The 45,427-nt window shown below is 64.7% G+C and carries 39 protein-coding genes (1 of these 39 cut by a window edge); 21 read left to right on the plus strand and 18 right to left on the minus strand.

Annotated elements, in window-relative coordinates; genetic code table 11:
• From KLP42_RS22660 to KLP42_RS22670, 3 genes are all read right to left on the minus strand, one after another.
• Positions 1–239: the 5' portion of a crotonase/enoyl-CoA hydratase family protein gene (locus KLP42_RS22660; RefSeq protein ID WP_215569761.1), read on the minus strand. The gene continues 760 nt to the left of window position 1, outside the view; only the first 239 of its 999 coding nucleotides appear in the window; the start codon lies at positions 237–239; its stop codon lies off the left edge, out of view.
• A 179-nt stretch (positions 240–418) separates the two neighbouring features.
• Positions 419–1,711, minus strand: a complete 1,293-nt coding sequence (rhaI, locus tag KLP42_RS22665; RefSeq protein ID WP_215569763.1) for an L-rhamnose catabolism isomerase — start codon at positions 1,709–1,711, stop codon at positions 419–421.
• Between the two features lie 159 nt (positions 1,712–1,870).
• On the minus strand, positions 1,871–3,967 hold the full coding sequence (locus KLP42_RS22670) for a bifunctional rhamnulose-1-phosphate aldolase/short-chain dehydrogenase (protein ID WP_215569765.1): 2,097 nt from the start codon (positions 3,965–3,967) through the stop codon (positions 1,871–1,873).
• Positions 3,968–4,168: 201 nt separating this feature from the next.
• On the opposite strand from KLP42_RS22670, the gene KLP42_RS22675 reads away from it, so the two are divergent.
• From KLP42_RS22675 to KLP42_RS22715, 9 genes are all read left to right on the plus strand, one after another.
• A complete protein-coding gene (locus KLP42_RS22675; RefSeq protein WP_215569767.1) occupies positions 4,169–4,981 on the plus strand; it encodes a DeoR/GlpR family DNA-binding transcription regulator in 813 nt (270 codons plus the stop codon).
• A gap of 57 nt (positions 4,982–5,038) precedes the next feature.
• Positions 5,039–6,043 (plus strand): rhamnose ABC transporter substrate-binding protein, encoded by a 1,005-nt coding sequence (gene rhaS / locus KLP42_RS22680; protein ID WP_215569769.1) that lies wholly within the window; start codon positions 5,039–5,041, stop codon positions 6,041–6,043.
• A 163-nt stretch (positions 6,044–6,206) separates the two neighbouring features.
• Entirely contained in the window at positions 6,207–7,739 is a 1,533-nt protein-coding gene (locus tag KLP42_RS22685) for a sugar ABC transporter ATP-binding protein (protein WP_215569771.1), read from the plus strand.
• Between the two features lie 9 nt (positions 7,740–7,748).
• Positions 7,749–8,738: an ABC transporter permease gene (locus KLP42_RS22690; protein ID WP_215569773.1), complete on the plus strand. Its 990-nt coding sequence runs from the start codon at positions 7,749–7,751 to the stop codon at positions 8,736–8,738.
• Positions 8,735–9,757 carry an ABC transporter permease gene (locus KLP42_RS22695; RefSeq protein ID WP_215569776.1) on the plus strand — a complete coding sequence of 341 codons (1,023 nt, stop codon included), beginning with the start codon at positions 8,735–8,737 and terminating at the stop codon, positions 9,755–9,757. Before KLP42_RS22690 ends, KLP42_RS22695 begins: the two co-directional genes overlap by 4 nt.
• Complete coding sequence (gene rhaM / locus KLP42_RS22700) at positions 9,754–10,074, plus strand: L-rhamnose mutarotase (protein ID WP_215569778.1); 321 nt, start codon at positions 9,754–9,756, stop codon at positions 10,072–10,074. Before KLP42_RS22695 ends, rhaM begins: the two co-directional genes overlap by 4 nt.
• On the plus strand, positions 10,071–11,456 hold the full coding sequence (locus tag KLP42_RS22705; protein ID WP_215569780.1) for an FGGY-family carbohydrate kinase: 1,386 nt from the start codon (positions 10,071–10,073) through the stop codon (positions 11,454–11,456). The genes rhaM and KLP42_RS22705 overlap by 4 nt, the downstream gene beginning before the upstream one ends.
• A gap of 64 nt (positions 11,457–11,520) precedes the next feature.
• Positions 11,521–12,036, plus strand: a complete 516-nt coding sequence (locus KLP42_RS22710) for a ferritin-like domain-containing protein (protein WP_215569782.1) — start codon at positions 11,521–11,523, stop codon at positions 12,034–12,036.
• A gap of 88 nt (positions 12,037–12,124) precedes the next feature.
• Positions 12,125–12,979 carry an MBL fold metallo-hydrolase gene (locus KLP42_RS22715; RefSeq protein WP_215569784.1) on the plus strand — a complete coding sequence of 285 codons (855 nt, stop codon included), beginning with the start codon at positions 12,125–12,127 and terminating at the stop codon, positions 12,977–12,979.
• A gap of 70 nt (positions 12,980–13,049) precedes the next feature.
• Here the strand turns inward: KLP42_RS22715 and KLP42_RS22720 are convergent, their stop codons facing one another.
• Together KLP42_RS22720 and KLP42_RS22725 are read right to left on the minus strand one after the other, a co-directional pair.
• Positions 13,050–13,694 (minus strand): 3-oxoacid CoA-transferase subunit B, encoded by a 645-nt coding sequence (locus KLP42_RS22720; protein WP_215569786.1) that lies wholly within the window; start codon positions 13,692–13,694, stop codon positions 13,050–13,052.
• Complete coding sequence (locus KLP42_RS22725) at positions 13,694–14,416, minus strand: CoA transferase subunit A (RefSeq protein ID WP_215569788.1); 723 nt, start codon at positions 14,414–14,416, stop codon at positions 13,694–13,696. Before KLP42_RS22725 ends, KLP42_RS22720 begins: the two co-directional genes overlap by 1 nt.
• Positions 14,417–14,494: 78 nt before the next feature.
• On the opposite strand from KLP42_RS22725, the gene KLP42_RS22730 reads away from it, so the two are divergent.
• From KLP42_RS22730 to arsK, 7 genes are all read left to right on the plus strand, one after another.
• Complete coding sequence (locus KLP42_RS22730; protein WP_215569790.1) at positions 14,495–15,079, plus strand: PAS and helix-turn-helix domain-containing protein; 585 nt, start codon at positions 14,495–14,497, stop codon at positions 15,077–15,079.
• A gap of 99 nt (positions 15,080–15,178) precedes the next feature.
• Positions 15,179–15,535 carry an ArsR/SmtB family transcription factor gene (locus KLP42_RS22735; RefSeq protein ID WP_215569793.1) on the plus strand — a complete coding sequence of 119 codons (357 nt, stop codon included), beginning with the start codon at positions 15,179–15,181 and terminating at the stop codon, positions 15,533–15,535.
• Complete coding sequence (locus KLP42_RS22740) at positions 15,532–16,059, plus strand: arsenate reductase ArsC (RefSeq protein WP_215569794.1); 528 nt, start codon at positions 15,532–15,534, stop codon at positions 16,057–16,059. The genes KLP42_RS22735 and KLP42_RS22740 overlap by 4 nt, the downstream gene beginning before the upstream one ends.
• A 2-nt stretch (positions 16,060–16,061) precedes the next feature.
• Positions 16,062–17,120 (plus strand): ACR3 family arsenite efflux transporter, encoded by a 1,059-nt coding sequence (gene arsB, locus KLP42_RS22745; protein WP_215569797.1) that lies wholly within the window; start codon positions 16,062–16,064, stop codon positions 17,118–17,120.
• Between the two features lie 3 nt (positions 17,121–17,123).
• Positions 17,124–17,546: an arsenate reductase (glutaredoxin) gene (gene arsC / locus KLP42_RS22750; RefSeq protein ID WP_215569799.1), complete on the plus strand. Its 423-nt coding sequence runs from the start codon at positions 17,124–17,126 to the stop codon at positions 17,544–17,546.
• Positions 17,521–18,270 (plus strand): arsenical resistance protein ArsH, encoded by a 750-nt coding sequence (arsH, locus tag KLP42_RS22755; protein WP_215569801.1) that lies wholly within the window; start codon positions 17,521–17,523, stop codon positions 18,268–18,270. Before arsC ends, arsH begins: the two co-directional genes overlap by 26 nt.
• Positions 18,267–19,481 (plus strand): arsenite efflux MFS transporter ArsK, encoded by a 1,215-nt coding sequence (arsK, locus tag KLP42_RS22760; protein WP_215569803.1) that lies wholly within the window; start codon positions 18,267–18,269, stop codon positions 19,479–19,481. Before arsH ends, arsK begins: the two co-directional genes overlap by 4 nt.
• A gap of 344 nt (positions 19,482–19,825) precedes the next feature.
• Here arsK and KLP42_RS22765 read toward each other — a convergent pair whose 3' ends face one another.
• Entirely contained in the window at positions 19,826–21,541 is a 1,716-nt protein-coding gene (locus tag KLP42_RS22765) for a catalase (RefSeq protein WP_215569806.1), read from the minus strand.
• 214 nt (positions 21,542–21,755) lie between these two features.
• Here KLP42_RS22765 and KLP42_RS22770 point away from each other — a divergent pair, with 214 nt between their 5' ends.
• Positions 21,756–23,120, plus strand: a complete 1,365-nt coding sequence (locus KLP42_RS22770; protein WP_252193194.1) for an APC family permease — start codon at positions 21,756–21,758, stop codon at positions 23,118–23,120.
• 6 nt (positions 23,121–23,126) lie between these two features.
• Here KLP42_RS22770 and KLP42_RS22775 read toward each other — a convergent pair whose 3' ends face one another.
• The 3 genes from KLP42_RS22775 to KLP42_RS22785 form a co-directional block, all read right to left on the minus strand.
• The gene (locus tag KLP42_RS22775; protein WP_215569808.1) at positions 23,127–24,122 is read right to left on the minus strand and encodes a P1 family peptidase; all 996 of its coding nucleotides are present in this window, start codon (positions 24,120–24,122) and stop codon (positions 23,127–23,129) included.
• 111 nt (positions 24,123–24,233) lie between these two features.
• The gene (gene amaB / locus KLP42_RS22780) at positions 24,234–25,775 is read right to left on the minus strand and encodes an L-piperidine-6-carboxylate dehydrogenase (RefSeq protein WP_215569810.1); all 1,542 of its coding nucleotides are present in this window, start codon (positions 25,773–25,775) and stop codon (positions 24,234–24,236) included.
• Between the two features lie 49 nt (positions 25,776–25,824).
• Positions 25,825–27,108, minus strand: a complete 1,284-nt coding sequence (locus tag KLP42_RS22785) for an NAD(P)/FAD-dependent oxidoreductase (protein WP_215569813.1) — start codon at positions 27,106–27,108, stop codon at positions 25,825–25,827.
• A 107-nt stretch (positions 27,109–27,215) separates the two neighbouring features.
• Here KLP42_RS22785 and KLP42_RS22790 point away from each other — a divergent pair, with 107 nt between their 5' ends.
• Complete coding sequence (locus tag KLP42_RS22790) at positions 27,216–28,136, plus strand: LysR family transcriptional regulator (RefSeq protein ID WP_215569849.1); 921 nt, start codon at positions 27,216–27,218, stop codon at positions 28,134–28,136.
• 89 nt (positions 28,137–28,225) lie between these two features.
• A complete protein-coding gene (locus tag KLP42_RS22795; protein ID WP_215569816.1) occupies positions 28,226–28,462 on the plus strand; it encodes an Lrp/AsnC ligand binding domain-containing protein in 237 nt (78 codons plus the stop codon).
• 76 nt (positions 28,463–28,538) lie between these two features.
• Here KLP42_RS22795 and KLP42_RS22800 read toward each other — a convergent pair whose 3' ends face one another.
• The gene (locus KLP42_RS22800; RefSeq protein ID WP_215569851.1) at positions 28,539–28,778 is read right to left on the minus strand and encodes a hypothetical protein; all 240 of its coding nucleotides are present in this window, start codon (positions 28,776–28,778) and stop codon (positions 28,539–28,541) included.
• Positions 28,779–29,183: 405 nt separating this feature from the next.
• Positions 29,184–31,802, minus strand: a complete 2,619-nt coding sequence (locus tag KLP42_RS22805) for a hypothetical protein (RefSeq protein ID WP_215569819.1) — start codon at positions 31,800–31,802, stop codon at positions 29,184–29,186.
• Positions 31,803–32,085: 283 nt separating this feature from the next.
• Here KLP42_RS22805 and KLP42_RS22810 point away from each other — a divergent pair, with 283 nt between their 5' ends.
• Positions 32,086–32,943 (plus strand): D-alanyl-D-alanine carboxypeptidase family protein, encoded by an 858-nt coding sequence (locus KLP42_RS22810; protein ID WP_215569821.1) that lies wholly within the window; start codon positions 32,086–32,088, stop codon positions 32,941–32,943.
• Positions 32,944–34,422: 1,479 nt separating this feature from the next.
• Here KLP42_RS22810 and KLP42_RS22815 read toward each other — a convergent pair.
• Together KLP42_RS22815 and epmA are read right to left on the minus strand one after the other, a co-directional pair.
• Positions 34,423–35,481, minus strand: a complete 1,059-nt coding sequence (locus KLP42_RS22815) for a lysine-2,3-aminomutase-like protein (RefSeq protein ID WP_215569823.1) — start codon at positions 35,479–35,481, stop codon at positions 34,423–34,425.
• Positions 35,478–36,542, minus strand: a complete 1,065-nt coding sequence (gene epmA, locus KLP42_RS22820; protein ID WP_215569825.1) for an EF-P lysine aminoacylase EpmA — start codon at positions 36,540–36,542, stop codon at positions 35,478–35,480. Before epmA ends, KLP42_RS22815 begins: the two co-directional genes overlap by 4 nt.
• 179 nt (positions 36,543–36,721) lie before the next feature.
• On the opposite strand from epmA, the gene efp reads away from it, so the two are divergent.
• A complete protein-coding gene (efp, locus tag KLP42_RS22825) occupies positions 36,722–37,291 on the plus strand; it encodes an elongation factor P (protein ID WP_143127930.1) in 570 nt (189 codons plus the stop codon).
• A 124-nt stretch (positions 37,292–37,415) separates the two neighbouring features.
• Here efp and KLP42_RS22830 read toward each other — a convergent pair whose 3' ends face one another.
• From KLP42_RS22830 to KLP42_RS22850, 5 genes are all read right to left on the minus strand, one after another.
• Complete coding sequence (locus tag KLP42_RS22830; protein ID WP_215569827.1) at positions 37,416–38,858, minus strand: efflux transporter outer membrane subunit; 1,443 nt, start codon at positions 38,856–38,858, stop codon at positions 37,416–37,418.
• A gap of 114 nt (positions 38,859–38,972) precedes the next feature.
• Positions 38,973–42,077, minus strand: a complete 3,105-nt coding sequence (locus KLP42_RS22835) for an efflux RND transporter permease subunit (RefSeq protein WP_215569829.1) — start codon at positions 42,075–42,077, stop codon at positions 38,973–38,975.
• Positions 42,078–42,121: 44 nt separating this feature from the next.
• A complete protein-coding gene (locus tag KLP42_RS22840; protein ID WP_215569831.1) occupies positions 42,122–43,321 on the minus strand; it encodes an efflux RND transporter periplasmic adaptor subunit in 1,200 nt (399 codons plus the stop codon).
• Between the two features lie 143 nt (positions 43,322–43,464).
• Positions 43,465–44,070, minus strand: coding sequence for a TetR family transcriptional regulator (locus tag KLP42_RS22845; RefSeq protein WP_215569833.1), 606 nt, complete (start codon positions 44,068–44,070; stop codon positions 43,465–43,467).
• A 23-nt stretch (positions 44,071–44,093) separates the two neighbouring features.
• The gene (locus KLP42_RS22850) at positions 44,094–45,038 is read right to left on the minus strand and encodes a phosphoribosylaminoimidazolesuccinocarboxamide synthase (protein ID WP_215569835.1); all 945 of its coding nucleotides are present in this window, start codon (positions 45,036–45,038) and stop codon (positions 44,094–44,096) included.
• Positions 45,039–45,427: the final 389 nt, after the last annotated feature.

Here is a 45,427-nt window from a genome sequence, read left to right on the forward strand (position 1 = left end):
GTCGGCTTCATGAAGTACCACAGCGTCTTCAGCGCCGGATCGAGGCGAACCTCCAGCTGCTCGTAAGTCGCTGTGGCAAAACTCAGTTCGATCGGAAGAAGATCCGCCGGTGCCGGGGATCTTGCCGCCGGCCCGCTGCGCGCCGGGGATTGCGGACGCGCCACAACCTTGATGTTAGCGCTGTCTCTGCCTGCCGAATCGCCTTCCGTCTGCCGCCGCCGTTCGGACACATCTGTCATCGGTTCACCCCATTATTCGATAGCCGACAGTCTATCAGACGGTGCTGCGGTGCAAGAGGGCGCCTTAACGGATTTTAAACTTTGATTAAAAAATCTGGTTAATCGAATGAATGGCGGCGCAATTCCGCCAGCAAGTGCGGGAAGCGGCCGGATAGGCCGCTTCATTCTGGCACAACGGTTCAGACGATGCCGCCCGAACCACCCTTCACCGCCGGACGCTCGCTTGCAACGCGGGCGCGGTAGCCGCTGAAACGATAGGTTGCGATGGGATCGATGGCCCCCCCGGCCCGACGTCGGGCCTCGGCCAGGATCGGTTCCACGTCGGTGCGATAGGCGCGCTTCAGCGTCTCGGTTGCCATCAGCGCATCATTCTCTTCCTGGAAGCCTTCCAGCGCCGCACGGTCAACCAGCAGTGCCTGGGCATAGGCGCGACGGATCTCGTTGGCGGAGGCGATCAGGCTTTCGATCGGGTCCGTCACGTTGTGGCTCTGGTCGATCATGTGGGCGGGGTGGAAGCCCTTCACGCCACGATGCTCGGCATCCACCAGTTCGTTGAAGACGAGGAACAGGCGGTAGGGTTCGACGGAGCCGGCATCGAGGTCATCGTCGCCATATTTGGAATCGTTGAAGTGGAAGCCGCCGAGCTTGCCGAACTGGATGAGGCGGGCGACGATCATCTCGATATTCGTATTCGGCGCATGGTGGCCGAGATCCACCAGGCAGAAGGCCTTGTCGCCCAGAGTCTGCGCGATCAGATAGTTCGTGCCCCAGTCCTGCACCACCGTCGAATAGAAGGCCGGCTCGTACATCTTGTGTTCGGAAAACAGCCGCCAGTCGTCCGGCAGCGCCTGATAGATGGTGCGCATCGAATCGAGATAGCGTTCGAACTGGCGGGTGAAATTTGACTGGCCGGGGAAGTTGGAGCCATCGCCGATCCACACCGTCAGCGCCTTCGAGCCGAGGGCGTTGCCGATCTCGATGCATTCCAGATTGTGCTCCACCGCCTGGGCGCGGGTTGCCGCATCCACGTGGCTGAGCGAGCCATATTTGTAGGAATGCGCCTGATCGGCCGAATCGGAAAAGGTGTTGGAGTTCATCGCGTCGAAGCCGAGCCCGAGCGAATCCCCCTTGGCCTTCAGTTCCTTCGGGTCCGCCTTGTCCCAGGGGATGTGCAGGGAAACCGTGGGCGTTGCCCGCGTCAGCTGCTGGATGACGCTGCAATCCTCCAGCTTGTCGAAGATGTGGCGCGGCTCGCCGAGGCCCGGAAAGCGGGCAAAGCGGGTGCCGCCGGTGCCGACGCCCCAGGAGGGTACGGCGACGAAGAACTCGGACACCTTCCTTGTAACGGCTTCGATATCGATATTGCTGCGGGCGAGCTTTTCGCCGAGCGCCGTATAATCGGTGGTGAGCGCGGCGGTGCGCTTGTCGTTCTCGGCGGCGATCACATCGCCTGCAATCTTCAGATCTGTCATTGGTTCCTCCCGTACAGACCGTTCACGTTTATGACGTTCCACTTCTGGGCTTCGTCGTGGGGCATATCCCCCTCCGTCCTGCCGGACATCTTCCCTGTGAGGGGGAGGTGTCTGGCAAGTCAGAGAGGGTAACCCGGGCCACCCGGCGGAGACGTTCTTTTACCGCGTAAAGCTCTGGGCGTTGCCGGCGTCCACATTGATGATGTTGCCCGTCGACTTGGCCGAAAGATCCGAAGCCAGGAAGTAGATGGCTTCGGCGATATCCTCCGGGAACACGTTCAGCTTCAGCATGGAGCGCTTGCGGTAATGCTCCTCCAGATCGCTCACCTCGATCTTGGAAGAGGCGGCGCGCTGTTCGCGCCATTCGCCGTTCCAGATTTTTGAGCCGCGCAGCACCGCATCCGGGTTGACCGTGTTGACGCGGATGCCGGCATCTGCGCCCTCGAGCGCCAGGCAGCGGGCGAGATGGATCTCGGCGGCCTTCGCGGTGCAATAGGCCGAGGCATTCGGCGAGGAGGCAAGGCCGTTCTTGGAGGCGACGAAGACCACGTTGCCGCCGAGGCCCTGACGCCGGAAAAGCCGGAAAGCTTCACGTGAAACAAGGAAGTAGCCGGTGGCGAGAATGCCGATGTTCTTGTCCCACATGGCAAGCGTCGTCTCTTCCACCGGCGCGGAGGAGGCAATGCCTGCATTGGAGACGAGAATATCGACGCCGCCGAATTCGACGCAGGCTGCGGCGAAGGCGGCGGTCACGGCCTCTTCCTTCGTGACATCAAGCTGCACGGCGCGCACGCTATCTGCGCTGTAGCGCTTGGCGAAATCGGCCTTTGCGGCGTCCAGCGCTTCGGCATCGATATCGGCCAGCACCACGCAGGCGCCTTCCGCCATCAGCCGTTCGGCCGTTGCCCGGCCGATGCCGCCGGCACCGCCGGTGACGAGGGCGACGCGGCCCGCCAGGCTCTTCGGCTTCGGCATGCGCTGCAGCTTTGCCTCTTCCAGCAGCCAGTATTCGATGTCGAAGGCTTCCTGCTCGGGAAGGCCCTGATACTCGGAGACGGTGGAGGCGCCGCGCATCACGTTGATGGCGTTGACGTAGAACTCGCCGGCAATACGCGCCGTTGCCTTGTCCTTGGCAAAGGACAGCATGCCGACGCCCGGAACCAGGAAGATGACCGGGTTCGGGTCGCGCATCTTCGGCGAATTGTCGTGCTTGCAGCTCTCGTAATAGCGGGTGTAATCGGCGCGGTACTCCTCCAGCGCCTGATCGAGACCGGCAATCGCGGCATCCACATCCGGATTGGCCGGGTCGAAGTCGAGGATCAGCGGGCGGATCTTGGTGCGCAGGAAGTGGTCCGGGCAGGAGGTGCCGAGCGCGCCAAGCGGCTTCAGGTTGTTCGAATTGACGAATTCGAGCACGGCCTCCTGATCGTCGAAATCGCCGAGCTTGCGCTCGGCCTTGCCGATGCGGCCACGGATTTCCGGCATAAGCTTTGCCGCAATGGCGCGGCGCTCGGCGGCCGGCAGGCTCTCGGCAACGGCGCCGCCGAAGATCACCTTGCCTTCGGTCTGAGCCGCAAACCACTCGATCGCCTTGTTGATGATCGCAAGCGTCAGTTCGTAGCAATCCTTTGCATCATTGGCCCAGGTGAACAGGCCATGGCTTTCCAGCACGACACCCTTTGCATTCGGGTTCGCCTTTACGAAGGCTTCGAGATCGAGGCCCAGCTGGAAGCCGGGGCGGCGCCAGGGCAGCCAGCCAATGTCCGATCCGAAGATCTGCTGCGTCAGTTCCTTCGAATTCTTCGAGGCCGCGATTGCGATGATCGCATCCGGATGCATGTGATCGACATGGGTGAAGGGAACGAAACCGTGCAGCGGCGTATCGATGGAGGCGGCGCGCGGGTTCAGGTTGAAGGTGCAGTGCGGCAGGAAGCCGACCATGCGGTCTTCGTCGTGAACGCCCTGATAGATGCCCTTCAGGGCTTCCAGCTTTTCCTGGTAGAGGGTCGCGAAGCCGTCGAGCTTGATCGTGCCGACATCGCCGCCGGAGCCCTTCACCCACAGAACCTGAACCTTCTCACCCGTCAGCGGGTCGGTTTCCATCACCTTGGCGGAGGTATTGCCGCCGCCGTAATTGGTGATGCGCTTGTCGGCGCCGAGCAGGTTGGAGCGATAGAGCAGCTTGCCCGGCTCATCGAGCGTGGCCGCGTAAGCATCATCCCAACGGTTTTCGAGAAGGCGGGTTTGGCCCGACATGGAAAGTCCTCCCAGGTGTTCATGTCGCTTGCCCGGCGGGCGAAGCATCTCCTTTGGCTGCAGGATATCGCGCAGGCCGGGGGCGCTTGTCAATCACAAACGATCATGAATGCGCATTGTGCGCCGCAATATAATCTTTTTTGATCGTTCATGATTGACAGGGTGAAGGCATTGCGAATAAATCGAAGCAAGGAGGACCCCATGCACGAACGTGAGCGCCATCGCATCATTCTGAGCGCCATCCAGGAAAAGCCTGTGGTGACGGTGCAGGATATTGCCGAGCTGACCGAGGCTTCCGAGGCCACGATCCGGCGCGACATCGCGGCGCTGCATGTGCAGGGCAGGCTCCGGCGTGTGCGTGGCGGGGCGGAAGCGGTGCATCCGCCGCAGCAGGGCAATCTGGCGGCGCGTCCGTTCCGGGTGTCCGAATCGGTCAATATCGACAAGAAACGCGCAATCGCGCGCGCGGCGATCGAACTGTGCGACGAAGGCGATTCGGTCATCATCAATGGCGGCACGACCACCTTCCAGATGGTGCATTTCATGTCGGCCAGGCGCCTGCAGGTGATGACGAATTCCTTCGCGATTGCCGAGCATCTGCTCAAGCATTCCAAGTGCACGGTCTCGGTGCCGGGCGGCGCGATCTATCGCGACCAGAGCCTGATCCTGTCGCCCTTCGAGAATGACGCGATCCGCAATTTCTATGCGCGGCGCATGTTCATCGGTGCGCAGGGCATTTCCGCCCATGGCGTGATGGAGCCGGACGCGCTGGTGATCCAGAGCGAACAGCGGCTGATGCGCCAGGCGGACGAGCTGATCGTCATGGTCGATTCCAGCAAGTTTGCCCGCCGCTCCAGCATGATTCTCTGCCCGCTCGAGAATGTCTCGACCATCATCACCGATGATGGCGTGCCGGACGAGGCGGTGACGATGCTGGAGGCGGCCGGCGTGAAGGTTCTGACGGTCAAGCCCATGGCGGCGACCGGCAAGGAGGATGCTTCCTCGGTCGCTTGAGAAACGACCGGCCGGGGAGGGGGAGATCAACCGGACTATCTTTGGGAGGAGTGAAACATGAAACTGACAAGACGGCATTTCGGCGCGGCAACGCTGGCGCTCGCGGCATCGGTCTCGCTGGCCGGCATGGCTTCGGCAGCCGACATGAAAATCGCGCTGGTGGTGAAGTCGCTCGGTAACGGCTTCTTCGAAGCCGCCAACAAGGGCGCGGAAGAGGCTGCCAAGGAACTCGGCGGCGTCAAGATCATCTATACCGGTCCGACGACCACGACGGCCGAAGGCCAGATCGAAGTGATCAATTCGCTGATCGCGCAGGGCGTGGATGCGATTGCCATCTCCGCCAACGATCCGGATGCGGTCGTCCCGGCTCTGAAGAAGGCGGCGCAGCGCGGCATCAAGGTCATCTCCTGGGATTCGGGTGTCGCACCGGCCGGTCGCATCATGCATCTCAACCCGTCCTCCAACGAGCTGATCGGCAAGATGTGCCTGACGCTCGCCAAGGACCATCTGCCGGGCGGCAAGGGCGATTTCGCCATTCTCTCGGCCACCACCACCTCCACGAACCAGAACATCTGGATCGCGGAAATGAAGAAGCAGCTCAAGGATTTCCCGGGCCTCAACCTCGTCACCACCGTCTATGGCGATGACCTTGCCGACAAGAGCTATCGCGAAGCGCAAGGCCTGCTCACCTCGCAGCCGAACGTGAAGGTCATCGTCGCGCCCACCACGGTCGGCGTTCTGGCCGCCTCGCAGGCGGTGAAGGATGCGGGCAAGATCGGTCAGGTCTACGTGACAGGCCTTGGTCTTCCCTCCGAAATGGCCGGCGCCATCAAGTCCGGTGCCACCAAGGAATTCGCGATCTGGAACCCGATCGATCTCGGCTATTCGGCGACCCAGATCGCCTATCACCTGGTCAAGGGTGACGCGACCGGCAAGCCGGGCAGCGAGATCAAGGCCGGTCGCATGGGCACGATCAAGGTCGGCGACAATGGCGAGGCCGCCATGGCCGATCCGTTCGTCTACGACGCCAAGAACATCGACCAGTTCTCGAAGATCTTCTGATCCGCATGTTGTGAAAATTCCCCCTCTGGCCTGCCGGCCATCTCCCCCACAAGGGGGGAGACCTCTTGTTGCATCGCTCAGTGTGATGCCGCGAGGGTGCGGCAGGTGAGCCCCTCCCCCTTGTGGGGAGGGGTTGGGGAGGGGGCTTTGGGTGAAATCAACAATGAATGCTGTGGCACCGATGACCATCACCAAGCCGCTGGCCGATCAGGCGCCCGTTCTGGAAATGCGCGGCATCAGTCAGATCTTTCCGGGCGTGAAGGCGCTCGACCGGGTGTCGATCAGCCTCCATCCCGGTGAGGTCACCGCGCTCATCGGCGAAAACGGTGCCGGCAAGTCCACGCTCGTCAAGATCCTCACCGGCATCTACCGGCCGAGCGAGGGCGAGATCCTGCTCGACGGGCAGCCGGTGCAGTTTTCCAGCGCCCAGGCCGCCATCGATGCGGGTGTCACGGCGATCCATCAGGAAACCGTTCTGTTCGACGAACTGAGCGTCGGGGAAAACGTCTTCCTCGGCCATGCGCCGCGCACCCGGTTCGGCACCATCGACTGGCGCACCATCAATGCCCGCTCGCGCGCACTGCTGCGGCAGCTGGAAAGCGAGATCGATCCGACGATCCGGCTGAAGGATTTGTCGATCGCCCAGCGCCATCTGGTTGCGATTGCCCGTGCGCTTTCCGTCGAAGCCCGCATCGTGATCATGGACGAGCCGACGGCCGCACTGTCGCGCAAGGAGATCGACGATCTGTTCCGCATCGTGGAAGGGTTGAAGCGGCAGGGCAAGGCGATCCTCTTCATCAGCCACAAGTTCGATGAACTCTATGAGATCGCCGAGAACTTCGCCGTCTTCCGCGATGGCAAGGCGGTTGGCCACGGACGCCTGAAGGACACGCCGCAGGCGGAGATCGTCCGCATGATGGTCGGCCGCGACGTGAATGACGTCTTCCCGAAGACGAGCGTCGAGATCGGCGATACCGTGCTCTCCGTCGAGGGCTACAGCCATCCGACCGAATTCCGCGACATTTCCTTTGCGCTGAAGCGCGGCGAAATCCTCGGCATCTACGGCCTGATCGGGGCCGGACGCTCGGAGCTTTGCCAGTCGCTGTTCGGCATCACCCGGCCCTCGGCGGGACGCTTGACGCTGGAAGGCAAGCCGGTCGAGATCCGGTCGCCGCGCGATGCGATTGGCGCGGGCATCGTCTATGTGCCGGAAGAGCGCGGGCGGCACGGGCTGGCGCTGCCCATGCCGATCTACCAGAACATGTCGCTGCCCTCGCTGACGAAAACCTCGCGTGCCGGCTTCCTGAAGGCGGCGAACGAGCTGAAGCTTGCCCGGCACTATGCCGAGCGGCTCGATCTGCGCGCTGCGGCCCTGTCCGTGCCGGTCGGCACGCTGTCGGGCGGCAACCAGCAGAAGGTGGTGATCGGCAAGTGGCTCGCCACCCAGCCGAAGGTGATCATTCTCGACGAGCCGACCAAGGGCATCGACATCGGCTCCAAGGCCGCCGTGCACGGCTTCATTTCCGAACTTGCCTCCCAGGGCCTGTCCATCATCATGGTCTCGTCCGAACTGCCGGAAATCCTCGGCATGTCGGACCGGGTCATGGTGATGCGCGAGGGGCTGATGGCGGGGCTTTACGACCGGTCGGAGGCCACAGCGGAAGCGCTGGTGCGCGCCGCCACCGGCAATGCGTGAGTGCGCTTCATGACGAAACTGCTGAAAAGCCGCGAACTGCTTCTCTCCGGCATCATCATCCTGATGGTTGCGGGCTTTGCCACCCGCGCGGAAGGCTTTGCCGAACCGGGCAATCTCGCCAACATCTTCAATGACACCGCGATCCTGATCATGCTGGCGCTCGCCCAGATGACGGTGATCCTGACGAAATCCATCGATCTTTCGGTTGCCGCCAACCTTGCCTTCACCGGCATGGCGGTCGCCATGACCAATGCCGCCTTTCCCGATCTGCCGCTTCTCGTGCTGATCGTCATGGCGCTCGGCATCGGCGCCTTTCTGGGATCGATCAACGGCTTCCTCGTCTGGGTGCTGCAGATCCCGCCGATCGTCGTCACGCTTGGCACGCTCACCATCTATCGCGGCATGGCCTTCGTGCTGTCGGGCGGCAGCTGGGTGAATGCGCACCAGATGACGCCGACCTTTCTCAACGTGCCGCGCACGGTGCTGCTCGGCCTGCCCGTGCTCTCCTGGGTCGCCATCCTCGTCGTCATCGGCATGGGCTTCCTGCTGACGCGCACGCCCTTCGGCCGCTCGGCCTATGCCTCCGGCGGCAATCCCGTCGCCGCCGTCTATGCGGGCATCGATATCGGCCGCACGCGCTTCTTCGCCTTCGTGCTGTCCGGCGCCATGGCGGGGCTCTGCAGCTATCTCTGGGTGTCGCGCTATGCGGTGGCCTATGTCGATATCGCCAATGGTTTCGAACTCGACAGCGTCGCGGCCTGCGTGATCGGCGGCATCTCGATTGCCGGTGGCATCGGCTCGGTTGCCGGCGCCGTGCTCGGCTCGCTCTTCCTCGGCGTCATCAAGAATGCGCTGCCGGTAATCGGCATCTCGCCCTTTGCCCAGATGGCCATCTCCGGCATCGTCATCATTCTCGCCGTCGTCTTCAATGCCCGCGCCGAAGCGAAGAAGGGCCGCATCATCCTGCGCGATCGCGCCAGTGCCGAGGTGACCGCATGAGCCAGCCACAGACAACCAGCCAGCCGGGCGCGCCGCGCCGCGCCATTCCCGATCGTCTCGGCACCCCCGTCGGGCGCATGCTCTCCAGCTGGGAAGTGCTGCTGTTCGGCGTGGCGGTGGCGATCTTCATCGCCAATTCGCTCGCCTCGCCCTATTTCCTCGATGCGTGGAACCTGTCGGACGCCACCTTCAACTTCACCGAAAAGGCGATGATCGCCTTTGCCATGGCGCTTCTGATCATCGCCGGTGAGATCGACCTGTCGGTCGCGGCAATCATCGCGCTTGCCTCCACCGCCATGGGAGCGGCGGCGCAGGTCGGTATCGGCACGCCCGGCCTGGTGCTGATCGGCATCGGCACCGGCCTTGCCTGCGGCGCCTTCAACGGCATGCTCGTCTCCGTGCTGAAACTGCCCTCCATCGTCGTCACCATCGGCACGATGAGCCTGTTTCGCGGCATTTCCTACATCGTGCTGGGCGACAAGGCCTATGGCGGTTACCCGGACAGCTTTGCCTATTTCGGCCAGGGCTATCTGGTCTGGGTGTTTTCCTTCGAGTTCGGCCTCTTCCTGCTCACCGCCGCCGTGTTCGCCGTCCTCCTGCATGCCACCAATTTCGGCCGCCAGGTCTTCGTCATCGGCAACAACGAGTTTGCCGCACGCTTTTCCGGCGTGCCGGTGGAGCGGGTGAAGTTCACCCTCTTCCTGCTGACCGGCCTGATGAGCGGCATCGCGGCCGTCTGCCTCACCTCGCGGCTCGGTTCCACGCGACCGTCCATCGCGCAAGGCTGGGAACTCGAAGTCGTCACCATGGTCGTGCTGGGCGGCGTGTCGATCCTCGGTGGTGCCGGCACCATCGCCGGCGTGGTGATCGCCGCCTTCGTCATGGGCCTCGTCACCTTCGGGCTGGGCCTCCTCAATGTGCCCGGCATCGTGATGTCGATCTTCGTCGGGCTTCTCCTCATCGTCACCATCGCGCTGCCCATCCTGGCGCGCCGCATCAGGCAGGCATCCAGATCATGACGCTCGAACGCTACGCCTTCCGCATGAAGCTCAACCCCGGCATGGAAGCCGAATACAGGAAGCGCCATGACGAGATCTGGCCGGAACTGGTCGATCTGCTGCACCGGGCCGGGATCAGCGATTATTCCATCCATCTCGATCGCGAGACCAACATCCTGTTCGGCATTCTGTCGCGGCCTGCAAATCACGGCATGGCGAGCCTGCCGGACGATCCGGTGATGAAGCGCTGGTGGGCGCACATGGCCGACATCATGGCAACCAATCCGGACAACTCGCCGGTTGCCGTCGATCTCGTTCCGGTCTTCCACCTGCCATGAGGACGGTCGAGCGGATCGCCGTTCTCGATATCGGCAAGACCAATGCCAAGGTGCTGGTGCTCGATTGCGCGACCGGTGCCGAGCTTTCCGTGCGCCGCCGGCCGAACCGCGTGCTGCCCGGCCCGCTTTATCCGCATTACGACATCGAGGCGCTCTGGGCCTTCTTCTGCGAGGCCCTGACCGCGCTCAACGCCGAGACCGGCTTCGATGCCATCTCGATCACCGCGCATGGCGCCTGCGGCGTGCTCCTCGATGCGGAGGGCGCGCTGGCGCTGCCGGTGCTGGATTACGAGCACGTCTATCCCGCCGAGATCCGCGCGGCTTACGCGGCGCTGCGGCCGCCTTTTGCGGAAACCTTCTCGCCGGCGCTTTCCGGCGGCCTCAATCTCGGGGCGCAGATCCACTACCAGAAGACCGCGTTTGCGGATGCTTTCGCGCGCGTCCGCACCATCCTCACCTATCCGCAGTACTGGGCCTTCCGCCTGACCGGGATTGTCGCCAACGAGGTGACCTCGCTCGGCTGCCACACCGACCTGTGGCAACCGGCGGCGGGAACCTTCTCCTCGCTGGTCGACCGGCTCGGCATCCGTGAGACGATGGCGCCGGTGCGCTCCGCCTTCGATGCGCTGGGCCCGGTCCGTCCCGCGCTTGCGGCGGAACTCGGGCTTGGTCATCCGGTGCCGGTCCATTGCGGCATCCACGATTCGAACGCCTCGCTGCTGCCGCATCTGGTCGGCCGCGAAGCTCCGTTCGCGGTGGTCTCCACCGGCACCTGGGTCATCAGTTTCGGCGTCGGCGGCGATCTGCAGCACCTCGATCCCGCCCGCGATGCGCTGGCCAATGTCGATGCCTATGGCCGCGCCGTGCCCTCCTCGCGCTTCATGGGCGGCCGCGAATTCGAGATGCTGGCGGCCGAACTCGGTCCTTATCCGGCTGACGACATGCGGCCGGCGCTCGCGGAGGCGGTCCGCGCCGGGGTGATGCTGCTGCCGAATGTCGCGGACGGCTCCGGTCCCTTTCCGGGACGGCAGCGGATGTGGCTGAACGCGGACGGCTGCGACACGCGTCTGCGCTGGGCGGCGGCGACCCTCTATCTCTCGCTGATGAGCGAGGCCTGCCTCGATCTTGTCGGGGCGGCGGGGCCGGTGCTGGTCGAAGGTCCCTTTGCCGCGAACGGCGCCTATCTCGCCACGCTCGCGGCGCTGCTTGCCGGGCGCGGCCATCGTCCTGTGCTGGCGCTGTCCGGCGCCACCGGCACTGCGCATGGTGCAGCGCTTCTCGCCGGGGCGCGGCCCGTCGCCTCGCCGGCAGAACCCGTCGCGCCGCTTGCGGCGGCAGGGCTTGCGGCCTATCGCGCCGCCTGGCGGCATCGTCTCGCTTAACGCCGCCCTTCAGGAACCATCGCGGTGCTTGCCGGTTAGTCCGCCAGAAACCAGGAGGACTGACATGGCTGATGACAATGCAACCCGCAGGATTTTCGTGACCGGGCTGAAGAACGCCCACGCCATGGAGAACCAGGCGCTGTCGATCATGAAACCGCAGGTCTCGCGCATCGAGAACTATCCGGAAGTGGCCGACCGCCTGGAAGCGCATATCCGCGAGACCGAGGGCCAGATCGAGCGGCTGGACGAAATTCTGGCCGGGCTTTCGGAAAGCCATTCCGCGATGAAGGACATGGCGCTTTCCATGGGCGGCTCCATGGCGGCGCTTGGCCACACGATTGCCCCGGACGAGATCGTCAAGAACTCCTTTGCCAACTTCGCCTTCGAGAATTACGAGATCGCCGCCTACAAGTCGCTGCTGACCGTTGCCGAACTGGGCGGCTTTCCCACGGCCACCGCCGGTCTCAAGGCCAATCTCGAGGAAGAGGTGGCGATGGCCAACTGGATCGATCACAACCTGCGCAGCCTCACCATGAAATTCGCCTCGCTGAAGGAAGCCGGCGCTTCGGCCAAGGTCTGAGGCGCGCGCCAGCCAGTGCGGCCCGCGACCTGCCGTCGCGGGCCTGCTTTTGTGGTCGCCCCGGCGGGCCGGCCGGAGGGAGTGTCGCATGACCAGCCAGATTCCGCTTTCTAATGAAGACCTTGCCCGGCTCGAGGAGGCCCCCGACGGGCTGAAGCTGATCACCCCGGATCTTGCCTATCGCCGGCTGTCGATGGTCAATGTCGTCTTCTGGGGCAATCCGGCCACTTCCGACGACTGGGTGCTGATCGATACCGGCCTGCCCGCCTCGGCCAGCACCATCGTCGAATGTGCCGAGCGCCGCTTCGGCGGCCATACGCGCCCGCGCGCCATCATCATGACGCATGCGCATTTCGATCACGCGGGGTCGGTGGAGGCGCTGTCACGCCGCTGGGACGTGCCGGTCTATGCGCATCCGCTGGAATTTCCCTATCTGAACGGCGAGGCCTATTATCCGCCGGCCGATCCCGGTGTCGGCGGCGGGGTGATGGCGCTTCTGTCGCCACTCTTTCCGCGCTCACCGATGAATGTCGGAAAATATCTGTCCATGCTGCCGGCGGATGGCAGCGTGCCCTACATGCCGGGCTGGACCTGGCTGCACACGCCGGGCCACGCGCCCGGCCATGTGTCGCTGTGGCGGCAAGGCGACCGCGCGCTGATTGCCGGCGATGCCTTCGTCACCACCGGCCAGGAATCCGCCTATGAGGTGGCGCTGCAGACGCCGGAGATGCATGGGCCCCCGCGCTACTTCACGCCGGACTGGGCGGCGGCGGAAGCGTCTGTGAAAAGGCTCGCCGCGCTGGAGCCGGAGATTGCCGTCACCGGTCGCGGCGTTCCGGTGCAAGGCGCTGGCATGCGGGCGGCCCTGCACCGGCTGGCCCGGGACTTTCAGGAGATCGCCGTTCCGCCCGAGGGGCACCGCGCCCGCGCAGCCGGGCTCTAGCCCCCTGACCGGACGCCCGCAAACAGACCTGCAGCGCGCAAAAGGTGCGGCCGCAGGTCTGGACGTTGCCTCAGCCGAGCGCGACGGTGAAGTCTGCCTGCGTCTTTGCCCGGATTTCGTCCACCGTCACATCCGGTGCCAGTTCCACCAGCACCAGGCTTTCCTCGCCGCGCCGGGCAAGCGTGAAGACGCCGAGATCGGTGATCAGGAGGTCCGCCACGCGCTGGCCGGTCAGCGGCAGGGTGCAGCGGGTCAGAAGCTTCGGTTCGCCACGCGCCTCATGCTCCATCACCACCACGACGCGCTTGACGCCGGCGACGAGATCCATGGCGCCGCCCATGCCCTTCACCATCTTGCCGGGGATCATCCAGTTGGCGAGGTCGCCATTCTGCGCCACCTGCATGGCGCCGAGGATCGACAGGTCGATATGGCCGCCGCGAATCATCGCGAAGCTTTCGGCGCTGGAAAAGAAGCTGCTGCCGGCAAGCTGGGTGATCGTCTGCTTGCCGGCATTGATCAGGTCGGCATCTTCCTCGCCCTCGAAGGGGAAGGGACCCATGCCCAGCATGCCGTTCTCGCTCTGCAGCGTCACATGCATGCCGTCGGGAATATAATTGGCCACCAGCGTCGGAATGCCGATACCGAGGTTGACGTAGAAGCCGTCCTGCAGTTCGCGCGCCGCACGGGCCGCCATCTGTTCGCGTGTCCAGGCCATCAGTGTGCTCCCTCAACGGCTGCGGCGCGCGGCCGCACGGTGCGCTGCTCGATGCGCTTCACGGTATTGGCAACCTCGACGATGCGCGAGACGAAGATGCCGGGTGTGTGGATGTGGTCGGGGTCGATCGTGCCCGGCTCCACCAGCTTTTCCACCTCCACCACCGTCACATGCGCGGCGGTCGCCATCATCGGGTTGAAGTTGCGCGCCGTCTTTCGGAAGACGAGATTGCCTTCGGTATCGCCGCGATAGGCATGCACCAGCGCGAGATCGGCAAACAGGGAATGCTCCATCACATAGGTGTCGTCGCCGAACTGGCGCAGTTCCTTGCCCTCGGCCACCTGGGTGCCGACGCCGGTCTTGGTGAAGAAGGCGGGGATGCCCGCACCACCGGCGCGGATGCGCTCGGCGAGCGTCCCTTGCGGGTTGAACTCGATTTCCAGTTCGCCGGACAGGTACTGCTTGGCGAACGTGGCGTTCTCGCCGACATAGGACGAGATCATCTTGCGGATCTGCCGCGTCTCCAGCAGACGGCCGAGGCCCACGCCGTCGATGCCGGCATTGTTGGAAATCACTGTCAGGCCCTTCACGCCGGAGAGACGCACTGCCTCGATCAGCGTTTCGGGAATGCCGCACAGGCCGAAGCCGCCGGCCATAATGGTCATGTCGTCCTTCAGCAGCCCGGCCAGGGCTGAGGACGCATCGTTGTAAACCTTTCGCATGAAGTTGCTCCTCCTAAGCGCATGTTCCATGAAATCTAAGTCTTGAGACGGATGGTCCGTTAGCAGTATTTATACGGCATGGCTGAGGATCGCCCCATCACCGAAACCACCCGGAAGGACACAAGTCCGCGATTTTCCCTGCACGAGCTGCCGGTGCCGATGGTCTATGCCACCCACCGCATCATCCGCGATTGCAACGCGCCCTTCGCCGAACTGTTCGGCTACCGCCAGCCGGATCTGGTCGGCCAGAGCTTTGCCATCCTCTATCCGAAGATTTCCGATTTCATCCGCACCGGCAAGATGTGGCGCGAGCACCTTCCGGGCAGCCGCAGCTATTATGACGAGCGCATCATGATGACGCTCACCGGCCAGCGTTTCTGGTGCCAGGTCACCGGGCGCAGCTTCCAGCATGACGATCCCTTCGCCCACGCCCTCTACTGCTTCCAGCGGCTGAACCGGCCGGTCAATGCCCACCAGCTGTCGCTGACGGGACGGCAGTACCAGATCCTCACGCTGGTCTCGCAGGGCAAGACCAATGGCGAGATTGCCGCCGAACTGAAGCTTTCCCGCCGCACGGTGGAATCGCATCGGGCCCGGCTGATGAAGATCACCGGCTCGATGAACAGCGCGCAGCTGATGTCCTGGTTCGTGCAGCAGTCCTGAGCCGGCTTAATTTCCCCGCCGATGAAACATACCGAGGGGGATTGCCAGCGGCGGATCTTTGCGCTAGCTTCATTTCAATAATCATAGGAATATCAAATCATGGACGAGAAACAGGCTGTCGGCATGTTTGGCGCGCTGTCGCAGGAAACGCGGCTGAAGATCGTGCGCATGCTGGTGGTGGCGGGGCCGCAGGGCATGGCCGCCGGCGCGGTGGCGGAGGCTGCCGGCGTGTCCGCCTCGAATGTCTCCTTTCATCTGAAGGAGCTGGAGCGCGTCGGGCTGGTGACGGCCACCCGCGAATCCCGCTCGATCATCTATACCGCTGCCTATGACCAGTTCGTCGGCCTCATACGCTTCCTGATGGAGGATTGCTGTGCCGGCCACCCCGAAATCTGTCTGCCGGCCACCGCAGCTGCGGCGTGCTGTGCCCCTTCACGCGAGGAGAGACCGCAATGACCGATCGCATCTACAATGTCCTGTTCCTGTGCACCGGCAATTCCGCCCGCTCCATCATTGCGGAGGCCATCCTCAACCGGCTTGGCCAGGGCAAGTTCAAGGCCTATTCCGCCGGCTCCCAGCCGAAGGGCGAGGTTCATCCCTATACGCTGCAACTGCTGAAGGGCATGAACTACGATACGAGCTTTGCCCGGTCGAAGAACTGGGACGAGTTTGCCGCGCCCGGTGCACCGCAGCTGGATTTCGTGTTCACCGTTTGCGACAACGCCGCCGCCGAAGCCTGCCCGGTCTGGCCGGGACAGCCGATGACCGCCCATTGGGGCGTGCCGGATCCTGCCGCCGCTGAAGGCACCGAATCGGAACGGCATTTTGCCTTTGCCGATGCCTACCGCATGCTGAACAACCGCATTTCCGTCTTTGTAAGCCTGCCGATGACCAGTCTCGACAAGCTTTCGCTGCAGAAGCGGCTGGACGAGATCGGCAAGTCCGGTGCAGCAACCCGTCCCAGCCCCGAGGTCGCGTGATCATGTCCACCTTCGAACGTTACCTCACGCTCTGGGTCTTCCTGTGCATCCTCGTCGGCGTGTCGCTGGGCTATGCACTGCCCGGCGTCTTCCACGCCATCGCAGCGCTGGAGGTCGCCAAGGTCAACCTGCCGGTGGCCGTGCTGATCTGGCTGATGATCATTCCGATGCTCATCAAGATCGATTTCGCGGCGCTCGGGCAGGTCAGCCGCCACTGGCGCGGCATCGGCGTCACGCTCTTCATCAACTGGGCCATCAAACCCTTCTCCATGGCGCTGCTCGGCTGGCTCTTCATCGGCTGGCTGTTTCGCCCGCTTCTGCCGGCAGACCAGATCGACAGCTATATCGCCGGGCTGATCATTCTCGCCGCCGCCCCCTGCACGGCCATGGTCTTCGTCTGGTCTAACCTGACGAAGGGCGAGCCGCATTTCACGCTCTCCCAGGTGGCGCTCAACGATGCGATCATGGTGGTGGCGTTTGCGCCGATCGTCGGCCTGCTGCTCGGCCTGTCGGCCATCACGGTGCCGTGGGATACGCTGATCCTCTCGGTCGTGCTCTACATCGTGCTGCCGGTCATTGCTGCGCAGTTGATCCGCCGCCAGTTGCTGGCTTCCGGCGGCGAACGGGCGCTCGAGGATCTCCTGAAGATCCTGCAGCCCGCCTCGCTGGTGGCGCTGCTGACCACGCTCGTTCTGCTCTTCGGGTTCCAGGGCGAACAGATCATCGCGCAGCCCATGGTGATCGCGCTGCTTGCCGTGCCGATCCTGATCCAGGTCTACTTCAATTCCGGCCTCGCCTATCTGCTGAACCGCGCCACCGGCGAGGCCCATTGTGTGGCCGGTCCCTCGGCCCTCATCGGCGCGTCCAACTTCTTCGAGCTTGCGGTGGCGGCCGCCATCAGCCTGTTCGGCTTCCAGTCGGGGGCAGCGCTTGCCACTGTTGTCGGCGTGCTGATCGAAGTGCCCGTCATGCTCTCCGTCGTCTGGATCGTGAACCGCAGCAAGACCTGGTACGAAACCGGCGCCTCCGTGCGTGCCGCCGCAACCGAAACGAAAGCCTGACCCATGAACGTCACCATCTACCACAATCCCGCCTGCGGCACCTCGCGCAACACGCTGGCGCTGATCCGCCATGCCGGCATCGAACCCTCCGTGATCGAATATCTGCAGACCCCGCCCTCGCGCGACACCCTGAAGACGATGATTGCCGATGCCGGACTGTCCGTGCGCGAGGCGATCCGTGAAAAGGGCACGCCCTTTGCCGAGCTCGGCCTCGACAATCCGGCGCTGACGGATGAGCAACTGCTCGACGCCATGCTCGAACACCCGATCCTGATCAACCGCCCCTTCGTGGTGACGCCCCTCGGCACACGGCTGTCGCGCCCGTCCGAACTGGTGCTGGAGATCCTGCCGGAGACGTTCACGGGTCCCTTCGTCAAGGAGGATGGCGAGCAGGTTCTCGATGCGGAGGGCAAGCGCCTTGGCTGATACCCCCCTTGAGGCGGGTGCCGATCTGCCGGCACTCGATTCCCGCCACCTGCGGCCGATCGATCTTGCCGCGCTGCGCCCTGCCTTTTCCACGCACAAGCCGCGCATCTTGATCCTCTACGGGTCGCTGCGGACGATCTCCTATAGCCGGCTTCTGGCTGAGGAGGCCGGGCGGCTTCTGACCGAACTTGGTTGCGAGGTACGTTTCTTCGATCCGAAGGGTCTGCCGCTTCCCGATGCCGAACCGGTCAGCCATCCGAAGGTGCAGGAACTTCGCGAGCTGTCGCAATGGTCCGAGGGGCAGGTCTGGGTCAGCCCCGAACGCCACGGCGCCATGACCGGTATCATGAAGACGCAGATCGACTGGATTCCCCTGTCCGTCGGCTCCATCCGCCCCACCCAGGGCAAGACGCTCGCCATCATGCAGGTCTCCGGCGGCTCGCAATCCTTCAACGCGCTCAACCAGATGCGCGTGCTCGGCCGCTGGATGCGGATGATCACCATTCCCAACCAGTCCTCCGTCGCCAAGGCCTTTCAGGAGTTCGACGAAAACGGCCGCATGAAACCATCCTCCTATTACGAGCGGGTGGTGGATGTCTGCGAGGAACTGGTGAAGTTCACCTGGTTGACGCGCGATGCCTCCGCCTACTTGACCGACCGTTACAGCGAGCGCAAGGAAACAGCTGATAAACTCGAAGCCCGTGTACAGCTGAAATCCCTATGACATCCCGTCCCCCGGTCGCCGCCATTGTCTCGCTGGGGCTTACCCAGATCATCGGTTACGGCACGCTCTATTACAGCTTCAGCATTCTCGCGCCTGATATGGCGCGGGATTTCGGCTGGAGCGTCGACTGGGTGTTCGGTCTTCTCTCCGCCTCGTTGTTCGTGTCGGGGCTGGTCGCACCCTTTGCCGGCCGGCTGATGGATCGTTTCGGTGCCGGGCGGGTCATGACGCTTGGTTCGCTGGCGGCGGCCCTGTCGCTGGTCATCTGCGCCGTCGCGCCTCATCGCGGCGTCTTCGTTGCCGGTCTCCTGCTGACGGAACTCTCCTCCAATCTCGTGCAATATGGCGCGGCCTTTGCGCTTCTGGTGGAAATCCGCCCGCGCGAGGCCAAGCGCAGCATCACCTACCTCACGCTGATTGCCGGTTTCGCCTCCACCATCTTCTGGCCGGTCACGACGGTTCTGCACGCCCATCTGTCCTGGCAGCAGGTCTATCTCGTGTTTGCCGCCCTCAACCTCATGCTCTGCCTGCCGCTGCATGCCTGGCTCAGCCTTTATGGCCGCGGCGGACGGCGGGCGGATGAGAGCGCCTCGGGCAGCGCCCAGGTCGTCACCGGGCTGCTGCCTGCCGCCTACCGGCAACAGGGTTTTGCCCTGATGCTCATCGGCATGGGGCTGCTCTCCTTCGTCAACACCGCGCTGTTGTTCCACATGGTGCCGGTGCTGACCGGGCTCGGCCTCGGAGGCACGGCGGTTCTGGTCGCAACCCTGTTCGGTCCGGCGCAGGTTCTCAGCCGCTTCACCAACATGATCTTCGGCAAGAATCTCGGGGCTCTCCAGCTTGCCGTGCTGACGGCCGTCTTCGCGCCACTCGGCATCCTGGTGCTGACGCTCACCTATCCTTTCGTGCCCGGCGCCATGCTGTTTGCCATCGTCTTCGGTTTCGGCTCGGGCCTCTCCAGCATCGTCTTCGGCACGCTGCCGCTCGCCCTTTTCGGCAGCGAAGGCTATGGCGCCCGCCAGGGCCAGCTGACGCTTGTCAGGCTGGCCGCCTCGGCACTTTCGCCCTTCGGCCTTGCCGTCATTCTGGAGCGGACGGGACCGGACATGGTGCTCTGGTCGCTGATCGGTCTCGGCCTTGTCGCACTTCTGTTTTTCCTGGCACTGGCGCGGCTGGGACGCGTGGCGCTGCAGCCGGCCCAGCCGGTGTAAGAGAGGCGGGCGCACCGTTCTCTCTCCCTCTCCCGGCCTTCGGCAGGGGTATCACGTATGGAAGAATACCCCCTCTGGCCTGCCGGCCATCTCCCCCACAAGGGGGGAGACACCTTGCGGCACCCGCCCGAGCTTCAACCGGTTTCGGCGGGTCGCCTGGGTTAAAGCCCTCCCCCTTGTGGGGAGGGTTGGGAGGGGTATTGTGTCTAATGTTATAGCCCTGCCGCCTGCGGGAAAGTGCCGGGGTAACGGGCTTTCGCCACCAGGATTGCCTGCCCCTCATCCGGCCTGCCGGCCACCTTCTGCCCGTTTTGACGGGAAGAAGGGGACACGCGGCAACCGACTTATTCCGCGGCCTGGTCCATCGGTCGGGCGCTGGGCAGCTTGCCCATCAGCACTTCTTCGGCCGTCGCCTTGTGGTTCTTCACCGAACTTGTCCACTGGCCCCAGATCGACGGATCGATCACGTCGCCGTTCCTGCCAAGCTGCTGTAGCCGCTTCTGGTCGTCGTCGGTCAGAACCTGTTTCGGCAGCGGTCCCAGCCCCTTCACATCCTCTGCCGAAATGCCGAGCTTTTCGCCGACCCGGCGGCCATAGTCGTCATGCACCAGGAAGAAGTGCCACACCATGCGTTCCTGCACGTCGCGCTGACATTGCGAGAGGAGATCACCCATGTTGGTGATCAGGTCGTCGCGCTCCCAGTCCATCATGGTGCAGAAGCGACCGCTTGCCTGCGCGTAATCATTGCGTCGCTCCAGCACGGCGCGCGTCAGCGGTCCGCGAATTTCCGGCGGGCGGTTCGGCTCCTCGCGCGGGTTTTCGGAAAGCCCGTCATGGATCGAGGGTTCGTAGTTCACATGCGGATTCTGGCCGGGGGCAAGGTCGCGCTGGAAACTCATCTGTCCGCCGGAGAGATTGGTCGCCACCTGGGCGTTCTTCGCCTGATTCACCGGCAGCTGAAGATAGTTCGTGCCGACGCGATAACGCTGGGTGTCGGAATAGGAGAAGGTGCGGCCCACCAGCATCTTATCGTCGGAAAAGTCGAGCCCGTCCACCAGCACGCCGGTGCCCATGGCGATCTGTTCGTTTTCGTTGAAGAAATCCTCGACATTGCGGTTCAGCGTCATGGTGCCGATGTGGCGCAGCGGAAACTGGTGTTCCGGCCAGATCTTCGTGTCGTCCAGCGGGTCCCAGTCGAGCTCCGGATGGTCGTGATCCTCCATGATCTGCACGAACATGTCCCATTGCGGGTAATCGCCGTGTTCGATCGCGGTGAACAGGTCCTTCGAGGCAGAGCCGAAGTCCTGGCCCTGGACCTTCGCAGCTTCCTCTGCCGTCAGGCTGGCCAGCCCGGCGCGCGGATGGAAGTGGTATTTCACCAAGACAGTCTCGCCCTTATCGTTCACCATCTTGTAGGTGTTGACGCCAAAACCCTCCATGTGGCGATAGCTTGCCGGAATGCCGCGTGGCGAAAACAGGTGGGTGAGCATGTGCATGCTCTCCGGCGTCTGGCTCATGAAGTCAAAAATGCGGTTCGGCTCCTGACGGAAGGTCACCGGGTCCGGCTTCAGCGAATGGATGACGTCCGGGAACTTGATCGCATCTCGGATGAAGAAGACGGCGAGATTGTTGCCCACCAGATCCCAGTTGCCATCTTCGGTATAGAACTTCACCGCGAAACCGCGCGGGTCGCGCGCCACTTCGGAGGAGTCTCGCCCGCCGATGACCGTCGAGAAACGGATGGCGAGCGGCGTCTTTTTGCCCGCCTGCTGGAACAGCTTGGCGCGCGTATAGGTCGAGGCCGGTTCGTCGCCGATCTTGCCGGTCGCCTCGAACTCGCCGTAACAGACGAAGCCGCGCGCATGCACCACGCGTTCCGGAATGCGCTCGCGGTCGAAATGGGTGATCTTTTCCAGGAACTGATAGTTTTCCAGCGTTGCCGGACCGCGCGCGCCAACGGTGCGCATCGACTGGTTGTTGACAACCGGATGCCCCTGCCGGTTGGTGAGCATCTTGTCCGTGGTGCCTGCCGGCATGGTGCCTCGTTTGTTCTCGTCCATATCCGTCTCTTTCTCGTCTATCGTCTGGAGGGGATTGGCGCCGGAAACGCATACCGGGCCGTGACCGGCTAACTGGCGGGACGCACGAGCGTTCCAGGCGTCTCTCGATTTTCCGCCAGGGGTGAGGAAGAAGAAGGAACCGGACGGGTGCCGGCACGTTGAATTTCATCACATTGGGGGAGGGGTCATGTCAGACCAGCAATCGGAAACACGCATGGCAGAGCATCTGGGCAAGAGCCAGACCGGATCGGGCCATGAGTTGAAGCGGGTTATGGGGCCGGGCCTGCTTCTACTGTTCATCGTCGGCGATATTCTCGGCACCGGCATCTATGCACTGACCGGCCAGGTGGCGGCAGAAGTGGGCGGTGTCGTGTGGCTGCCCTTTCTCGTCGCCTTCGTCGTCGCGCTTCTGACGGCCTTCAGCTATCTGGAACTGGTGACGAAATATCCGAAGGCGGCGGGGGCCGCACTTTACACCCACAAGGCCTTCGGCGTGCATTTCCTCACCTTCCTGGTGGCCTTTGCGGTCATGTCGTCCGGCATCACCTCGGCCTCCACCGCCTCGCGCGCCTTCGCCGCCAATTTCGTCGCGACCATGGGTATGGCGGATGGCGGTTTCCTCGTCACCGGTGTGGCACTCGCCTTCATTGCGCTCGTCGCCATCGTCAATTTCCGCGGCGTCGGCGAAAGCGTCATGGTCAATGTGGTGCTGACCGTCGTGGAACTGAGTGGCCTGCTTCTGATCATCGGCATCGGTTTCTGGGCGATCTGGGGCGGCGAGGGCGATGTCTCGCGTGCCTTTACCTTCCAGCCGCCGGAAGGCGGGGGCATGTTCTGGCCGGTGATTGCCGCCACCACGCTCGCCTTCTTCGCCATGGTCGGCTTCGAGGATTCGGTCAACATGGCCGAGGAATGCAAGGAGCCGAGCCGCATCTTCCCAAAGGTCCTGCTCGGCGGCCTCGTGCTGACCGGTCTCATCTATGTGCTGGTGTCGATCTCGGCGATCACGCTCGTTCCCGCCGCAGAGCTCGGCGAGGGCGAGACACCACTCCTGAAGGTGGTGCAGGCCGGTGCGCCCGGTTTCCCCATCGGCATTTTCGGCATCATCACCATGTTTGCGGTCGCCAATTCGGCGCTGATCAACATGATGATGGCAAGCCGGCTGATCTACGGCATGGCGAAGGAAAACGTGCTGCCACCGATGTTGGGCGCCGTCCATCCCGGCCGCCGCACGCCCTATGTGGCCATACTCTTCACCACATTGATCGCGGTCGGGCTGATCACCTTCGTCGGTGGCGTGCCGGCGCTCGGCGGCACCACGGCGCTGCTGCTCCTCTGCGTCTTTACCATCGTCAATATCGCGGTGCTCGTGCTGCGCAAGGATAGGGTGGAGCACAAGCATTTCTGCACGCCGACGGTCGTGCCGGTTCTCGGTGCCGTCACCTGCGCCTTTCTCGCCGGTCCCTGGACGGGCCGCGATCCGGTGCAGTACAGCATTGCCGGCATCCTGCTGGCGGTCGGCGTGGTGCTCTGGTTCGTGACGGTGCGGGTGATGAAGGGTAGCGCGGCGCCAGCTTGACCGGGATCAGCCGTGCCGGTCGCGCCAGGAGGCTTGCGCGTCGGCGACAGGGAGTGTGGTCGCCTCATAGACCCCGCGTGCTGCGGCGCGGGCAAAGGTCAGCGTCGCCAGGTGGCACAGTTCCATGAAATCCATCGGATCATCGAGGGCGATCTTTCCGGTCGCGGCGGCAAACACGGTGTCGCCATCGGCCGGCAGATGGGCAGGCAGCACGGCGCGCGCCAGCCCATCCTGCGCCATGATCGAGAGGCGATGCGCCTGCGCCTTGGTGAGAATGGCATCGGTGACGACGAGCCCGATGGTCGTCGCCTTCAGGTTCACACCTTTCAATCGGAGCGATGTATCGCCGGCGGTGAATTTGTCTGGCAGGCCGAGACCGCCGAACTCACCCTCCTCTTCAAAGGGGGCGGCCCAGAAATGCGGCCCATCGCCCACGGTCGGCGAGCCCAGCGCATTGACCGCCACCAGCGCCGCGATGCGATTCCCTCTGGAGGAGACGGCGCTCGCGGACCCCAGGCCACCCTTGACGGTCGCCGTCGTCGCGCCCGTGCCGGCGCCGACAGTGCCGAGCGCAAATTTTCCCTTCGCCGCCGCCTTGAAGGCCTCGTAGCCCATCTCCCGATAGGGGGAATGGAGGCCCCAGTCCTTGTTGCCGCCGTTCAGAAGATCCATCAGGATCGCTTGTGGCACGATCGGCACCCGTGTCGAGCCGACTTGCAGGCCACGGCCGATCGCGCGCAACCCCGCCTGCACGCCGCCCGCCGCATCGAGCCCGAAGGCCGAACCGCCGGAAAGCACCAGCGCATCGACCTTGTCCACGGTCATCGCCGGATCGAGAAGGGCGGTATCGCGCCCGCCCGGCGCGCCCCCCAGCACGCTACCCGACGCGATCGCCGGCTCATCGAAGACCACAACCGTCACGCCGGATCCCAACGCCAGATCCGTCGCATGGCCAACGCTGACGCCCTCGATATCGGTCAGCAGGTTGAGGCGGTCGGTCATGGGGGATTGTCCTTGCGTGATGGGCGATTCGCGCCTGAGACTAGCGCGACGCAAGACGCTTGTCCCGAACAGAAAGGGCGGCAGCTGTGAGGTTGCCGCCCTGTCGGCTCATCAGCCGATATCGAACTTCACGCCCTGCGCCAGCGGCAGGGTGCGGCCGTAGTTCAGCGTGTTGGTGGCGCGGCGCATATAGGCCTTCCAGCTGTCCGAGCCGGATTCGCGGCCGCCGCCGGTTTCCTTTTCGCCGCCGAAGGCACCGCCGATTTCGGCACCGGACGGGCCGATATTGACATTGGCGATGCCGCAATCGGAGCCGCGGGCGGAGATGAAGGTTTCGGCTTCGCGCATGTCATTGGTGAAGATCGAGGAGGAGAGGCCCTGCGGCACGCCGTTGTGCAGGTCGAGCACCGCATCAAATTCCGAATAGCGCATCACGTAAAGGATCGGTGCGAAGGTTTCCTCCACCACCGGACCGCATTGCGAGGGCATTTCGACGATGGCTGGGCGGACGTAATAGGCGTCTGCCGCGTCGTCTGTCAGCACCCGTTCGCCGCCGGTCACCGAACCGCCTTCGGCCTTGGCCGCCTCGAGCGCCTTCTGCATGCGCTCGAACGAGGCCTTGTCGATCAGCGGGCCGACGAGATTGCCGTCCACCATCGGATTGCCGATCGTGACCGACTGATAGGCTTTCTGCAGACGCGGCACGAGGGCGTCATAAACGCTGTCGTGCACGAAAAGGCGGCGCAGCGTCGTGCAGCGCTGGCCGGCCGTGCCCATGGCGGCAAAGGCGACGCCGCGCAGCGTGAGATCGAGATCGGCCGTCGGCGTGACGATCGCGGCATTGTTGCCGCCGAGTTCGAGGATTGCGCGGGCAAAACGCTTGGCAAGGCGCGGGCCGACGGCGCGGCCCATGGCGGTGGAGCCGGTGGCGGAGACCAGCGGCACCTTCGGATGATCGACCAGGACCTCGCCGATCTCACGGCCGCCGATAATCAGCGTCGAGAGGTTTTGTGGTGCGGTGCCGCCTTCGGTCACGTAACGTTTTACCGCCTTCTCGAAGATCGCCTGGGTGGCGAGTGCCGTCAGCGGCGTCTTTTCGGACGGCTTCCAGACGGTGGCATTGCCGCAGACCAAAGCCAGTGCCGCATTCCAGGCCCAGACGGCGACCGGGAAATTGAAGGCGGAGATGATGCCGACTACACCCAGCGGATGCCAGGTTTCCATCATCCGGTGGTCGGCACGTTCGGTGGCGATCGTCAGACCATAAAGCTGACGGGACAGACCGACGGCGAAATCGCAGATGTCGATCATTTCCTGCACTTCGCCGAGACCCTCCGAGGTGATCTTGCCGACCTCGATCGAAACGAGGCGGCCAAGATCGGCCTTGGCGGCGCGCAGTTCTTCGCCGAGCAGGCGGATCAGTTCGCCGCGCTTCGGGGCTGGCACGTTCCGCCAGGTGAGAAAGGCCTGATGCGCCGCGTCGATTGCGGCACCCGTTGCTTCCGCGGACAGTTCGGCCACCTTACCGATTTCCGTACCGGTGATCGGCGAACGGACGGAAAGCGTGCCGCCCTTGAAGGCTGCGGCATCCACGCCGAGGCGGGAGAGAATGGCATCCGCTTCCGCGGCAAGGTTCAGGGTGGCAAGCGTCATGAGGATCGTCTCTCGTCTTTCTCTTGAGGTCTTCGTCCGGGGTTGGGCGTCAGAACCGGTCCCCGGCCAGATGGGCAATCTGCGCGCCCGTTTCGTAATAGGCTTCCTTCAGCAGGCGGAACGCCGGCGCCTGCGGTGCGGTCTGCGGCAGCGGCAGATCCGCTTCGGTCGCCTCGCCCAGAACATGCGCGGCGAGCACCTTGCCGAACACCGTTCCCGGCGCAATTCCGCGCCCGTTATAGCCGGAAAAGCCGACAACACGATCGGCAAAACGGTGGAAGCGCGGCAGGGCATTGTCTGTCATGCCGATCTGGCCGTACCATTCGGCCTCGAATGTGATGTCGCCGAGTTGCGGAAAGATCTTGCGCAGCGCCCGGCGCGCCCAGCCCTTGTGGATGGCGGTGCCCGGCCCGCGCAGCGCGCCGACCGATCCGAACACCAGCCGGCCCTCGTCATCCATACGGAAGGAGGAGAGGATCTCCTTGGTATCCCAGCAGCCCTCGCGGGCGGGCAGGATGGAGCGGCGCAGATTGTCGGAGAGCGGCGTGGTGGCGAGATTGAAATAGGGCAGATGCACCTGTTCGGTGCGCACCGTTTCGAAGGGGCCTGTCGAATAGGCATCGGTCGCGACGATCACCCAGTCGGTCGTCACGCTGCCGGCGCCTGTCGAGATCACGTGGCGCCCCTGCCGTTGCTGCCAGGCGATTGCCGGGGTCTCGGTATGAATCCGTGCCCCCGCCTTCACTGCCGCATGGGCAAGGCCGCGGGCATAGGCGAGTGGCTGCAGGGTTCCGGCGCGGCGGTCGAGCAGAGCGCCGCGATAGGCGCGCGTGCCGATCCGCCGCTCGGTCTCGGTTGCATCGAGAACCTCGACATCGGCGCCGCGTTTCTGCCACTGGCGGGCACGTTCCTCGATTTCCGCCAGACCTTTGTCGCCGACGGCGCAATGCAGCGTGCCGGTGCGCGTCAACTCGCAGTCGATGCCGTGCCGGTCGATCAGCTGCATCACCACCTGCGGTCCGTTGCCGAGCAGGGTCAGCAGACGTTCGCCATGCACCGCGCCGAGTTCGCCGGGCAGGTCGTCCGGCATCACCCACATGCCGGCATTGATGAGGCCGACATTGCGGCCGGCGCCGCCGAACCCGATCGCTTTCGCTTCCAGCAGGATCACCGAGCGCCCGGCTTCGGCCAGATGCAGCGCCGCCGAGAGGCCCGTATAGCCGCCGCCGATGATAACGATTTCGCAGGAGGCATCGCCAGACAGCGGTTCGCTTGAGGGAGCAGGCGGCGCCGTCTTTTCCCAAAGGCCGTGGGAGCGGGGATCGTTGAACATGGCACGCCATCCGGATGCGGGTGAGATGACAAAAACTTTACAGCCGGCGCGAAACGGCGGATAGCGAATTCTTCTCAACAGTTCATTCTTTGGAGGAATGATCCGTGATGCTGCCGCCGCGCCGTTTCCTGCCCTCGCTTTCGCTTCTCTCGGCCTTCGAGGCGGCTGCGCGCACCGGCAGCGTCACGGCTGCGGCCCACGAACTCGGCCTCACGCAAAGCGCCGTCAGCCGCCAGATCGCGGCGCTGGAAAAACAGATCGGCGTCGCGTTGTTCCTGCGCGAGCGGCAGACGATCCGCCTGACGATCGCCGGCGATACTTATGCGCGCGAGGTGCGCGAGGCGCTGCGACGCATTTCATCTGCCTCGCTCAACCTCCGGGCCAATCCCGCCGGCGGCACGCTCAATCTGGCCATCCTGCCCTTCTTCGGCAGCCGTTGGCTGGCCCCGCGCCTGCCGCGTTTCATCGCCGCGCATCCGGGCATGACCGTCAACCTCATCACCCGGCTCGAACCCTTCGAATTCCGCTTCGACACACTCGATGCGGCGATCCATTTCGGCGAGGCGCGCTGGCCGGGCGCGGTGCTGACCTTCCTCATGCAGGAGGAGGTGGTGCCCGTCGGCGCCCCCGAACTCATCCGCAGGCTGAGCATCGGCGGGGAAAAAGACCTGCTGCAGGCGCCGCTCCTGCATCTCAACACCCGGCCGGATGCCTGGGAAACCTGGCTGCGGGCCCGCAATGTCACCTTCGACGCCTTGCATGGCATGCTGCTCGACCAGTTCGTCACCATGGTCGAGGCGGCCTCTGCCGGGCTTGGCATCGCGCTGTTGCCGCAGTTCCTGATTGCGAGGGAACTGGAGGCGGGCCAGCTTGCGCCGGTCGTTGATCAGGGAGCCATGCGCAGCGGCGATTATTTTCTCGCCTGCCCGCCGGAGCGCGCCTCCTATCCGCCGCTCGCCGCCTTTCGCGACTGGCTCCTGCTTGAGATCGCACAGGAGATGGAGATGTCGAGAGAGCGGGTTGCGTGAGCGCACCGGTTCAGCCAATAGTCGGAAGAGGATCACGAAAGCCGCCTTTGCTCCTTCAAGCCGGGGCGGCCAGACTGCGGGAAGATGCCATGAAGCCGATTTTCGTCCAGCTGCGCTGCGCGCCGGGCAAGACCTACGAGGTGGCCGATGCCATCTACAAGACGGAGCTCGTCTCGGAACTTTATTCCACCAGCGGCGACTGGGACCTGCTTTTGAAGATCTACCTGCCGGAAGGCGAGGAGATCGGCAAATTCGTCAATGAAAAGATTGCCGCCATCCCGGGCATCGAGCGCTCGTTGACCACGCTTACCTTCACCGCGTTTTGAGCGGGGCCTTGCCGACAGGAAAAAGCCGCCCGGGCCATGCGGCGGGCGGCTGTGCTCCTGGCGGCGGCCATCGGCTTCAGGCCACGGCGGCCGTTGTCGTCTCGGAACGGGGTGCCCCGGCATTGGCCGGGGTTCCGGTCATGGCCTGGGCGCGCACATGGTTGCGAATGGCAAGGCGCACCTCGTCCGCCGAGGCGAAACGCTGCTCGTCGAGGTCGATGACGTGGAACTTGACGGCGATGAACTTCAGCCGCCCCTGATCGGGAACGACGATGCCCACAGGCTCGCCGCCATATTCGATAACCTGCTTTTGCATGGTCATACTCCTGGTGTGGCTGTCAGAGACAGCAATACGAATTTGACTGTTCAGAACCCTGGAAGGTGAAGCGTCACATTCGACAGCAAGGGGTGGAGACAGTTCCCTTGCGTTTCACATCATGCGCACGCCAGAGAAGGGCGGCAGTGCGGATCATTTTCGGCATGTCACTCTCCTGGTTGGTGTTGCGCCTTCCGGACGACCATATCCCCGGTCGCCCACGGTTTCGCACCGTATGTGAGTCTCTCGGCAACTTCAATAGATAAGGTGTTTAGCTAGAATTTTTTTCTGTTTGATGACAGGAGTGAGGCGCCTTTGTGAAATCCTGTTCGCCAAATCCCCCCTATTTTCGGGGGGTCTTAAGTAAGCGGGCGATTGCACAGCTGTTCGTAGCGCCGTGGCGGGTCAGGATTGCGCGGTAGCGCCGCCATTTGCGGCCGGCAGATGCAGCAGGTTGCGCAGGGCTGTGACCAGCTGCTCCGCCCCCTCCCGCCCAAGGCAAAGCGGGGCGGTCAGCGACAGCCGGTCGGCCGATTGCGGTCGGGAAACGAGAATGCCGTGCTGGGCGAGCTGCCGGGCCAGATCGAAGGCCGAGGGCGCTTCCGGGCCAAGCACCAGATCGAGCGCCAGTCCCTCTCCCTCCACCTCCAGCACCTGCGGCGCCGTGCCTGCCAGCCGGCGCATCGCGCTCTCCAGCTGCCGGGCGGCCTCGGCGGTGTCGGGTGCCACGTGCCGTCCGTCGCCGAGGGTGGCAAGCACTGCCGAGCCGATCCGGCAGGCCACCGCATCGGCGGCATCGAGCGCCGGGTCGGCGGCATCGGCCGCGTGGCGCTGATGCAGGATCACCGCGGCCAGCGGCGCGCCGGGCACCGGCGATCCGGTCACGATGATGTCGGGCAGGTCCTCCTCGCCGCCGAAGCCCCAGAAGCGGCTGCCCAGCCGGCCGAAGCCGCTGCGGCGTTCGTCGGAAATCGACAGCGGCGCATCAGGGTCCGGCGACAGCCGTTCGGCCAGATCCACGGCCACGACCATGGCCTGCTCCTCGTCGGTCAGCGTCACGATGGTCGCATAGGCTTCGGGCAGCAGCGCCAGCAGCGCTCCGCGAAACTCGCTATCGGCCCCGGTGCCCTGCAGCCCGCCGAGGGTCAGCCATTGCCGGTAGGCGGCCTCCGCCATGTCCGGATGCCCGTGGCCGATCAGCCCGGCCGCTCCCGACAGGTCCACGAAGGCGCGTCCATGTCCGTCATATACCCTGTCGCGCCAGCCGCGCGCCAAAGGCGTCGCGTCGATGGCCGGCGCGTCGAGATCGCGGCCCAGCACCAGCGAGGGCGAGAGCGCCAGCCGGCGCCAGACGGGCGCCAGCCGGTGCGGGGCAAACAGCGGCGGCATCAGGTCGGCCACGCGGCTCAGCCGGATGCGCAGGCCGCCGACCGAGCCTTCCGCGCCGGCCACCACGCCGAGCGGATCGCCGGCAAACAGCGCGGTGGCTTCGTGCAGCGGGCAGTCCAGCCCTTCCAGCTGCAGGCTTGCGCCCTTGCCCGCCAGCACCAGCCCTCGGTCGGAAAGATGCAGCACGCCCCCCATCGGCGCCGCCACCGCCGTTCCGGCCGGCACGCAGAGATCCACATGCAGGGCAAGGTTTTCCGTCTCGCCGCCACCGGCTGCGCCGGCCCGCGACAGGCGGTATTCGCCAAACCGCGTGGCGCCCATGCGGTTTTCGAAGGCGACGCGGGCCAGAAGCCGCCAGTCGATGTCGGGATCTTCCCAGTTGCCCTCGGAAAACAGCGGGCTCGTCGCCGAAAGATCCGCAAGGCGGATGTCGTCGGGGTCGATCTGCGGCAGCATCGGCCCAAGCGTCGGCGCCGGCTCCTGCGGCCAGCCGGCCGCCTCCAGGATGGCGGCCTCCATGAAGGCCGGATGCACCTCGGTTGCCGCATGAAACAGCGCGCGCGCGGCAAGGCGCGCGGCAAGGCGCTCTTCGTCGTCCGGCGCGGCCACGGCCTTCTGCTCGGCCTCGGCGCGCAGCAGCGCGATCCGGATCGTCGTCAGCGGCCAGAGCGCCTTCAGCTCCGGTTCCGTCAGCGGCAGGGCGGCATGAAAGGCGGAAAGGGCCGGCAGGCCGGCAAAGGGGTCGCTTGCCGCCGCCGCCATCAGGTCGGCCAGCAGGGCGGCAAGCGGCGCAATCAGCCAGCCGTCGCCCAGCGCCTCGACGCTGAGAAACCCGACCGGCTGCCAGTCGCGGGGACCGGCCTCATCCTCCAGGGTTTCCACCAGCAGCTCGGTCCGGGTCGGAGCGTGATGCACCAGCTGGCGGCGCAGATCCGGCCCGAGAGGCTGGATCTGGCGCAGCGCCGTCACCATGCACTTGGCAACCGGGTTGCGCACCTCGGGATCGTTGACCGAGCGCAGCAGCCTGACCACCAGCGGCCCGGCCTGGCGCAGATCGAGCGGCGAGGTCAGCGAGGTGGCATCGCGACCGGCATCGGCCGCGGCGATCGCTCGCGTCAGCTCGGCCACGAAACGTCCCAGCTTTGCGGCATTGGCCGGCGAGGCAGAGCGTCCGGCCGCCGTCAGGCCGGTCTCCGGCAGGGCCAGCAGGCGCGCAAACGGGCCTGCTGCCTGCTGCTCTGCCGGCCGTTCGGCGCCATCCTCGTCGTCGCCGTTCTCGCCCTCGTCCCCGTCCTCCTCGTCCCGGCCGAGATCCGCCACCAGCGCATCGGTCCGGTCACGCACCGGGCGCAGCACCTGCAGGCCGGTCTCCTCGGCAAGCGCCTGCAGGATCTGCCCCTGCCGTACGAAGCGGTCGCGGCGGGTGGGGTCGTCGGTCACGTCCAGGCGGTAGAACAGCTCGCTGCCGCTCACCTCGAAGCTTCCCGGCGCATCGGCCAGCGGGCTTGCTGTTCCCGGCAGGCCGAAATGCTGCCACAGCACGGCCTCCGGTTCCATTGCCGCGGTCGCACCGTCGGGAACGGCCTGCGTTGCCGCCTCGTCCGGTTGCATTTCCTGCGGCTGCACTGGCTGCATTTCGGCCATCCGCCTGTCCCCCACCATCATGGGAAGAAGATTAGCGCGATCCGCGTTGGCGTCCATAGGGCGCGCGAAGAAGCCATCCGGTGGAAAAGGCTGGCCCGGGGCGGGCTGCCTCTCCCGAATGTGATCGCAAGCCGGGCTGGCGGTCGAGACAGCGGCGCAAACTGCGCTATGTGTGGCGCAGGCGCGGCGTACCATTGCCTGCAGCACCGGAGATCCAGACCGGCGGCTGCCTGCGCAACGGTGCCTCGGCCGAAGATCGAAACGGGAGACGGGAATGCAGTCCCTGATGCGGATGCCGGCACGGCTGCTGCTGGTGCTTGTGGTTTGTCTTGGCTGCCCGGTGCCGGTGCTGGCGGCCGAGGCGAGTCTGGTGGTCGATGCCTCGACGGGCGCCATGCTGGAGGCGGAAAATGCCGACCTGCCGATCCGGCCGGCTTCGCTCACCAAGATGATGACGCTCTATCTCACCTTCGAGGCGCTGGGAAAGGGCAGGCTTTCCTGGGACGAACAGATCCCGATCTCTGCCCATGCGGCGTCGACCGTGCCCTACAAGCTCGGCATCGCGCCGGGCGGCACCATCAGCGTGCGCGAGGCGGTCAACGGCATCATCGTCATTTCCGCCAATGATGCGGCGATTGCGCTTGCCGAGCGGCTGGGCGGCACGGAAGATCGCTTTGCGCAGATGATGACCGCCAGGGCCCGCCAGCTCTCGATGACGAAGACCACCTTCCGAACCGCAACCGGCCTCACCGCCGATGGCCAGTTCACCACCGCCCGCGACATGGCGGTGCTGGGGCTTGCCCTGATGCAGCATTTCCCCCGCCAGTTCCCGCTGTTTGCCACCAGAACCACGATGTTCCGCGGCAAGCAGCTTACCGGCCACAACTATATGCTCGACCTTTATCCCGGCGTCGACGGCATCAAGACCGGCTATACCAGCGCCTCCGGCTACAATGTCGTCACCTCGGTCACGGCCGGGGGGCGCCGCTATGTCGGTGTGGTGATGGGCTATCCGACCGACAAGGCCCGCGACGGGCAGATGGTGAGCCTGTTCCGCCAGTATCTGCAAAATCCGGCCTCCCCGCGATCCGCATCCTCCTCCTCCATCGGCGGTGCCGTCGGGCTGTACTGATCGCCCCGCCGCGTCTCCTGCCGGCCTCTGCCGCGCCCCTCGTCCTGTCCGCCACCCCTGCCTGTTGACGGCCTCCGGCTTGCTCCGGGGTTCCATGCCTTGCGCGTAACGTCAGGTCCGATGCGCTCTTCCGTGCCGCTCCACCCCCTCTGCCCTGCCGGGCTTGCCGGGGTTGAGCCACGGGCCTTAACCCGTCCTTCGGACCCCCTCAAGGGGGAGATCCGCGTGCGGCACGTGCACCGCGCTTTGAGATCCATCCCGCCAGGCCAGAAGGTTCGGATGCAGGCGTGGATGATAAGAGAGGTCCTGTTGCGCCGGCTTGGGGCAGAGACGAAACCGTTCTGCCGATCTCCCTCCTTGAGGGGGAGATGTCCGGCGGGACAGAGGGGGGTAACCCCGCCCGCGAACATTCAACGACAGCTCTCTAGTCCATGGATCAAAACCGCTTTCCTCAGATCGTTGTGTCAAGCCCGAGGATGACGACCGGGACGGGGGCTCCCCCCATCCAGTGCTGTCCAGGCAGCAATCATCGGCATCTCCTGGGGCACCCGCAACTCCACAAACTCCGTCATCCTCGGGCTTGACCCGAGGATCCATGCCTCCCGCGCATCCCCCGCCTCCCCCCTCTGCCCTGCCGGGCTGACCGGGGCTGAGCCACGGGTCTCAACCCGTCCTTCGGACCCCCACAGGTGGGGAGATCGCATCGTGGCACCGCCTTCCCGCCCCCTGACCGTCGCAATCGAAGCAACCGCTTCGACCTCTCGGTGAAGCGATCACCCACCCGTTCTGCCGATCTCCCCCCTTGAGGGGGAGATGCCCGGCAGGACAGAGGGGGGGGGTAACCCCGCCCGCGAACGTCCAACGACAGCCCTCTAACCCATTGACCGGAAACCCTTTCCGACAGATCCCCCCACAAAGCCCCCACGCCTGCCGCAAAAATTCCGCATCCCCCTCCATCCCCACCCCGAAACCCCGTGCCTAAAATCTCCTCGTCCCGCAGCGGATACACCGGCAGGCGTGCCGGCGATGCGGGGCCGGTTCGGGGCAGGCGGGTGAGACGCAAAACCGCCTGGTCCGGGTCCGTCAACAGGGTCCCCCTCCGGCGACCGGGTGGAGGACAAGGCGCGTCGGACGTCAGCGCCTTGTCCTTCAACGCTCCCAGCTGCGCGTCGGGCGTGCCTTATGTGGCACACACGGGGAAGGCAGGCAGGGGCCGCATCGCCCGTTGTCCGCCCGCATTTTTCCCGAAGGGAAGGATGACGGGAACGGCGATGGCAAACGGCACCACCGGCCTTTCAGACAGAGGGACCGACCGGCGGGCACAAACAACCGAACGGGGCGCTGAGAGGTGCTACCTGTAGACTACCCAACGAGGCAGCTTTCAGCGCCCCGGCCGGACATGGCGTCACACCACGGGTCGAAACCGGCCGCGTGAGGAAAAGGCATGCGCATCAACGCGCCGGCCGGCTTTTTGACAGATCAGACCCTATCGCTCGGTGGATAGGCATGCTCCTCGCCGCGATAGTCGCTGACGGCATAGCAGCCGTCGCCGGTGGCGCGCACGGCGGAGGGGCCGAGCGGTGCCTTGCCGTAACCACCGGGAATGTCCAGCACATAGGTTGGCTGGCAGAGACCGGAGAGTGTGCCGCGCAGGGCTGCGACGATGCGTTGTCCCTCGGCAATGTCGAGACGGAAATGGCTGGTACCGGGTGCCAGATCCGGATGGTGCAGGTAATAGGGCTTGATGCGGGTCTCGACGAAAGCGCGCATCAGATCGCCCAGCACGGCCGGGTCGTCATTGATGCCCTTCAGCAGTACGGTCTGGCTGACCATCACGATGCCGGCATCGACCAGCCGGCCGCAGGCGGCGCGGGCCTCCGGCGTCATCTCGCGCGGGTGGTTGGCATGCAGCGCCACATAGACCGCCTTGCCGGCAGCCTTCAGCGCTGCGATCAGTGCCGGATTGATCGCCGGCGGATCGACCACCGGCACGCGGCTGTGAAAGCGCACGATCTTCACATGGGCGATGTCGGCGAGGCTGCGCAGCATCTCGCCGAGGCGCCGCGGCGACAGGACCAGCGGATCGCCGCCGGTGAGAATCACCTCCCAGATCTCCGGGCGGCCGCGGATGTAATCGAGTGCTGCGGCAAGCTCCGCCGCCGACAGCGTGCCGTCGCCGGAGGGGCCGACCATCTCGCGCCGGAAGCAGAAGCGGCAATAGACGGGACAGACATGCACGGCCTTCAGCAGCACGCGGTCCGGATAGCGGTGCACCACGCCCTTCACCGGCGAATGCGCGCTGTCGCCGATCGGGTCGGCCCGTTCTTCCGGCGTCACCGTCAGTTCGCGGAGATCCGGCAGGAACTGCCGGGCCAGCGGGTCGGCGGGATCGGCGGCATCGATCAGGCCTGCTATAGTCGGTGTCACGGCAATGGCGTAGCGCGCCGCAACCGCTTCCGCCTCTGCCTGCCGTTCGGCGGAAAGCAGGCCGGCGTCGGCGAGATCCCGCGGCGTCTTCAGGCTGCGCGGCGCAGTCATTGCCACTCCGTCACGGGCGCCCACATCACCTGATCGATGCGGGTGGCGCCGGCCGCCAGCATCACCAGCCGGTCGAAGCCGAGTGCGATGCCGCTTGCCGCCGGCATCAGGGCAAGGGCTGCCAGAAAATCCTCGTCCAGCGGGTAGGTTTCGCCATAGACGCGCTGCTTTTCCGCCATTTCCGCCGCAAAGCGGGCGCGCTGTTCCACGGGATCGGTGAGTTCGCCGAAGGCATTGGCGAGCTCCACGCCGCAGGCGTAAAGCTCGAAGCGTTCGGCAACCCGTGGATCGTCCGCGGCCGGGCGCGCCAGCGCCGCCTCGCAGATCGGGTAGCGGTCGAGGATCGTTGCACGGCCCTTGCCGAGCCCCGGCTCCACCTTTTCGACCAGCACGCGGGAATAGAGGTCGGTCCAGGTATCATCCGGCGCATGGCGGATGCCGGCGCTCGTCAGCTGCGCGGCAAGCTGGTCGCGATCCGTCGTCCCGTCCGCAGCGACCGAGGCCAGCAGATCGATGCCGGCAAGCCGGTGGAAGGCATCGGCGACGCTGAGGCGCTCCGGCGCGGCGAAGGGATCGCAGGTCATGCCGCGATAGGCGAACTGCCGGGTACCGGCGATGTCTGCGGAAAGCGCCAGCAGCGCGGCGCAATCGGCCATCAGCTGCGTATAATCCTCGCCGGCCCGGTACCATTCCAGCATGGTGAATTCGGGATGGTGCAGCGGCCCGCGCTCGCGGTTGCGGTAGACATGCGCGAAGCAGGCGATCCGCGTCTCGCCGGCCGCCAGCAGCTTCTTGCAGGCAAATTCCGGCGAGGTGTGCAGATGCAGCGGCAGGGCGCGGCCATCGGTGGTCAGCGCCGTGGTGGAGAAGGCATGCAGATGTGCCTCGTTGCCGGGCGAGACCTGCAGCGTGGCGGTGTCCACCTCGAGGAAATCGCGTTCGGCGAAGAAGGTGCGAAAGGCTGCCTGGATGCGGTTGCGGGCGATCAGGAAGGGACGACGATCCGCATGCACGTCCGGCCGCCACCAGCTTGCGCGTGAGGGAGAGGGGGCATGCGACACGGGGAGGGTTCCTTTTCGGGCTTTCTTCCGGGCCTTGACCTGCGAAGGCTTCCACTTTTCGCCAATTTAAGGTAGGTCGCCCGGGAATAAAGATCAGGCGTCCTTCAGGCTGGCCGACGGCTGGTCCTCTACGACGCATTCACGGAACTGACAAGCCAAGGCAGTCACAAGGAAACCTCATGGTCAAGATTATCGCCTCCTCCGTCCGCAAGGGCAATGTTCTCGAAGTCGACGGCAAGCTCTATGTCGTGCTGACGGCCCAGAACTTCCATCCGGGCAAGGGCACGCCGGTCACCCAGGTCGACATGCGCCGCATCGTCGACGGCGTGAAGGTGTCGGAGCGCTGGCGCACCACGGAACAGGTCGAGCGCGCCTTCGTGGAAGACGTCAACTTCCAGTACCTCTACGAAGACGGCGAAGGCTTCCACTTCATGAACCCGGAAACCTATGATCAGGTCGTCGTCAGCGAAGAGACGATGGGCGAGCAGAAGGCCTATCTGCAGGAAGGCATGACCTGCATCCTGTCGATCCATGAAGGCGTGCCGCTTGCGCTCGAACTGCCGCGCCACGTGACGCTCGAAATCGTCGAGACCGAACCGGTCGTGAAGGGCCAGACGGCCTCCTCCTCCTACAAGCCGGCGATCCTGTCGAACGGCCTGCGCACCATGGTTCCGCCGCATATCGATGCCGGCACCCGCGTGGTGATTGCGACCGAAGACAATTCCTACGTCGAGCGCGCCAAGGACTGATCGCGGCCGGCGGGCAAGGCCTTGGCGCTCGCCCGCCCTTTTGTCGCAGGTTCACATGAAAAAGCCCCGGATCCTGCAGGATCCGGGGCTTTTTTCTGGCTTTTCGCCTCTGTTCCTACTGGTCTTACTGGGCAGCCGGCTTGGCGGCAGCGGCTGCGACAACCGTCGGACCCTTGCCCCAGTTGTAGCCGCCGCCGATCGCCACGCTCAGCGTCACGTAATCCTGAGCCTGCTGCTGGATGGCGGCAGCAAGGTTCGCCTGGGCGCTGGAGACGGAGCGCTGGGCGTCGAGGACGTCGAGCAGCGAGGAGGCGCCGTCGCGATAGCTTGCGGTCGAAAGTTCAAGCGCTTCGTTGTAGGAGCGGACCGTGTCGCGCAGCGCCGAGACGGTGCGGCTGTCACGGGTGACGGCGGCCAGTGCATTTTCCACTTCCTCGACGGCGCCGAGAACGGTCTGCTTCCAGCTGAGATAGGCTTCGCGGGCCTGGGATTCGGCCGAGCTCAGGTTGGCGCGCAGCTGGCCGCCATCGAAGATCGGCAGGTTCAGGCTGGGACCGAACGACCAGGTGAGGTTGCGGGTGATCGAGCCGCCGGTGGCATTGGTATAGGCCGGCGTGATCGAGCCGCCGAGGCTGATGCTCGGATAGAGCTGCGCTTCGGCAACGCCGATATTGGCAACGGCTGCAGCAAGCTGGCGCTCGGCGGCGCGGATGTCCGGACGGTTGCGGATCAGGTCGGCCGGGACGCCAGACTTCGGATTGAAGCGGGCCACCGGCTGGCCGGCGCCCTTCTGCAGATCCGCGACCAGCGAGGAGGCCGGCAGGGCGAGCAGCGTCGCGATGCGATGCGCCGACTTGCGATAGTTGGTTTCCAGCCCCGGAATGTCGGCGATCGTCGAGTTGACCAGACCTTCGGCCTGCACGACGTCGAGACGCGAGGCGGCGCCGGCTTCCAGCTGCAGGCGCGTCAGGTCCAGCGTCTCGCGACGGGACTTCAGGTTCTGCTGAGCGATCTGGATGCGCTCCTGATAGTAGCGGGCATCGATATAGGCCGAGGCGACGGAGGACAACAGCGACAGCCGCGCCGTGTCGACATTGGCATAGGCCACGTCGAGCGAGGCGAGCGCGCTTTCCTTGTTGCGCTTGTAGCGGCCGAAGATATCGAGCAGCCAGGAGACGTCGAGCGTGCCGGAGGCCGTGGTGGTCGGCGAGGTGTCCGGCGTGCTGCCGAAGCCCTCGGCGCCGCGGCGGCTGGCGGAGGAGGAGAGCGTCAGGTCGGGCAGCGCGGCGGCGCCGGCCGTCACCACATTGGCCTGTGCCTGGTTGATGCGTTCCAGCGCGGTGAGGATGTCGATGTTCTGGTCGAGGCCCTGCTTCATCAGGCCGTTGAGGCGCCGGTCGCTGAAGGCCGTCCACCAGGCATCCGTCGAGACGTCGCCATTGCTCTTGGCGCCGCCTTCGGCAAACTTCTGCGGAAGCGAAATTTCGGGCGCCTTGTGGTCTGGTCCGAGGACGCAGCCGGACAGCAGAAGCATGACGAGGGGGGCTGCTACGCGAATGGAGGTCATGACTGTACCCTGTTGGACGATGAAATCATTCACCGATACTCTTTGTAAAGGCGCCACTGGCGAAAGGGCGCCTTGCGTGATTCGTCAGGATTGAAGCGTCCCGTATACAAATGGTTAACTGGCTGCTTTTCTACCCGCTGACAGCTTCCGTACCACCACAAAAAACGAGGGCACGAAGAAAATTCCCAGCAGTGTTGCAGAAAGCATACCCCCGAGAACGCCGATCCCGATGGAGTTCTGCGCGGCGGAACCGGCACCGGTGGCAATGGCCAGCGGCACCACGCCGAGGATGAAGGCAAGCGAGGTCATGATGATCGGCCGAAGGCGCAGCTTGGCAGCCTCCAGCGTCGCATCCACCAGGCCCGTTCCGCCCGCCTGCCGGTCCTTGGCGAATTCGACGATCAGGATGGCGTTCTTCGCCGCCAGGCCGATGGTCGTCAGCAGGCCGACCTTGAAGTAGACGTCGTTCGACTGGCCGAACCACGTGGCCGCGACCAGCGCGCCGAGAACGCCGACGGGAACGGCCATGATCACCGAAAAGGGAATGGACCAGCTTTCGTAAAGCGCCGCCAGGCACAGGAAGACCACGAGAACCGACAGTGCATAGAGCAGCGGCGCCTGCGAGCCGGACAGGCGTTCCTGATAGGAAATGCCCTGCCAGGCCACGGTATAGCCGCCTTCCATCTGCGATGTCAGCTGCTCCATGGTGTCCATGGCCGTGCCCGAGCTGACCCCGGCGCCGGCGGAGCCTTCCAGCGAGATCGCGCTCACCCCGTTGAAGCGGCTGAGCGTCGGAGCGCCGCTGACCCACTGGGTCTTGATGAAGGCGGAGAAGGGAACCATCTCGCCGCTGCCGTTGCGGGCATACCAGTTGTTGATGGCGTCCGGCCGCATGCGATAGGGCGCGTCGCCCTGCACATAGACCGGCTTCAGCTCGCCGTTCAGCGTGAAGTCGTTCACGTCGCGCCCGGCGAAGATCGTCGACAGCATCGCATTGACCGAGGCGATGTCGAGCGCCATGGCCCCCATCTTTTCCTGGTCGAGCAGGAATTTCAGCTGGGTCTCCGCCGGCGGGCTGTTGGACCGCAGCGAGCTGACATTCGGGTTGGAATTGCCTTCCTGGATCAGTTGCTGCGAGGCGCGCGTCAGCGCCTCCGTGCCGTTCTTGCCGCTGTCGACCAGATACATGGAGAAGCCGCTGGAATTGCCCAGTCCGGGAATGGCCGGCGGCTGCAGCGGGAAGACCATGGCATCGCGAATCGTGAAGAAATAGCCCATCGCCCGCCTGACCACGGCCGAGGCCGCGAGCTTCGGATCCGTTCTCTGGTCAAAGTCCTTCAGCTTGGCAAACACCATCGCGTAATTCTGGCCCGAGCCGGTGAAGGAGAAGCCGGAGACGGCAAAGACGTCGCGGATCGCGTCCTTCTCCTGGTCGAGATAATAGGTCTCGACCTTCTTGATCACCTCTTCGGTGCGTGCCGCGGTGGCGCCGTTCGGCAGCTGGATGATGGTCATCAGCACGCCCTGGTCTTCCTGCGGCAGGAAGGCGCTCGGCAGGCGGGCGAAGAACCAGGCACAGCCGCCCACGACGATGGCGAACATCACCATCACCCGCAGCGGTCGCTTCAGCAGATAGCCGATCGTTGCCACATAGCCGCCGGTGGTGCGCTCGAAGCTGCGGTTGAACCAGCCGGCCAGACCCCGCTTTTCGCCGTGATGGTTGACCGGCTTCAGCATGGTGGCGCAGAGCGCCGGCGTGAGCACGATCGCCACCAGCGCCGAAAGCAGCATGGCGGAGACGATGGTGACGGAGAACTGCCGGTAGATGATGCCGGTCGAACCGCCGAAGAAGGCCATCGGGATGAAGACCGCCGTCAGCACCAGCGCGATACCCACGATGGCGCCGGTGATCTCGCCCATCGACTTTTCAGTCGCCTCCTTCGGCGACAGTCCTTCCTCGGACATGATGCGTTCGACGTTTTCGACCACGACGATCGCATCGTCCACCAGAAGGCCGATGGCCAGAACCATGGCGAACATGGTCAGCGTGTTGATCGAATAGCCGGTCAACGCCAGAATGCCGAAGGTGCCGAGCAGCACGACGGGCACCGCGATCATCGGAATGAAGGTGGCGCGCAGGTTCTGCAGGAAGACCAGCAGCACGACGAAGACGAGGATGATCGCCTCGATCAGCGTATGCACCACCTTCTCGATCGACAGCTGCACGAAGGGCGTCGTGTCATAGGGATAGGTGATGACGACGTTTTCGGGCAGCGACGGAGCAATGCTGTTCAGCGCCGTCTTCACCCGGGCGGCGGTGTCGAGCGCATTGGCGCCCGTCGCCAGGTTGACGGCAAAGCCGGTCGCCGGGTTGCGGTTCGAGCGGGTGTTGGTGGAATAGCTTTCCTGGCCGATCTCGATGCGCGCCACGTCGCTGAGGCGCACGGTGGCGCCGCCCGTCTCGGTCTTCAGGATCACCGCCTCGAACTGCGAAACCGTCTGCAGCTGGCTCTGCGCCGTCACCGTGACATTGATCTGCTGGCCCTCGACGACCGGCTGCGCACCGATGGAGCCGACGGAGACCTGGGTGTTCTGCGCCTCGATGGCCGTGGTGACGTCATTCGGCGTCAGCTGGAACTTGTTCAGCTTGTAAGGGTCGAGCCAGACGCGCATGGCATAGCCGGTGCCGAACACCTGAATGCTGCCGACGCCTTCCAGGCGCTTGATCTGGTCCTCGATCTGGGTGGAGAAGATGTCGCCGAGTTCGACCGGCGTGCGCTTGGCATCGGTGGAAACCAGCGCGCCGACCAGCAGGATGCTGGAGGTTGAGCGCGTAACCGTGATGCCGGCCGTCTGCACCACGTCGGGCAGCTGCGACTGCACGAGCTGCAGCTTGTTCTGCACCTGCACCTGGGCAATGTCCGGCAGGATGGAATTGCCGAAGGTCAGCGTGACGCTCGAGGAGCCCGTGCTCGACGACGAGGTCATGTAGGTGAGGTCGTCGAGGCCGGTCATGGCGTCCTCGATGATCGTCGTCACCGATTTTTCCACGGTCTCGGCGCTGGCGCCCGTATAGGTCGCGGAGATGCGCACCGTGGTCGGGGCGATCTCCGGATACTGGGCGATCGACAGCGTGGTGATCGCCAGAGCGCCGCCCAGCATGATGATGATCGCGATCACCCATGCAAAGATCGGGCGGTTGATAAAGAATTTTGCCATTGGTCAGCCCTTCACGCCTGCCTGTGCGGTTCCATGCCTGCGTTTCAAGGTTTTGCGGCGGGTGTCGGCGCCGGGGCTTCCACGACGAAGCCCTGCGCGTTGATGGTGGCGTTCACCGGCTCGACCGGCGCTCCGGGGGCGATCTTCTGCAGCCCGTCGACGATCAGCCTGTCGCCGTCGCTGACGCCGGAGGTGACCAGCCAGTTGTTGCCTGAAAGCTGGCTGTTGTCGAAGGTGCGGCTTTCCACCTTGTTGTCCTTGCCGACAAACAGGGCGGTCAGGGTGCCGTTCGGATTGCGGGTTGCCGCACGCTGCGGGATCAGGAAGCCGTTCTCGTAGCCGACGATCACGGTGGCGCGCACATACATGCCCGGCAGGATCAGGTTGTCGGGATTGTCGAAGACGGCGCGGATCTGGTAGGTGCCGGTGGTTTCGCTGACGGCGAGTTCCGCCATGTCCAGCTTGCCGGTGCGCGGATACTGCGTGCCGTCCTCCAGCGCCAGCGTGATGTCGGCCTGGGTCGCATTGCCCTTCAGGCGGCCGGCTGCGATCGCCGCCCGCAGCTCCAGCAGGTTGGCCGCCGAATCCGTCAGATCCACATAGATCGGGTCCAGCTGGCGCAGCGTGGTCAGCGCGGTGGTCTGGTTGGCCGTGACGATATTGCCGATGCTGACATTGGAAATCGTCGTGACACCGTCGAAGGGCGCGCGGATCGTCGTATAGCTGACATTGATTTCCGAGGTCTGCAGCGCGGCGCGCGCCTGGGCGACATCGGCCCGTGCCTGCAGCAGCGCAACGCGGGCATTCTCATATTCGATCTGGGTCGCGCCGCTGTTGACCAGCCGTTCGTAGCGATTGAAATTGGCTTCCGCGCTCGGAACGCTCGCCTCCGCCTTGGCCAGCGTCGCCCGCGCCTCCTCCAGCGCCGCGGCATAGGTCTCGTCGTCGATCTTGTAGAGAATGTCGCCGGCCTTGACCTCGCTGCCTTCCTTGAAGGCGATCTCCTCGATCATGCCATTGACGCGCGGCCGGACTTCGGCCGTGCGAAAAGCGACGGCGCGGCCCGGCAGAACCCGCGTCAGCGGCTGTTCGGCCTGCGTCAGCGTCACGACGCTGACCTTGGCCGGCGGGCGCTGCTGGGCGGCGCCCGGTGCACCCGCACCGCCGGATGACTTGCCCTGATCGTTGCAGCTGGCCAGCGCAAGCGAGAGCATCAGGGGAACGGCAAATCGGCGTAGAGTCATCAGGGGCATCCATTCTGGGGCATCGGCGAGGGCCGCAAACGCCATGCAGTGTGCAGTCGTCGGGTTACGGCTGCAAGACACAATCGGCCCGCCGCCGCGTGGCAGGGTTGTTTTGCATTAATGGTGACGTAATGGAGAAACCGTCACTTCACAAGCGGATTTTGCAGCGCAGCGTTCACAAGCCAGCTGAGATCGTCACACCGTTGCGCCAGCTCCTCAGGCGCTGCCTTGGCCAGAAAGATCGGATGCAGCACGGAGACGAAGGCGATGGCTGCAGTGCGCGCCATGCGGGGGGCGTCAGGCGTGCCGTAGACGCCGCTTTCCATCCCCTCGCGGATGACCGACAGGAAAAGGTCCTCGAGCATGGCCTTGTAGCGCAGCCCGCTCTTCAGGTCCGACTTGGACAGCAGGTACAGCATTTCCAGCATGTAGGGCGTATCCTGCAGCGAGGCCTGGTGCGCCTCCATCAGCCGGTGGGCAATGAGGCCGAGCCGTTGCGGCGCCGGCGCATCCACCTCCAGCGCCTGGATGCGGCGGATCATCGCGTCGATCTTGGTCTCGCAGATCGCATCGGTCAGCGCCGCCTTGGAGTGGAAATGCTTGAACACATTGGCGGGCGACATGGAGAGCGCCTGGGCGATGTGGGCCACCGAACTGCCGGCGACCCCGTTTTCGCGAAACAGCCGCTCCGCGGTCGCCAGGATTTCGGCGCGGGTATCCTCGGCCTTGCGTCGCGGTCGTCGTGCCATGTTGCGCCCTTGCTCCCGCAGTCTCAGCTGAAGAAGGGCGCGAGGTTGGTGCGCAGGCGCGCCAGGATGTCGGTCTGCGGCGAAATCGGCTCCAGCACTTTGCCGGTGATCGCGGCATAGGCCTTGCGATAGACCTCGGCCGTCTGCTCGATCAGCTCCGCCGGGATCTGCGGAATCTCGTCCTTGTAGGGGTCGCAGCGTTCCGCAACCCAGCTGCGCACGAAATCCTTGTCGAAGCTCTCCGGCCGCTCGCCGGCGGCAAAGCGGGCCGGATAACTGTCCGCCATCCAGTAGCGGCTGGAATCGGGCGTATGGATCTCGTCGGCCAGGATGATCGTGCCCTCGGCATCGACGCCGAATTCATACTTGGTATCGACCAGGATCAGGCCGCGTTCGGCGGCAAGCGCCTGGCCGCGGGCAAACAGCGCCAGCGCATAGCGGCTGACCGTCTGCCACTGGTCCTCGCTGAGCAGACCGTTGGCAACGATGTCGGACGGCGACAGGGGCTCGTCATGGCCGCCGTCGAACGCCTTGCTGGTCGGCGTGATCACCGGCCCGGGCAGCACCTGGTTGTCGCGCAGCCCGTCCGGCAGGGTCAGGCCGTACATCGCGCGCACGCCCTTCTTGTAGAGGGTCAGCAGCGAGGTACCGGTCGTGCCGGCCAGATAGCCGCGCACGACGATCTCGACGGGCAAGATGTCGAGCCGCCGGCCGATCACCACATTGGGGTCGGGATAGGCCAGAACGTGATTGGGGCAAATGTCCGCCGTCTGCTCGAACCAGTAGCGTGCCGTCTGCGTCAGCACCCGTCCCTTGTCGGGGATCACCGCGAGTGCCCGGTCGAAGGCGCTCAGCCGGTCGCTGGCTATGATGATGCGGCGCCCGTCGGGAAGGTCGTAATTGTCGCGAACCTTGCCCCGATAATGGTTGGGCAATTCCGGGATCGAGGCTTCTGCAAGAAGGTGCACGGCTGAAGACTTTCCTTGAGGCGGGCCCGTGGCGGGCCGGATGGGATCTGTTCTCCTCTATCGCATGTCCGCTCCCGCAGCGACAAGACGCAAGCCGCACGGCCCGCTGCGTGGCGCGCCCACAAAACAGGCAGCTTCTGCCCGACTTTTCGGCATTCCAGCGGAGGGCCGCAGGAGCGCTTCATAAAACTGTTACATTCCAATGCCTTGTCATTTTTTCCGATTTTTTGTTGGAGAGGCTGTTGACCGCAAATCAAGCGCCCCGTATAAGCCGTTTCACCAACGAGGGCGGCGGCGCTGCTGGCGACGGAGTTACTCGTTCTGGTGAAATTGTCGGATTGGTTGGCTTTTGCTGATTGGTTTGGTTGTTTTGCCTGGTTTTGAAGATC

Origin of the sequence: Rhizobium sp. CSW-27 (assembly GCF_018760785.1) — a bacterium.
GTDB lineage: Bacteria > Pseudomonadota > Alphaproteobacteria > Rhizobiales > Rhizobiaceae > Neorhizobium.

Coding starts and splice junctions, on each gene's coding strand:
- KLP42_RS22800 (WP_215569851.1), bottom strand. CDS start 28,778: ATGCAAAAGCAGGTTATCGAATATGGCGGCGAGCCTGTGGGCATCGTC.
- KLP42_RS22815 (WP_215569823.1), bottom strand. CDS start 35,481: ATGACTGCGCCGCGCAGCCTGAAGACGCCGCGGGATCTCGCCGACGCC.
- rhaM (WP_215569778.1), top strand. CDS start 9,754: ATGACGCTCGAACGCTACGCCTTCCGCATGAAGCTCAACCCCGGCATG.
- KLP42_RS22690 (WP_215569773.1), top strand. CDS start 7,749: ATGACGAAACTGCTGAAAAGCCGCGAACTGCTTCTCTCCGGCATCATC.
- KLP42_RS22670 (WP_215569765.1), bottom strand. CDS start 3,967: ATGTCGGGCCAAACCCGCCTTCTCGAAAACCGTTGGGATGATGCTTAC.
- KLP42_RS22735 (WP_215569793.1), top strand. CDS start 15,179: ATGGACGAGAAACAGGCTGTCGGCATGTTTGGCGCGCTGTCGCAGGAA.
- rhaS (WP_215569769.1), top strand. CDS start 5,039: ATGAAACTGACAAGACGGCATTTCGGCGCGGCAACGCTGGCGCTCGCG.
- KLP42_RS22710 (WP_215569782.1), top strand. CDS start 11,521: ATGGCTGATGACAATGCAACCCGCAGGATTTTCGTGACCGGGCTGAAG.
- arsH (WP_215569801.1), top strand. CDS start 17,521: ATGCGGAGGGCAAGCGCCTTGGCTGATACCCCCCTTGAGGCGGGTGCC.
- KLP42_RS22835 (WP_215569829.1), bottom strand. CDS start 42,077: ATGGCAAAATTCTTTATCAACCGCCCGATCTTTGCATGGGTGATCGCG.
- KLP42_RS22685 (WP_215569771.1), top strand. CDS start 6,207: ATGAATGCTGTGGCACCGATGACCATCACCAAGCCGCTGGCCGATCAG.
- KLP42_RS22790 (WP_215569849.1), top strand. CDS start 27,216: ATGCTGCCGCCGCGCCGTTTCCTGCCCTCGCTTTCGCTTCTCTCGGCC.
- arsK (WP_215569803.1), top strand. CDS start 18,267: ATGACATCCCGTCCCCCGGTCGCCGCCATTGTCTCGCTGGGGCTTACC.
- KLP42_RS22695 (WP_215569776.1), top strand. CDS start 8,735: ATGAGCCAGCCACAGACAACCAGCCAGCCGGGCGCGCCGCGCCGCGCC.
- KLP42_RS22830 (WP_215569827.1), bottom strand. CDS start 38,858: ATGACCTCCATTCGCGTAGCAGCCCCCCTCGTCATGCTTCTGCTGTCC.
- KLP42_RS22730 (WP_215569790.1), top strand. CDS start 14,495: ATGGCTGAGGATCGCCCCATCACCGAAACCACCCGGAAGGACACAAGT.
- amaB (WP_215569810.1), bottom strand. CDS start 25,775: ATGACGCTTGCCACCCTGAACCTTGCCGCGGAAGCGGATGCCATTCTC.
- KLP42_RS22840 (WP_215569831.1), bottom strand. CDS start 43,321: ATGACTCTACGCCGATTTGCCGTTCCCCTGATGCTCTCGCTTGCGCTG.
- KLP42_RS22715 (WP_215569784.1), top strand. CDS start 12,125: ATGACCAGCCAGATTCCGCTTTCTAATGAAGACCTTGCCCGGCTCGAG.
- KLP42_RS22770 (WP_252193194.1), top strand. CDS start 21,756: ATGGCAGAGCATCTGGGCAAGAGCCAGACCGGATCGGGCCATGAGTTG.
- KLP42_RS22805 (WP_215569819.1), bottom strand. CDS start 31,802: ATGCAGCCAGTGCAGCCGCAGGAAATGCAACCGGACGAGGCGGCAACG.
- arsB (WP_215569797.1), top strand. CDS start 16,062: ATGTCCACCTTCGAACGTTACCTCACGCTCTGGGTCTTCCTGTGCATC.
- KLP42_RS22765 (WP_215569806.1), bottom strand. CDS start 21,541: ATGGACGAGAACAAACGAGGCACCATGCCGGCAGGCACCACGGACAAG.
- KLP42_RS22720 (WP_215569786.1), bottom strand. CDS start 13,694: ATGGCCTGGACACGCGAACAGATGGCGGCCCGTGCGGCGCGCGAACTG.
- KLP42_RS22775 (WP_215569808.1), bottom strand. CDS start 24,122: ATGACCGACCGCCTCAACCTGCTGACCGATATCGAGGGCGTCAGCGTT.
- KLP42_RS22785 (WP_215569813.1), bottom strand. CDS start 27,108: ATGTTCAACGATCCCCGCTCCCACGGCCTTTGGGAAAAGACGGCGCCG.
- KLP42_RS22795 (WP_215569816.1), top strand. CDS start 28,226: ATGAAGCCGATTTTCGTCCAGCTGCGCTGCGCGCCGGGCAAGACCTAC.
- KLP42_RS22740 (WP_215569794.1), top strand. CDS start 15,532: ATGACCGATCGCATCTACAATGTCCTGTTCCTGTGCACCGGCAATTCC.
- efp (WP_143127930.1), top strand. CDS start 36,722: ATGGTCAAGATTATCGCCTCCTCCGTCCGCAAGGGCAATGTTCTCGAA.
- KLP42_RS22810 (WP_215569821.1), top strand. CDS start 32,086: ATGCAGTCCCTGATGCGGATGCCGGCACGGCTGCTGCTGGTGCTTGTG.
- arsC (WP_215569799.1), top strand. CDS start 17,124: ATGAACGTCACCATCTACCACAATCCCGCCTGCGGCACCTCGCGCAAC.
- KLP42_RS22675 (WP_215569767.1), top strand. CDS start 4,169: ATGCACGAACGTGAGCGCCATCGCATCATTCTGAGCGCCATCCAGGAA.
- KLP42_RS22725 (WP_215569788.1), bottom strand. CDS start 14,416: ATGCGAAAGGTTTACAACGATGCGTCCTCAGCCCTGGCCGGGCTGCTG.
- rhaI (WP_215569763.1), bottom strand. CDS start 1,711: ATGACAGATCTGAAGATTGCAGGCGATGTGATCGCCGCCGAGAACGAC.
- KLP42_RS22705 (WP_215569780.1), top strand. CDS start 10,071: ATGAGGACGGTCGAGCGGATCGCCGTTCTCGATATCGGCAAGACCAAT.
- KLP42_RS22845 (WP_215569833.1), bottom strand. CDS start 44,070: ATGGCACGACGACCGCGACGCAAGGCCGAGGATACCCGCGCCGAAATC.